Source organism: Acidithiobacillus albertensis (genome assembly GCF_001931655.1).
GTDB classification, from domain to species: Bacteria; Pseudomonadota; Gammaproteobacteria; order Acidithiobacillales; family Acidithiobacillaceae; genus Acidithiobacillus; species Acidithiobacillus thiooxidans.
The window spans coordinates 1,992,076-2,049,746 of sequence record NZ_MOAD01000001.1 but is presented as its reverse complement, the minus strand read 5'-3'; the positions used below and the strand labels follow the sequence as shown (position 1 = coordinate 2,049,746).

Below are 57,671 nucleotides of genomic sequence, written 5' to 3'. Positions count from 1 at the left end.
TAAGCCATGCGATACATAATTTTAATTTTGTTTGTTATAAGACCTTTTCCCTCGTCTTGAATATAGTGTGCGGGATTCAATTTGCCAGAACTAAAATTTTCAACTTATTGTTTTGTAATATGATATATCTTTTTTACGCTTCTTGATATGGATTCCTATATATTGGTATGATTTTTGCTTTATAAGCGCTATGGTTGTTTGTGATCGCTGATTTTTGCTATTGCTTTTGTATGTCTGGGTTGTAGGTCTTAGCTGAGATGCAGGCAAGTTGATAACGTATCGTTAGTACTTAAGGATTATTCTACATGATCAACAGATTAAAGTTGTTGCTGGTGGTTGCTGGTGTACCAATTTTACTTGCGGGTTGCGCTTCGACTTTCTCCGCTGATCATGCAGTCTCTATAAAGAGGCTGCCCAGTCCGGTAATTGCGGTTAAACCCGAATCCTTGCCCGCCAGTACGATTAAAAAAATGCTTCATCCTGACATAGCTTATCATTTGGGCGCCGGAGATGTGGTATCGGTCTCGGTTTATCTGCACCCAATGCTTTCCGCTGCAGGTGTGACAAATGGTACGGGAATCCCTGGTGCTTTGGTGACGAATCAAGGGAACATCCAATTACCTGAACTCGGTCTGATTCATGTGGCAGGACTGACAACTGCCCAGCTGCAGCAGAAACTTACCAGAATGTATGCCAAATACATTATCAATCCAGATGTGACTGTTCAGCTTCAAGTTGCGCATAGCATTCGCTATTACTTGCTCGGTGAATTTACTGCGCCCGGTCTGAAATTTTCTGATAGAAATCTGAGCCTGCTGGATGCCATGGCTTTGGGTGGCACAGTGAATCTACCAGAGGCCGATTTGCGTGGGGCTTATATCGTACAAAACGGTAAGAAATTGCCGGTCAACTTCCATCAGCTACTCAGAGATGGCAATTTGAACCAGAATATACCCTTGGAAAGTGGCGACACGGTAGTTGTACCCAGCGTTGCCACAATGAGGGCATTTGTATTCGGGGCGGTAAACAAGCCAGGTCCTGTGCCTTTTGTAGATGGGCGCTTGGGATTGTTGCAAGCACTGTCTTCAGCGGGCATGGACACTACTTCCCTTACCAATGCACAGCTCAGTGATATCCGTATTATTCGTTCGGAAGGTGCCAGCGGAGAATTAATTACAGTCAATGCACAAGCCATTCTTCAAGGGAAGGCAGCGCCATTTTTTCTGAAATCAGGTGATGTAGTATTTGTGCCGCAAACGGTTGTCAGTAATTGGAATCAGGTAATACAGCAAATTTTACCATCATTGCAAGCCATATCAGGGATATTAAATCCTTTTGTATCCATTAAGTATTTGTCTCAATCCAATAATTAGGAATAGATACCGTGACTGATCACACTGAAAATATGCATCCGTCCGAGAACGTCGATCTGCAACGGCGGCCATCAATTGCCAACAACTCTGAACGTATGGGAGATGAAGGAGAAAAAATTGATCTTTCTGCACTGCTTCGATCGTTGAAAAGACATTGGCGTTTACCCTTGGGACTCGCCGGTGTTGGTGCTGTTCTAGCCATTCTTATTACCCTGTTTTCGGTGCCTGTATTCGAGTCTTCCGGTTCTGTCTATCTGGGTAATGCAGAAAAGGATCAAGCAGCCGTGTCTGCTGCCACGGAAGGTCTGTCACTGGTGCCTGGCCTGGTTCAAGCCCCCAACCTTGAGACTCAGGTCCAGATTATGCAGAGTCGCCAGGTGGTTGAACGGGCCATCGTGCGGTCGGGAGTAAATGTTTCCATTTTAAATCCAGATCAGAGTCCTGTAGTCCATTTTTGGTATTGGCTGGTTAGCGGTCATTCCTTTAATATTTATGAACATCAGAAAACCGGTTTGCGAGCTACGCTTGCAGAAGCCGTAAATCCTGATATCTATGGAAAGTCATTGGATCTGAAATTTACTAAAGATGGTCACTATCAAATTTTCGATGATAAAAATTTGATATTGAACGGTGTGCTTGACGAGCCTGCAGTAAGCCCAAACCTACGTATAATCATTAAACCAGATGCTCAAGGGTTCATTCCTGGTAATAATAGTATTTATCATTTGACAGTCAGCTCGCCTCTGGCTGTTTACAAGGAATTTGCTGGCAATATTTCGGTAAGCCAAGACAGTAAGGATAATGGTGGGACACCTACGCTGAGTTATTTGATCTATTTGTCTTTCAAAAATCCCAATCCCTATGTATCCCAAAGGTTCCTGAATAGCCTGATGTTGAGTTATCTGGAACAAACACATGCATGGGCTACGGGTCAAGCGTCATCTACCTATGATTATTTGAATGGACAACTGGAAAAAGTGCGAACCGCTTTGGCAACAGCGGACGGAAAACTGGCTCGCTATCAGAGTCACAGTGGCTTGTTGTCGGTGACTTCGAATGCTCAGGCGATGATCACCCAGATGACCAATTATGAAAGCCAACGCAATGCTCTTGATCTAAAGCTAAAAAATCTTCAACAAGTATCCTCCGAACTCAGTGGTAAAGGTGGAAGCCATGTTGATTCTTATTTGGTCACTTCGTTGAATGATAGCATGCTCAATAGCCTTTCTGACAAATTGGTGACTGCCCAAAACCGCAAGGCTTCATTGGCAACCATGTACACTGACCGCGCCCCGGAAATTCAGCAACTGGATAAGGAAATTGCCTCTATCAAATCTGCGATTAGCAGCGTGATTCATAATCAGGAAGTACAAGCACAACAGCAACTCAAGTCGCTGGATGGCGCGATTGAACAATACAAGGGCAAGATGGGGCAATATCCTAGGGAAGCCTTACAGGTTCTGTCTCTCACGCGATCCACGGAAGTGTTAGGCAAATTGTATATGTTCCTGCTCGAAAAACAGAAGGAAGCTGCCATCAGTAGAGCGAGCACGATTACCAAAAATCGCATATTGGATACGGCATTAGTCCATAGTGTTCCGGTTTCACCAAAGGCTTCTAAGGCTGTTCTCATAGGTGCTTTTTTGGGTTTACTCCTTGGTCTCGCTGTAGTCTTTGCGAGGTTTCTCCTGCACAAAGGGTTTCATTCGGATGAAGGAATTCTGAGTAGATATCCTTCGATACCACTATTTGGAAAATTACCAGAATATGAAGCCTTTCAGAGCGTGGGCGATTCAGCAAAAATCAAGCCAATTGTTCCTTCTGATCCTCGTTCCACATATGGAGAGGCGTTGCGTTTGTTGCGCGGGAAGCTTTATCTTGATTCCGGAGCGGGAAATGCAGGCAAGGTATTGATGTTTTCTTCGGCATTCCAGGGAGATGGAAAAACAACTGTGGTCAGTCAGTTGGCCGTGGCTTTAGCGAAAGACGGAAAACGCGCACTGTTGATTGATGCTGATCTCAGGCATCCACAGTTACATTCGGCATTTGATTGCAAACAAAGTCCGGGATTAGCGGAATATCTGGCAGGTAATGCAAAATTGGAGGACTGTACGCGCGTCATGACTAGATTTGATGTACCGCTGACTTGCTTACCCTCTGGTCAAACTCCCGATAGTCCAGTGGAGCTGATTGGCAAGGAGCGTTTTGCTGAACTAATTGATAAAGCTCGTTCCGAGTATGATTATGTACTCATAGATACACCACCGTTTCCTGTGCTGTCTGATGGCCTGATTATCGCCCGGTTGGTCGACCGCGTGGTATCTGTAATTCGCGTCGGTGAAACCCCTCGGTCGGCTTTTAAAGAGCACATGCAAGGGGTGGCGGAAATTGGTTGCCCACAGGCCTTGTTAATAAATGGGGCTCCAACCTCTCAGGGAGGGGTGTACCACTATCACCCCAGATCTTCCGTTCGTTTAGATCTGGAGAACCGAGTGCGCAGCTTCATTAGTCAGTTCCAGAGAAAGCGTTGAAATGACGATAACGCACCTTGTAAGCGCCTATCTGTTGAGGATTCCGGGTCATGGCCGCTAGCCTAAAACGTAATTCCTTGTATAACTTGATGGGTAGTTTAGTGCCTATCGTGGTTTCGTTTGTAACGGTCCCTTTATATTTGCATCTGATTGGTGTGGATGGATACGGAGTGCTGGCGATAGTCTGGCTGTTTCTGGGCTATTTTGGAGTTTTTGATCTGGGGTTGGGCACGGCATCAGCACACCAGTTTGCATAACTGGAAATCAGGTGGAAAGAAGTGTATCCATAAAGCGGCACAATCAAGGTGTTATAGGCTTTCAAAATGTATCTTAATTATGAATCCTCAAGAAAGGCCAATATGAAAATCAATGTATTGATAAATGGTGGAAACAGGCCTCGGGATATGGAAAGGCTGCTGACGGCGTTGATGGTGCAAACTCGCAAACTTGATGCGCTCTTCATCTTGATTCATCCCCGTGATACCGAGACTGCTGATTTGCTCAAAAACATAGTGGGTTCAGACATCACTTATACCCTGATCTGCAAAGATCAATCCGGCCCTATTGTGGCAATGCAGAAAGCTTTGCAATTGATGCAATGTGGAGTGGTTGCCTTTACGCACGATGATGCTGCGCCTCGCCCGGATTGGTTGGAGCGGATGGAGATTGGTTTTGTCTCTAAGCCTGAGATCGCTGGTATGGGAGGCAGAGACTTGCCGGTTTCTGCTAAGTTTGAAGATACTCCTTACTGCGATGTGGTGGGCAGGGTCACCTGGTATGGTAAAATTATCGCCAATCATCATTTACCCTGTTCGAGTGTCCGTCAAGTGGAATTTCTTTCCGGGGTCAATGCCGCATATTGCCATGATATTCTGTTGGCTACAGGTCTGAATCAGCGTTTGCAATATCAACAGGATACCGCGTGGTATTGGGAGCTGGCGCTGGGCATGGCACTCAAAAAACAAGGTTTGAAGCAGTATTATGATCCCAATATGGTGGTCGAACATTTTCCCGGCAAACTTTTTTCTGATCAGAAGGATGGTTACTGGTCTGCCGCGACACGCAAACGGGCGCAAAACGAAACTTATCTTCTTCTGAAATACCTGAGCATGTTCGGACGTTTTGCCTGTATGTTGTACGTTCTTATGGTTGGAAGCCGTGACAGCTATGGTTTGTTGCAATTAATACGCTATTGGCCTAGAGAAGGGGGTTTAGCCTTCCGTAAATTTTTGGATGCATTGCGAGGACGCTATAAAGGTATGCAGACATGGATGTTCCCTGACAACCTAATTCGGGTCCAAAGGGTAAAGGAATAATAATGCGTGTGTCTGTGATGATTCCCACCTACCGTCGTCCAAAGGATTTGGAGCGATGTCTGAGTGCCTTGGGTGACCAGTGCCGTGCTGCCGATGAAATCATCGTTGTGGTGCGACGTGATGACCTGGAAACTCATGACGTGCTGAATGGAGATGCAGCAACATCCCTGCCATTGCGAGTGGTCATCGTGGATCTTCCTGGTCTGGTTACTGCGATGAACCTGGGTTTGGATGCAGCAGACGGGGATATACTGGCGATTACTGACGATGATTCGGCACCTTTCCCGGATTGGTTACAGCGTATTGAGCAAGCTCTTCAAAAAGATCGAACACTTGCCGGTGTCGGAGGGCGGGATTTTATTCGTCAGAATGGTACGCTGCTAGATGACCCGGTTCGTCTCGTGGGGCAAGTATTGTGGTATGGAAAAATTATTGCCAATCATCATTTACGTACAGACAAGGCACAATTTGTCGATTTGCTGAAAGGGGTCAATGGTGCTTATCGTTTGTCTGTACTGAAAGAGATTGGATTTGACCGACGGTTACGAGGAAGGGGTGCGCAATGGCACTGGGAACTGTCTTTGGGCTTAAGCTTACACCAAAGAAATTGGCGCCTGCTATATGATCCGGAAATACGCGTAAACCACTATCCGGGCAATCTATTTGGGGATCGTTCAAGAGATGTCTACAATTCCGAGGAAGTGCGTAATCGTTGTCATAATGAAACCCTGGTGTTGCTAGGTTATTTGCCAAGCATTAACCGAATAGTTTTTCTGACTTGGGCCATCCTGGTTGGGACCAGTGAAAGTTACGGAATGGTACAAATGCTGCGCTATGTTCCGCGAGAAAAAAAACAGGCGCTGGCCAAGTTTCGGGATAACCTGCATGGCCGTTACACGGGGGTACGTTCGTGGCTACGACATTGAAAGACCTCAGCTCAAGCGTTCACTATCGCCGGGGAATACAGGGGATATGGCTTTATATTGTTCTTTTTTGGACATTCCCGTTTGTTTTTTATTTTTCCCATCTAAGCGCATTAACTAACTACTTATTCCCGCTTTTAGGATTGGTGTTAGGAGTGAAACTGTACCGGGATTTTCCAATATTATATGTCAGTAATATGTGGTGGCTCTGGTTTGTGACCCCTGAAATAAGACGTTTGGTGGATTACCAAATCGGATTTCAGCCCGTTGACCCTATTATGCTTACCCCTTATTTGGTGACGGGCCTTGCATTTTTTACTGTAATAAAATATCTCCCGGAACTGCGACGAAAAACTCTGTTTCCCATGGCTCTGGTCCTTGTAGGCATTTTGTATGCCTATATGGTCGGAATGGTGACCGCAGGCTTCATGCCCGCCACCTATGGTTTGCTGAACTGGCTGCTTCCGGTTTTATTTGGCTTGCACATGGCTATTCGCTGGCGGGATTATCCGCAAGTTCGTCGCACCCTGTATCACACTTTCGTTTGGGGAACCTTGGTGATGGGTGGGTATGGCCTGATTCAATATGTCCATCCTCTACCATGGGATACCTACTGGATGACTGCCTCCAAATTGCTGAGTATTGGTAGTCCGGAACCTTTTCAGGTTCGCATTTTCAGTACAATGAACTCACCAGGACCTTTCGCCTTTGAATTGATGGGAACCTTGTTGATGCTGTTTGCCGGAGGCGGTTTTTGGCGAATTCCTGCAGCGCTATTCGGTTACCTGGCTTTTTTGTTATCTATTGTTCGAGCGGCTTGGGGTGGTTGGTTTATTGGTTTTATTTATATCTTGTCCCGTTTGAAACCAGCACACATGGTGCGTTATCTCGCAGGGATTATTGTAATTGTTATACTCGCGACACCTATGCTGCTTTACAAACCGGTATATGATCGATTGGAAGCGCGTTTTAATTCTATTGAAAATGTAAAACAAAATGCCAGTTATCAAGCCCGAACGAAGTTCTATGAAGAGTTCTTTGATGAGGCTTTTGAAACACCACTGGGAGCAGGTATTGGCAGTACCGGAACTGCTGCCAGACTCGGTTCAGAAGGGCATGTGATTAGTTTTGATAGTGGTATCATGGAGATTCCCTATGTCCTCGGATGGGCAGGAGGCACATTATTTTTTCTGGGAACTATCTGGACGTTGATATACATATTAAATAGTAAGTGGTCAAAAAATGATCCATTTATAGCCATTTCTTCAGGGATCAGCCTGGCGGTGTTTTCCACTTTGATATTCGTAGATACGTTGATTGGCAGTACCGGGATGTTGTTTTGGGCATTTGCAGGAACTGCTATTGCCGGAATTCACTATCGTCAAGTGGAAGGGACGAAAAATGGCTGAGAATACACTCAGCAGCGATGTGTGTGGGAGCGTTGAAAAAATGCGGATATTACACATTACCAATCACGTCCTTGAGATTGGTAATGGTATCGTTAATGTCGCTGTTGATTTAGCCTGTTCACAAAGTGCGCTTGGGCACGAGGTTTTTTATGCTTCCAGTGGCGGCGAGTATGAAAAGCTTCTGGATCGCCATGGGGTTAAGCACTATTCGATGAATTTTAGTAAATCGATGTTTGGTTTGCCTAAAATGCTCGTTAACCTAGAACAGATTATACAGCAAACCCGCCCCGATATCGTCCATACTCACATGATGACAGGAGCCCTGCTTGCAAAATTACTGCAATTACGCAGGCGCTACCGGTTGATTACCCATGTGCATAATGAATTTCAAAAAAGTGCACGATTCATGTCTGTCGGTGATGCCGTAATTGCAGTCAGTGATGCAGTCTGTCGATCCATGGTAGGGCGTGGAATTTCAGCCAGAAAATTGCATGTGGTCCGTAATGGCACAATCAACAGCCCGCGTATGCAAGGAGTCGAAGCCAAGCCGTTGGTTCATCCGGCCATCGTTACGGTTGCTGGGATGTATGAAAGGAAAGGCATTCGCGATCTGATAGCCGCTTTTGCAAATTTGCCCGTGGACCTCCCCGGCTATTTGTATATTGTTGGAGAGGGGCCAGACCGTGCAGTTTTTGAGGAGGCGGCAAGGAACAGTTCGCGTAGGGACTGTATTTTTTTCGAAGGTTTCCAGTCTCAGCCGCAATCTTATTTGAAAAGTGCGGATATTTTTGTTCTCGCTTCTCGTAAGGACCCATTTCCGTTGGTTATTCTTGAGGCGAGAGAAAATGCCTGTGCTATTATTGCCAGTGACGTAGATGGAATTCCTGAAGCATTGGAAGGCGGGAAGGCGGGTCAGTTGTTTATTGCTGGAGATGTCACTGCATTGAGTCATCAATTACATCGATTTTTGTGCGCCCCAGATTTGCGCGAACAATTTGCCGAACGGGCTTGCACTGGCATTGAATGGCTTACCGTGCAACGCATGACTCAAGAAACCCTAGACTTGTATCAGCGAGTTTTGCAGCCATGAAAAATATTTGCATGATTACTCATGAACTGAAAGAAGGAGATGGTCAGGGGCGCGTCAAGCATGAAATTTTGCTGGTGGCCCACTCGGCAGGGTATGCCATTACTGTTCTGGTAATTGCTGTGCGTGATTTTGCCCTAAAATTATCGTGGCGCGTTATTTCCAAAAATTATGTTGGGATTTTGTGGTCTTACTATCGTTGGTATGAGGCAACAGTTATCGGTAGGTTATGGTTAAGGTAATGACAATATTATGAAGAAGTTATGCTTGGTTACACATAAGCTCAAAAAAGGGGATGGTCAAGGCCGGGTCAATTATGAAATTGTTCGTGCGGCTTGCGCAAAAGGCTATAATGTTACTATTCTTGCTACTGAGTGTGCTCCAGAAGTAATAAAAGATTTTGGAGTTTATTTCATTGAAATTCGCGTGGACCCATGGAAAACTAATCTCATACGTAATCAGATTTTTGCATTAAAATCATATTATTTTCTTAGTCGTAATAGATCTCAATTTGATCTAATCAATGTGAATGGTTTCATTACATGGTATCCTGGAAGTGTGAATTCTGTCCATTTTGTCCACGGTGCATGGATGCGTAGTCCATATAATGATGATAGGTTTCTTGGTGGAATAAAAAGCGCTTACCATAAGGTTTTCACCATGCTCAATGCAGGGCTTGAAAAAAATGCTTTCAAACAGGCTGATACTGTAGTTGCTGTTTCTCCTTTGGTGGTTGAGGAGTTGTGCTCTATTGGGGTGCCCAGACAGAAAATTGTCATGATTCCTAATGGGGTAGATGTTGATGAGTTTTCTCCTGGTGAGGGTTTGCGTTCAGAACTGGGCATAGCCTCTGAAACCCCTTTGGCGATTTTTTCTGGAGATCTTCGCTCACGTCGAAAAAATCTGGAAACAGTTTTTGCAGCCTTGCGCGATCGTCCTGACTGGCATCTACTTGTACTCAGTCGGGTCGAGGGCAGTATATATCCAGCTATGGCTCAAGAAATGGGCATCTTCGAGCGTGTGCATTTTTTGGGGTTTCGTTCTGATAGTGCAGCATTGATGCGCAGCGCAGATGTTTTGGTTTTCCCTTCGCGTTATGATCCTTATGCTCTTGTTGTTGCTGAAGCTTTGGCTAGTGGAGTACCTGTTATTACTGCACGTTCAGTCGGCGCAGCATTCCAGGTGAAAGAGGGCTGTGGGTGGGTGGTTGACAACCCTGAGGATGCTGCAGAAATTGCGCGTCTTCTTGCTATTATCGAAGCTTGGGATCGCACTGATCGCGAGGCCGTGAGTGCTCGGGCGCGTACAAGTGCTTTGGAGTTTTCCTGGGAAAAAACTGCCCAACAATATTTGGCTATTTATGAGCGCACTTTGTATGGTCATTCAGGCTCATCTGGCAAAATTTATCCTGATTAGCCGAGGTTTAGCGTGTGCCTTCATACAGCAATCCATCCTGTTACAATCTGCTGATTCATATGACATTGAGGTGTTCCATGGCGATTAACCGTGTGCAGTTTCAGAACAGATGGTCTCTCCCAGATTTTCTGCAGTGTTTTGGCGCCAATGAACTGTCGAACTACGGTGGTCTAGATGTGTCATGCCTCCTCCACGATTATGGAAGGCCTCTTGCGTCGCGGCGCTCAGGTTCAACTTTCGACCGGCTGCCCGCAACCCATAATTATCCAAGCACGCTGCACCAGAAAGGCATTGGATAACATGGGATTGGGTGACCTTGATATGGGCAAAGGCTTAGGTGGTGTGACGACTTCCGGCCAGTCTCAGCAGCCGTCTACTGCATGGGTTTTTGGGGCGCTCCGATGAGCATCCGGCGTAATACCCTCTACAACCTGTTAGGCCAGATGGTCCCGCTAGGGGTTTCACTGGTCACGATACCCCTCTACCTGCACGCCATTGGTGATGCCCGGTATGGAGTCCTGGCCATTATCTGGTTGTTCACAGGGTACTTCGGTGTTTTTGAAATGGGGCTTTCGCGTGCGAGTGCTTTTCATCTGGCCCGCCAGCATGACGAAACGGCAGCGGTGCGAAGTACCACCTTCTGGACCGCGCTGTGGATAAATCTGGGTTTTGGTCTTTTGGGCGCAGTAGTACTTTACACCGTTGCTCAGGCGGTGTTCACCCACTTTTTCCATATGTCTGAAGCCATGCGCCGCAGCCTGCTTGTGAGTTTACCGTGGATTGCCGCTGCCTTGCCGCTTTCCACCCTTGGTGGGGTTTTGGGGGGCGCACTGGAGGCGCGGGAGCGATTTGCCTACATGAACCTGATCGGGGTTTTCAACGCCGCCGTGACTCAGATTGGACCGCTTCTAGTAGCGCTTTTCATCAGTCCCGAACTCACCTGGCTGATTCCCGCCGTAGTCATTACACGGGCTTGGGGGCTGCTGCTTCAGTTCGTGGGCGTCTGGCGCTTTTTGCCCATCGTTCCCTCAGTCCTGTTTGACAGGTCACGTGCTCGTGCCCTGTTAGCATACGGCGGCTGGATTTCTCTCACCAATATCGTCGGGCCAATACTTGTTTCCTTTGACCGTATGCTAATCGGCGCCCTGCTCAGCGTACAAGCCGTCACTTATTATACGGTGCCTTATAATCTCGTCAGCCGGGTCGCCGTGCTCCCCGGTGCGCTCTCCAACAGCCTCTTCCCCCGCTTTTCCCGTACTGCAAATGCGGAGGGTAAGCAGTTGGCGGAGCGCGGATTGCAACTGCTCCTGGCCGTCATGACGCCCATCACCGTCATCGGCATCACCCTGCTTCCCCTTTTTCTGACACATTGGATCAGCCCGGCGTTTTCGCGGCATGGGGCGGCGGTTGGCATGATATTGCTGGCGGGTGTCTGGATCAATGGGTTGGCCTATATTCCTTATGGCTTGCTCCAGGGGCAAGGCCGCCCGGACATTACCGCTAAATTACACCTCATCGAACTTCCCTTTTTCCTGCTATTGCTCTGGGGAGGAATTCACTGGTTGGGTCTGCCGGGAGCGGCGCTAGCATGGAGTTTTAGAGTGTCCGCCGATGCCTTGTTGCTCTTCTATTTTACGCGACTTCCACTACGCTTGCGTTATGCGCTGCCCGCCTTGGGAATGATAGGTCTTGCGTTCGTACTCGCACCGCATCGGTTACTCTCCGCATACAGCATCGCGGCAATATTTCTAATGATATTTAGCATGCTCTGGGCACTGTGGAGTGCCCCAGATTTGCGGCAGATGCTCAGGCAGTCCTCGCACATTCTGCGCCGTTTATTTCTTGCACAATTCTGGAGGCACCCATGAATAATTCCAAAGAAAACATCCACCGCATCCCGCCTCCCGGAGATTGGCTGACTGAGATTTCGGAAGAGTTTGGTCATTTTTTTGAAGATCTGCACGATCCAGCGTGTGCACTAAAGGAGGCCATCCGGATATTGCGGCCTAGCGGTCGGCTGCGGCTTTTTGTGTCGAATCTGGACGGTGGGAGCAATCGAGTTTTTAAAGAAAATAGTCGACTACTAGAATCACCATGTCATTTGATTATGGTCAGCGTGAAAAGTTTGAAGCAGTTTTTTCTCGATTGCGGTTTTAAATATATTCGACAAATACTGACTCTAAATATTAACTGGTTGATCTACATGGTAAGCCTTGGCATAACGAGGAATCCCGACCCTGAGGGGGCGCAATATCAGGATCTGCCCGAGCCACTTATGTGGCAGACCATGCCTGAGGGGAAAAAATATTCCGGCATTTTACTTTTTTCAGCTGCCAACACATCACCTTTGAAGGCTTTACGTCATGACTGCTAAGCCCCGCATCTCCATCGCCATGGCCACCTACAACGGTGCGCAGTATATTCGCGAGCAACTTGACAGCCTCGCGGCACAAACTTTGCTACCCTGCGAACTGGTGGTTACCGACGATGGCTCGACCGATGCCACGCTGGAAATTGTTCGCGATTTTGCACGAGAGGCGCCATTTCCAGTACGAATTTATTGCAACGAAAATCGCCTTGGTTACGCTGATAATTTTTTATATGCTGCGAGTAGTTGTGAAGGTGACTTGATTGCCTTTTGTGATCAAGACGACGTTTGGATGATGGAAAAACTTGCGACTTGCGTACAAGCGTTTACTGATCAGGACGTGTTACTGGTGATTCACGCAGCGCAGGTGACAGGACCAGATCTGACACTCACGGGTACTTTATTTCCTGATATAAAACAAGTGAATAGACGTCTAGCAAAACGACTAAAACAAGCTGATATACTGCCTCATGATCAGATAATTCGTCGTATATATAAGCCGCTACAGCTGGATCCAATGAATATATATCCCGGTTTTTCGATGGTTTTCAGAAAAATGGTTGTTAATTTTATAGATAGGCCAGATCGTGGGAAAGATTATAGATTTTACAGTTCAAATCCGCCTATGATACCTCATGATCGATGGATTTATCTATTATGTTGTAGCTTGGGGAAGGTCGTGTTAACAGAAGAGCATCTATCCCTTTATAGACAGCATGATTCAAACACCTGCGGATTATCTGGCCCACCTCTTTTAATAAATAGTTTAACATCATATTTCGCGGCTACTATTTTTGAGGGACGCTATAGAAACGAACAGCACTGGGCTGGTATTATGGAAAAAATATCAAGAAATTATTCCGGGCAAAATGAATATATTGCCAACAATGCATCGCAAGCAAAAAGATACTTCGAGATGAATGGAAATAATGATCGTGCATTAACTGATATATATTCAGTAAAATCGGATTTCACGAAAAGACTTTTCGGATATACTGATTTAATGAGAAACGCCTATCGCAACCCGGCATGTTTGCAATTTGGAGGCTTTCACCCCGTAAGGGAATTTGTATTCGGAGTGCTTGGATGTTATTTGTTATATCGCAAAACAAAAATGGTTTTATTAAGAGTAAAAAAGTCTATCGCTATTAGGATATAAATGCAACTCACTATTACTTTGAACGTGGCGGTTTTGATATGCGTGGTTTGGCTAGAGACTTTAGCTTTGGCCTTTTATGAACTTAAACTTGAAAAAGGCAGAGAATAGGCTGCCCACTAGAAATGACAAGGAATACTTTTATGAAGATAGCTCACTACGTCTTTTCTTCAATCGCAAATCCTGGCGGCATAAATTCCTATGTTAAAAGGCTTGCCAGAGCCCAGAAAGAAGTGGGTTATGAAGTAATAATATATACGCGCGATTGTCAGAGTGAATCAATCGAAATAGATGGTATAAGTATTAAAACCATATCCTCAGATATGGAACTATATAACGTATCAATTCAAGACGGTATTTATTGTATACACTTGCATGATCTGGTTGATGCCCGTATTTTTCAAAGCATGCCCGTTGTTCTAACGGCGCATGTTGCGAGTTTTGTCTGTTTGAGTATGAGCATGATGCTAAAAAAAATTAAGAAGCCATGCCCTTACGTTTATAGTCCAGTACGCTGCTTATATAACCATTTTTCTAATCGCTGTGGCAGTATTCGGCCTGTAAAGATATATAAAGAATTTAAACGTCTTGAAATTGAAAGAAGACTATTTCCATTAATGCATATCATTATTCCGTCATCGCATTACATGGATGCTTATGAACGCTCTGGATTTCCGAAAGAACAGTTACACTACATACCACATTTTTTAAACATTGAAAACAGCTCTGCTAACTTTATCACGGGTGATACTAATAGATTCTTATTTCACGGCAGACTTGCAATGGACAAGGGCGTTGATGTCTTGTTGCATGCGGCATCTATGTTACCAGAAGATGTGTTCATTGATGTGGCTGGTAGCGGGTATTATCAATCTAAATTAGTGCAAATGGCTAAAGATTTGCATGTATCACATAAAGTGATATTTCACGGTGAACTTGATTTTGAAGGTATTAAAGCTCTAATGCAGAACAGTTTAGCTGAAGTTGTACCTTCAATTTGGCATGAGACTTTCTGCCTTTCAGCACTTGAGGCGCAGTCATATGGCCGTGCAGTTATTGCGGCGAGTGCCGGTGGCTTGAAAGATATTGTTGTAGATGGAGAGACTGGTTATTTGGTGCAACCTGGTGATTCCCACGCACTGAGCTTAGCGATGAAGCAGTTGGTTGATGATAGAAACCTGGCTGCAAGAATGGGTCAGAATGCATGGAAGCGCGCACGTGAAAAGTTTTCACTGTCGGAACACTTGGTAGCGCTCGAAAAAGTTTATAAGGTTGCTGCAAATCAAAAAGAAGGGAACGATTAGATGCAAAATTGCGATTTGAGGTGCTGTATGACCTGCCATTTTTTTGCCATAGTCGTGCTGCTGGCAACTATGATAGGTGTTTTTCGAGTATATGGGGTGCGCGTGAGCAATTTATTACCACGAATGTTATGTGGAAGATTCCTTGATGATCCTGATTGCCACCAGTATCTCACCGATTTTATATAATATTTTTCTCTAATGAATCTATCTAAACGTAAACAATTGCCAACTGTTGCGCGTAAAAACTATTGTGGGATGATATTTCCAAAAAATATGTTGATCTATGTTATTTCATGTCTTTATGTGAGTCAGATAATTTTATTCAAAAATATTCTTCGTGGGGGGGTGAAATGATAAATGATAGAGATAATTTAATAGGTGATGGGGTGTTGGCTACAATAATTATTCCTGCTTTTAGGCGTACCCGTTATGTTAGGGATGCTGTCCAATCGGCTCTCGCGCAAACTTTAAAAAACATTGAGATTATTGTTGTTGATGATTCTGATTCGGAAGAAATTAAAAATATCTGTCATGAATTCAAAGACTCAAGGCTGCGCTATCGATCGAATAAGGTCTGTCTTGGTGTTCTTAATAGTTGTAAAAATGCCGTATCTGAATCTAAAGGGCGGTATATAACTGTATTGAACGATGATGATTTGATTGCCCCAGAGTTTCTGGATCGTTGTGTTGGGATTATGGAAAATCAAGCACATTTGTCATTAGTATTTTGTGATCATTGGATTATTGATGAATACGGAATTAAACAAAATATAGTAAGTGACAGTAATACAGTATATTGGCATCGTGAATCCCTGGTTGAGGGAGAGTTAAAACACCCGGTAGAAGCTTTGTTTCATGGATCTATTTCAGTTTCATCCACAAGCGTATTTAGAAAATCCCTTATTGATACATCAATGGCCTATAAGAATGTCGGAGTGTGCGCTGATTTTTGGGTGGCATGTGTATATGTACATTTTCGTCTGCCCATTTACTATGTACCTGAACGTTTAGCGAGTTATCGTGTCCACAAGGATTCAGAAACTAACGGTGGTTCATCCAGGCTTCCTGATTCGGAAAGGTTTATATATGGTTTTTTGCTTCAGGAGCAGTGGTTTCCTGATAATGATGAACTGATCAATATTAGGATTGCTGACGCTACATTCAGAAGCGCAAAAGCCCGTTTGATTTCTGGTAGTAGCATAGAAGCGCGTGAATTATTTGTGTTATGTATCAAGAAATATAGAATGCCTCGATGTGTCATAGGATTTATTTTATGTATGCTCCCGCTTTTTTTTACAAAAGCTTTCTTTTCGTGGAGAAGAAAAGATTTTTATTCCACTTTAAAATCCAGAAATGCTACGCGGGCGCCACGCTCCTGAAAGTCGGATTAGAAAAAGCAAAAATCAGCGGCATACTGCATATACTAGGGTTGCCTAGATTCCATATGGATTGCTGGCAAAGAATTCTCGTTGGCTCGAGAGCCAGTTCATTAATGGCAATTTCGACGGCTTCAACAGCCTATCCAACCTTCCAAGGCAACAAGTTCGGGATTGTCGCATCTACAAAAACTTTATCAACATGACCTCTGATCCTGGTAGACTGGTTCTCATGTTGCTCACTTGAAATGATGAGGAATCTAATATCTTGCTTATTTATATGAAATTTAAAGTTTGGTGTACGTGTAATAGCTCCTCAAATGAATCGCGAGGCAGAGATAAAAAAGTGAAAGACCAGTCATGAATATTCTTCTTTCTATCCATCATCCTATATCTATTGAAGGCGGTGCGCCGGGAGTGACGAAGCAGCTTGCTGGTGCATTTTCTAGGCAGGGCCATGACGTAACGGTCTTGTCTTTTGAGGACATTCCCCGTCGTTTTCAAGGTAAAGCTGCGCAACTCGTCTTTCCGTGGGTCGTTGCCCGCCATATCGATAGGCAGGCGCGGAGGTATGATGTGCTGGACCTTTCCAGCGGAGACGGGTGTCGCCTGAATCCTGACAAGCACCAGCGGTCGCTGATAGTGTTTCGCAGCCATGGACTTGAGCATGTTGCCGCCGATCAGGCTCATGCGGCAGCGCAGAGAGGAGAACTCAAGCTCTCATGGAAATATCCAATTTACCACGGTGGGTGGCGGTTACTTGAAGTGGCGCGGTCCTTGCGTATGGCCGATCTTGGAATGTTTCTCAATCAGTTTGATTGTGATTTTGCGATTAGACGTTTGAAGGTTGACCCTGCGCGCTGCGTAATCGTACCTAATGGCTTACCAACAGCATTTTTACAGCAACCCTTGTTCGTAGCTCCCGAAGCAAATGAGCCTTTTCGTGTCGCCATGATTGGGGGATTTCTTCAACGCAAGGGATTTTCATATGCTTTCGGTGCATTTGCTCGCCTTTTCGAGCGTTATTCATCACTTGAAGTAGGTTTTTTGGGGGTTGGTAAAGGCAATGCATCAAGGATTGAGGAGGAATTGGGCGAAGCAGGGCATGGTCGAGTAAAAATCGTCGAGAACTATGCGCATGAACATTTGCCAAGACTGCTCCGAGATTATCATGTGCTCCTGTTTCCAAGTTTGGCAGAGGGTTTTGGAATGGCTGCGTTGGAGGGTATGGCTTGTGGATTGGCGCTGATCACGACCTCTGTTGTGGGACTAGCTGAACGACTGCAGAACCGGCATGATGCGATTATCATTCCACCTGCAGACGAGGCAGCAATCGAACATGCTATCGAGGCACTGCTCAACGATCGTAGTCTCTTGCAGCATTTGCGTGAAGCGGGACAAGCCAAAGCACAATCATTTTCTTGGGATAGCATCGCGCGTGATCAACTAGCCTTGTATGCTCAACGGCTGGAGGAAAAATGCAAATGCTCGGATTTCCGTTCTCGATAGTTACCGTCGTACGAACGATCTGCACCTGTGTGCGAACTGCATATTGTCAAGGGTACAAATCTGAGTTGTCGGAGTGTGGGCAGTAAATGATAACGACGAGGAACCTTCTAGTATTCGTTATTTTTAATTTTTATCATTAAAGCTTATCCATTCTTTCTCGACAGCCTCTTTAAATTCTTCACAAAAGCGTTCAGAGCCGAAACGCAAAGCGTTTTCCCGGCAGTTGATGGGTTTGATCAGCGCAATGTTTTTTTCGAACTGTTCTACGGCTGCCATGATAGCTGACTGGGTTTGTTCGTAAAAAAAGACACCAGTCGGTTTTTGGCAAACGGGTCCATCATTTTGAGCATTTTCTTCAGGCAGCGTAACGATGGTTTCACGCGCCCCCCCCTTGCCAAAGGCTAATACTGGCGTACCGCAAGCCTGGGCTTCCAACGGTGCGATGCCAAAATCTTCTTCTGCTGCAAATACAAAGGCTTTGGCATTCTGCAAATGCTCCAGCAACACCTGGCTTTCGGCAAAGCCCAGTAACTGCACATTAGGACCTGCAGCGGCCCTGACTTTTTCATAGTCTGGTCCATCACCGATGACGATCAGTTTTTTGTCGGGCATGGCCGTGAAGGCCGCGACAATCAGGTCTACTTTTTTGTAAGGAACCATGCGCGAGGCGGTTACATAATAGTTTTGTTTTTCTTGCTGCAGAGTAAAGCTGGAAATGTCTACCGGTGGCGCAATAATTTGTGCCTGACGCCGGTACACCTTGAAAATTCTCCGCGCAACAAAGGCAGAGTTGGCGATGAAACTGTCCACGCCATTGGCTGTGCGGGTATCCCAAAGACGGACATAGTGCAGGATAATGCGCGCTATCCATCCCTTGATACCATGATCCAGTCGGGACTCCTTTAAGTATTGATGCTGGAGATCCCAGGCATAACGAATGGGCGAATGCACATAACTGATGTGTAGTTGATCCGGCCCGGTGAGTACACCTTTGGCAACGGCATGACTACTACTGAGGATGAGGTCATAACTGGAGAGATCAAATTGTTCGATGGCTAGAGCCATGAGGGGTAAATAGCTACGGTACTTGGTCCTGGCTTTGGGCAGTTTTTGAATAAATGAGGTGTGGACGGGCTTGTTGGCGATGAAGCCACGTTTGTTGTCGGGAAGAAAATCTACCAGACTAAACAGATCTGCTTCGGGATAGCACTGGATCATCTGTTCCAGTACGCGTTCGGCACCAGCATAAGTTACCAGCCAGTCATGAACGATGGCCACGCGTGGCTTTTGGAGCGTCATTGGGGGTGTCCGGTGTTTTGCATGTGGGCTGATTATAAAGGGTTTGGATGGCAAGACAAATATCGCATTCTGATGATGCACTGGAATGCCTCTGCTTCCGGTATGAAATTCTGCTAAAATCCTCCAGTCAAGATTTTTCGGATACATCCAATGGAAACCAGCAATCCCCCCAAGCGGCGGCTTGAGCCGCTCTGTGACAAAATATCCCTGCCGGTGATTCGCGCGGTGGTAGATGACTTTTACAATCGTATTCAGGTGCATCCGACCCTGGCCGAGCCATTTTCCATTGTTCAGGACTGGGACTTGCACAAGGATCGTCTGGTGCATTACTGGTGGACGGTATCGGGTGGACTGCCCTACAAGGACTACCGCTATGCGCTGGGGGACAAGCACGCCCCGGTGGGGGTCACCAATCCTTTGGTGGATGACTGGCTGGCTTTGTTTCACGAGACCATGCTGGACCACATGGACGCGGATTTGGCCAAACGCTGGCACGGTATGGCTGCGGGTATTGGTGAATCCCTGCGCTTGATGTTCGCGCCTCGCGAGAATTAGGCCGGGCCGTCACCCTGGTCCAGGAAAAAGCGATAGGCGGGATTGCTGCTTTCGGGATAATTGGGGTAGTTTATTCTGGTCAGCATTTCTTCAAAGCGCCGCAAATCCGTATCAGGGACTTCAAAACCAGCCAGGACGCGCCCCAGGTCAACGCCGTTATTCCGGTAATGAAACAGGCTGATATTCCAATGCCCGCCCAGCTTTTCCAGAAATTCCATGAGTGCCCCCGGCCGTTCCGGGAACTCAAAGCGGTAGACGCGTTCGTTTTGTGCTTCGCTGGCATGACCGCCGACCATGTGGCGGATGTGCAGCTTGGCCATTTCGTCCTCGCTGAGGTCCAGCGCCTGGTGCCCGCTTTCCTGTAATTGCCGGAGGAGGGCAGCGGCATCTTCCCGATTACGAATGGCTACGCCGACAAAAATATGGGCGCAATCCCGGCGGTGTAGGCGATAGTTGAATTCGGTGACGACGCGCTGGCCAATTGCCGTACAAAAATCCCGGAAGGCACCGGGCGTTTCCGGAATGGTGACAGCAAACAGGGCTTCCCGGGCTTCGCCCAGTTCGGCGCGTTCGGCAATGAAGCCCAGCCGGTCAAAATTCATGTTGGCGCCGGAGAGCAGGGCGACCCAAGCCCCACCCTGTCCAGGGTCTTCAGCCGCCTTGCGTTTCAGTCCGGCGAGAGCAAGAGCGCCGGCGGGTTCCATGATGGAACGGGTTTCATCAAACACATCCTTGATGGCGGCGCAGATTTCATCATTGCTGACCCGGACGACCTCATCCACATATTGCTGGCAGAGGGTAAAGGTGTGTTCACCGACCTGTTTGACGGCCACACCGTCGGCAAAAATACCTACCTGGGGCAGAGTGATCCGTTTCCCTGCCTGCAGGGACTGATACATGGCATCGGCTTCAAAGGGTTCGACGCCAATGATGCGAATTTCCGGGACAATGGACTTGAGGTAGGCGGCTACTCCGGCGATCAGTCCACCACCCCCGACGGGCACAAAAATCGCCTCGAGACCGGCACCCCGCTGCCGTAATATTTCCGCCCCCACGGTTCCCTGCCCGGCGATGACCAGGGGATCATCAAAGGGCGGGATAAATACCATGTCCGATTGCTGCACCAGTTGGAAACAATAGGTTTGGGCGTCCGAAAAGTTATCGCCGTGCAAAATCACTTCAGCGCCCCGCGCCCGCACCGCATTGACCTTGATTTCGGGCGTGGTGGCAGGCATGACGATGATGGCACGAATGCCCAGTTTCTGGGCGGAGTAGGCGACGCCCTGGGCATGATTGCCCGCACTGGCGGTAATCACTCCGGCGGCTTTTTCGGCGGCGGAAAGTTGGGCTATCTTGTTGTAGGCGCCGCGTAACTTAAAGCTGAATACCGGTTGCAGGTCTTCGCGCTTAAACAGAACCTCGCGCTGCAGGCGTGCACTCAACTTGGGCGCGGCTTCCAGCGGGGTTTCTCGGGCAACATCATAAACCCGGCTGCAAAGGACTTCCCGAAGCAGATTTTTCACGATTTAGGCTGCTCCCGGGGCTGGAGTTGCATGAGTTTGCGAAATTCGGCAATGTCCGGGGCCAGTGCGGCATTGGCTTTTTCTTCCATGCTTTCATAGCGGCGCAGCACTTCTTCACCCATTTCCGTCAGGTGGGCACCGCCGCCGTGACTGCCGCCGGTGGCAGTGCTGACCACAGGCGTAAGAAAGCTGTGATTCATGGTGTCTACCAATAACCAGGCGCGTCGGTAGCTCATGTGCATACAGCGGGCCGCAGCGGAAATGGAACCGGTTTCGCGGATATGGCGAAGCAATTCGGCTTTGCCGGGGCCAATGGCGATGGCTTCTGCCAGTAAAACCCGCAGACGTGGTTGCAGATGATCGCTCATGCGTTGTTCCTCCCGTCAAAATAATCCAGCAATGTGTGCGGTAACCAGTCCAGACGTCCGGGAAAAGGCCCGGACATGAAGCCCACATGCCCCCCATGTGGGGTTACGCAGGGCGTTATCGCCGCACTCAACATGGCCTTACGAACGCTAGCTATGGGTACAATCGGATCATCCGCGCTGTTTAGCAGCAGGGTAGGCACGGTAATATGACGAAGCAGGGGAGCGGATGATCCTTCTTCCCAAAAACTTTGGGCGCCTGCGAAACCATGTACCGGGGCTGTAAAATGCTCGTCAAAATCATACAGGTTTTTGGCGGAAAAAACCTGTGGCCAATCTGCCAGTTCCGGATAGTTTCGCTGAAATCGGCGCACACTTTGTTTCATGTTTTTCAGAAAGTAACGATTGTAAAAACGAATTCTGCCTTTCTGCAAAAATTCAGCAGTCGCTACCAGATCAATGGGGGCACAGACGCCAGCGGCTTTACTCAGGATCGGCTCAGCATTGGCTCCCTGTTCACCGAGATATTTCAGAAGAGCATTGCCGCCCAGGGAAACACCTACTGCATAACGATTTATGTCGGGCAGGAGTTCTGCAACCTTTTCCAGCATCCAGGCAATTTCGCTGCTGTCGCCAGCGTGATAACTGCGGGGCAGGCGATTGTCGATACCACCGCAGCCACGAAAATTGATGAAGCAGCCGCCCCATCCCTTGTGGCGCAAGGCACTTGCCAGTGCCAGTGCATAATGTCCTCGTGAGCTGCTACCCAGGCCATGAAACAAAATGACCACGGGCGCTTGGGGAGGGGCGTCTATCCAGTCGACCGCCACTTGATCATGATCGGGTGTGGTCCAGATTTCACGGCGCAGGGGAACCTTGCCGGATCGGGCGAAAAAGGGGGCCCAGATCGTCTGCTGATGCCCACCCCGGGACCACCAGGGTGGTTGAAATTCACAGGACAACTTTAATCTTCAATGTAAGCGTCGTGCTGACGGAGGTAAGCCTCAAGATCGTCAATACAGCTTCCACAACCGCCGCCACAACCGGCGTGGACCATCAGCAGTTCCATAAAAGGTAAAGGTTCAGCGCGTTGGCGCTCCAGAATTTCCATAAAAGTGGCGGCCGAACAACAGCAGTAAGGGCTGTCATCGGCTTCCTCGGGTGCGGCAGACATGGTAAAAACTTCACCTCTCAGCAAGGTACGCTGGAACAATGCCATACAGTAGCCATTGCGGGCGCGGGGTGCAAGACTTCGACAGCAGATTTTTGCAGGGAGTCGATTATTTTGCACTTGGGGCTGGTAATGTCTGAATCATGCTATAAAATGGCCCTATCGGGTGAACTGGATCTTGTTTGTCACAAAAGGTTCATAAAAGTGCCGCACTATTGTCATATTTGTGAGTCATAATAAGGAAGGTTTGCTATCGTTTTTGCACGGAGAGCTCTGCATGTTAAGCACTCAATCTCACGGCAGTACCGATCACGTGACTAAGAAAAAAGATCGTTCCTTGCGACTTTATCTGGCCCGTCATCAGGACGAAGTGGAGGCAGCGCAACGTTTACGTTATGAAGTATTCAGTGCCGAATATGGCGCCCAACTCAGTGGTGGGCCGGGTCTGGACCAGGATGAATATGATCCTTTCTGTGAGCACCTGATTGTAGAAGATGAAAACCGTCAGGAGGTGGTGGGGACTTACCGCCTTTTCCTGCCCGAGAAAGTCCCTTCAGTGGGCCGCTATTATGCCGAGACAGAGTTTGATTTATCCCGTTTGCTCGCCCTGAACAGCCGGATCATGGAGCTGGGTCGTTCCTGCGTACATCCCGATTACCGTCAGGGCGGGGTGATTACCCTGCTTTGGTCGGGGCTGGCTGAGGCCATGTCCATGTGGCAGATCGATTACCTGATGGGTTGCGCGAGTGTGCACAGTACGGATGGCCCGGCCCTTGGGGCGTTGTATCAGCAACTTCAGCAATATTTGACTCCGCAGGAACAACGGGTTTTCCCGCTGCGCGAAGTTCCGGGTTTTGACCAGCTTGCAGAGGTGGAAGCCGCTTCTTTGCCTTCTCTGCTGAAGGGATATTTGCGGGCCGGTGTCCGGGTGGGGGGAGAGCCGTTCTGGGATCCCCAGTTTCACTGCGCAGATTTTTTTGTATGGTGTGAATCCACCCTCATCACTCCCCGTTATCAGCAGCGCTTTCTGGAACCGGTGGGCTCCAGAAAATGAGAAGGCGCAAACAAACGCCGGCTCCGGTTCTCATTCACTATCCGGGGCGGCGTTTGCGGCGTATGCGGCCCAATGCCCTGCGGCGTTTTTGGCGGATCCCTATGCTGTTGCTTTATCTCTTGTTGGCTTATCCGCTAGCGCTCTGGACTTGTGCCCGCAAAGCGCAACCTGATGCGTCCAGTTATCGGGCTTTTGCCTGGTGGAGCCGTCGCGCCTTGCGGGTTTTGGGAATTCGCCTGCGTGTAGATGGTAAAATCCCGGTACAACCCGTGATGATTGCCGCCAACCATGTGTCTTATCTGGATATTCTGGCTCTGGCGACCTTGATTCCCGGCCGTTTTGTGGCGAAAAAGGAGATGCGTGACTGGCCCTTTTTCGGGATCATGGGGGTCTGGCTGGGAACCTTGTTTATTGATCGCAGCGATGCCCGTGCCAGTCAGCGCATCATGCGTCAGGCCAGTGACATTATTATGGCCGGAACCAGCGTGGTGCTGTTTCCGGAAGGAACCACCAGTGATGGTAAATCGGTGGGCGAATTTTATGCCGCGCCTTTTGAAACAGCCGCAGCCGCCAAAGCTGAAACAGTGCCGGTGGCCCTGCGGTATGAGGATGTGTTGCAACCGGGGCAACCTGATGGATTGTGTCCTTTTGTTGGCGACGACAGTTTGTTCGGACATCTCTGGCGGCTGGCCGCTGCAGCACCCTTAACCCTGCGGGTGGAATTTCTACCCGCCTTACCTTCTGAACTGGGGCGGCGGCAGCTTGCACAGCAAACCCGTATGGCAATCAGTGAGGCCTTGCAGCGCATGGAACAGGGTGCTTCTGTAACTTATCTGCAACCACGGCGCGGGCGTCATCCGCTGCGCGATGCCTGGGCAGCCTGGCGACGCAGCCACGGTGGCTGAGATTCAACTCTTTTCAAACTTAAATGGACTGCCTTGCAGGGTTCCAGCCATGGACCGTATCCACGAGGGTGGCAACATTCTCTATGGGTGTTTGGGGCGTGATTCCATGTCCCAGATTGAAAATATGACCTGTTCCAGCACCATGACTTTCCAGAACCCGTAGAGCTTCCTGCCGTACGCCTTCGCTGCTGCCATACAGAGCAATAGGGTCCATGTTTCCTTGCAGGGCGACCTTTTGACCCAGCCGCTGCCGTGCAACATGCAGTTCCGTACTCCAATCGAGTCCGATGACATCAGCACCACTGTCGGCCATGGCCTCCAGCCAGTTGCCGCCACCTTTGGTAAAGATAATGACAGGAACCTTTCTCCCGTCTGCTTCGCGGTGCAGGCCGGCAATAATCCGGGTCATATAGGCCAGAGAAAACGCTGCATAGGCGGGAGTGCTGAGGCTGCCGCCCCAAGTATCAAAAAGCATGACAGCCTGGGCACCAGCAGCAATCTGGGCATTCAGATAGACGGTTACTGAAATGGCAAGATGCGCCAACAACCGGTGCAAGGTGGCGGGGTCGCTGTAAAGCAGGCTTTTGATATGAATGAAATCACGGCTGCCACGGCCTTCGATCATGTAGCAGGCGAGGGTCCAGGGGCTGCCGGCAAAACCGATGAGGGGTACGCGTCCATCCAGCTCGCGACGAATCAGGCGTACGGCATCGATCACAAAACGCAGTTCATTTTCAGGATCAGGTTGACTGAGACGGGCAATGTCCGCTGCAGAGCGCAGGGGCTTTGCGAAAACCGGGCCTTCTCCTTCCTGAAAACTCAAGCCCAGACCCATCACGTAGGGGATGGTGAGAATGTCCGAGAAAAGGATGGCGGCGTCCAGGGGGAAGCGGTCGATGGGTTGTAAGGTGACTTCGCAGGCCAGTTCTGGCGTGGTGCAAAGAGTCAGGAAGTCACCCGCCCGGGCGCGGGTGGCACGGTATTCCGGGAGGTAGCGACCCGCCTGCCGCATCAGCCAGACCGGTACCTGATCTACGTTCTGCTGCAGGCAGGCGCGCAGAAAGCGGTCATTGTGCAAGGTGCTGGCCATAATCCTTAAACTCCCAACTGATCGAGAATACCCTCGGCGGCTTTGCGGCCTTCATCCACCGCAGTGACTACGAGATCCGAACCGCGCCGCATGTCGCCGCCCGCAAAAATGCGGGTATTACTGGTCTGAAATTGGGCATTGGTGCGAATCCGTCCGCGCTCGTCAATTTCAATGCCGTGTTCTCCAAACCAGGAGGCGGGGGAGGGATCAAAGCCAAAAGCAATGATGACCACATCCGCATCCAGAATTTGCTCGGAACCGGGGATGAGTTCGGGATGACGGCGACCTTTGGCGTCGGGTTCGCCCAGCTGCGTTTCCACCATACGGACAGATTTTATACCTTCTTGTTCAGTGCCGATAATTTCTACAGGCTGGCGATTGAAGAGGAATTTCACGCCTTCTTCGCGGGCATTGGCGACTTCCCGTCGGGAGCCGGGCATGTTTTGTTCATCGCGACGATAAGCACAAATGACGCTGCTGGCGCCCTGACGCACGGCAGTCCGTACACAGTCCATGGCCGTATCGCCACCACCCAGTACGACGACTTTTTTGCCGGAAAGGTTGATGTAGGGCAGAGTCGGGTCCGGAAGCTGCATCAGATGACGGGTGTTGGCAATCAGATAAGACAATGCCTTGATGACGCCGGGGAGATGCTCACCGGGAAGATTGCCGGTCTTGGCGGTATAGGTGCCCATGCCGAGGAAGACGGCATCAAAGTCGTTCAGCAGTTGTGCCAGGGAAATGTCTTTACCTATTTCTGTTCCCAGTTGAAACTCAATGCCCATTTCCTGCAGCAGATCAGCGCGGCGGGCAATGACTTCCTTTTCCAGCTTGAAGGGTGGAATACCAAAAGTCAGCAACCCACCCACGGCGGGATAGCGATCAAAAACGGTGACTTTGGTGCCGGCACGATTGAGAACATCCGCACAGCCCAGTCCTGCAGGTCCGGCTCCGACGACGGCCACCTTTTTACCGTTGGGGCTGACGGTACCGGTGCTGGGACGCCAGCCGCGTGCCAGGGCTTCCTCGCTGATGAATCTTTCGAGATTGCCGATAGTGACGGCTCCGTAGCCGTCATTGAGGGTGCAGGCGCCTTCGCAAAGCCGGTCTTGCGGGCAAATGCGCCCGCAGATTTCCGGGAGGGTGTTGGTCTGATGGGAAAGTTCTGCCGCTTCTTCAATGCGGTTTTCCACAATCAACTGCAGCCAGTTGGGAATGTAATTGTGCACCGGGCACTTCCATTCACAATAGGGATTACCGCAATGCAGGCAGCGGTCGGCCTGGAGCTTGGCACTGTCCAGATCAAAACTGGTGTAGATTTCCTTGAAGGCCTCGCGGCGTTCTTCTACGTCCAGTTTTTTTGGGTCCTGCCGTGGGTCTTCAATGAAGGCAAAATGGCTCATAATTTTTCCTCGGGATAGCGCTGAGAATCAGCTGGCTTCTTCCAGCAGAACATCCAGCTTCGCTGCCTTGGGCACCACGAGCCAGACATCACGAATGAAATGGGACCAGTCTTTCAGCAGGCTGGCGGCGTAGCTGCTGCCGGTTTGGGCAACGTGGGTTTCGACATGACGGCGGAGCAGGGCCGCATAGCCGCGCATGGATTCGGTCTCGATGCGGTGACAGTTGACCAGTTCGCCATTGACCTGATCGGCGAACTGCCGGGCCTGATCGCGGACAAAAGCGAGACCACCTGTCATGCCCGCACCAAAATTGACACCCACGGAGCCGAGAATGATGACCTGGCCTCCGGTCATGTACTCGCAGGCATGATCCCCTGCGCCTTCAATGACGGCAATGGCCCCGGAATTGCGCACTGCAAAGCGTTCTCCGGCGCGCCCTGCGGCAAACAGGCGCCCACCTGTGGCGCCATACAGGCAGGTGTTGCCGACAATGGCCGAGTCCTGGCTGGCATAACTGGTCCCTGCCGGGGGGGCAATGACAATGGTGCCGCCGTTCATGGCCTTGCCCACATAATCATTGGCATCCCCATGCAGTTGCAGGGTTACACCCTGCACGCAGAAGGCACCAAAAGACTGACCGGCCGTGCCCGTCAGTTCCACATGAATGCTGTCTTCTGGCAGGCCGCTATTCCCGTAACGGCGCGCAATTTCTCCGGACAGGCGGGCACCAATGGAGCGATTGACGTTGCGGATCGGATAGTGCAAACGGGTGGGGATTTTGTCTTCCAGTGCCGGACGGGCATCCTTGACCATCTGTTCAGCCAGTTCACCCTGATCAAAGGGCGGATTGCGGTCCTGGGTGTGGAAGTTGACATCAGCATTACGCAGCTCTGCATTGGCGAGCAGTGGCAACAAATTCAGACGTTCCTGCTTTTCAGTCTGGGCTCCACCGATTTCCAGCAACTGGCTGGCGCCAATCAGATCATCAAAGCGGCGGATGCCCAACTGCGCCATGATCTGACGGGCTTCTTCGGCCACAAAGCGGAAATAATTGATGGCCATTTCCGGCAGACCGGTGAAATGCTTGCGCAGGGTTTCATCCTGGGTGGCAATGCCGGTAGCGCAGTTGTTGAGATGGCAGATACGCAGATATTTACAGCCAAGGGCAATCATTGGTGCAGTCCCGAAGCCAAAGCTTTCCGCACCCAGTAAGGCCCCCTTGATGACATCCAGACCGGTTTTGAAACCACCATCAGCCTGCAGGCGTACCCGATGCCGCAACTGGTTGCTACGCAGGGTGACCTGGGTTTCGGCAAGTCCCAGTTCCCAGGGGGATCCGGCATATTTGACCGAGGTCAGCGGGCTGGCGCCGGTGCCACCATCATAACCGGCAATGGTAATGCGATCGGCATAGGCCTTGGCCACACCCGCAGCAATGGTGCCGACGCCCGCTTCGGAAACCAGTTTGACGGACACATAAGCCTGGGGATTGATCTGCTTCAGGTCAAAAATGAGCTGGGCCAGATCTTCAATGGAGTAAATATCGTGGTGGGGCGGGGGGCTGATCAGGGCCACGCCTTCCTTGGCATAACGCAAACGGGCGATGATGCCACTGACTTTGTGACCGGGCAGCTGACCCCCTTCACCGGGTTTGGCTCCCTGGGCAACCTTGATCTGCAATTCTTCGGCATTGACCGCATACTCTGGCGTCACACCAAAGCGCCCCGAAGCAATCTGTTTGATTTTGCTGACCTTGTTGTTGTGGTAGCGGGCAGGATCTTCGCCGCCTTCACCCGAGTTGGAGCGCCCACCAATGCTGTTCATGGCAATCGCCAGGGCTTCGTGGGCCTCCGGCGACAGCGCCCCCAGAGACATGGCTGCCGTATCAAAACGCGGAGTAATGGCTTCAATGGACTCCACTTCGCTGAGGGGGATGGGTTGCGCAGTGCTTTTCAGTTGCAGCAAATCCCGCAGGTTGGTGACCGGACGTTCGTTGACCAGCCCTGCAAACACCTGGTAATCCTCATAGCGTCCGGATTTGACGGCTGTTTGCAGGCTCTGGACGACATCGGGATGGTAGGCATGATACTCACCTCCATTCACATATTTCAGTAATCCACCCACGGGCAGGGTTTTTCTGGGAATGTAGGCATCGCGCACCTGCTGGCGGATATCGGCTTCAAGCAGTTCAAAACTGGCGCCGGCAATCCGGCTGACGGTACCCTTGAAACAACGCTCCACCACCAGTTCATCCAGACCAAGGGCTTCAAAAAGCTGGGTACTGCGATAGGAGGCGAGGGTGGATATGCCCATTTTCGAGAGGATTTTGTAGAGCCCCTTGTCGATGCCCTTGCGATAATTTTCCAGAGCCTTGACCAGAGTCAGGGGCTGACTGAAGGCGTGCCGTTCGCTGAGGCTGCGGACAATGGCATAGCTGAGGTAAGGATAGACGGCCGTCGCACCATAGCCAATCAGGGTGGCAAATTGATGGGGATCGCGGGCATGCGCCGTGGCTACGACAATGTTGGCTCGGGTCCGTAGGCCCGCATCAATGAGTGCATGATGAACAGCCCCTACTGCCATGAGCGCCGGAATGTAAAGGCGATCACGCTCCAGGGCATGATCGGACAGCACCAGAATGACGGCACCATGGCGGACAGCGGTAATTACTTCTTCACAGAGCGCTTCAATGGCCCCACCCAGGTTGCTGTCTGTGGCAGAATAGCAGAGGCTGAAAGTCTGGCTGCGAAAGGCCGGTTCTTCACGACTGGTCAAAGCGACAAAAGTACTGTCGGAAAGAATGGGTGACTGAATTTCGATGCGGCGGGCATATTCGGGGCGCTCTGCGAACAGATTGCTTTCGCTGCCAATCACCGTATTCAGGGACATTACCAGGGCTTCACGCAGGGGATCAATGGGGGGATTGGTGACCTGCGCAAACTGCTGCCGGAAATAATCGGCAATGTGGCGTTTCTGTCCGGAAAGTACCGCCATCGGGGTGTCGTCGCCCATGGAGCCCACCGCTTCCTGAGCGCCTTCGGCGAGAATGCGGATGACCTGATCTTCTTCCTCAAAACTGACGCCAAAAGCCTTTTCGCTGAGCAGCAGGTCGGTAACGGGCAGGGCCGGGGTCAGATCATGGTCATCGCGATGCAGATGCTCCGCATATTCATCCAGCCATTCCCGATAGGGATGACTGTTCATGATCTCGGTATCAATGCTTTCCGAGTCGAGGAAGCGTCCGCTGGCCATATCGACCGCGACCAGCTGACCGGGCCCGACCCGCCCCTGCACGGCAATATCCTGATGCTGGTAGTCGAAAACGCCTACTTCCGAAGCAATGTTGATGATGCGGTCTTTGGTGATGACATAACGCGCGGGCCGCAAACCATTGCGATCCAAAGCGCAGGCGGCGATGCGGCCGGTGTTCAGAACCAGACCGGCGGGGCCATCCCAGGCTTCCATGCGCATGGAGTGATATTCATAAAAAGCCCGCAGAGCCGGTTCCATATGCGGAACATTGTGCCAGGCCGGGGGCACCAGCAGGCGGATGGCCTTGAAGAAATCCATGCCGCCCTGCACCAGCAGCTCCAGCATGTTGTCGAGACTGAAGGAATCACTGCCACCGCCTACGGCCGGAAGGACCTCAGCCATGGGCAGCAGGTCACTGTGCAATTGCGCTTCCCGGGCCTTGGCCCAGAGTCGATTACCCTGCACCGTATTCAGTTCGCCATTATGGGCGAGAATGCGGAAAGGCTGGCAAAGGCGCCACTCCGGCCAGGTGTTGGTGGAAAAGCGCTGATGATAGGTGACCAGTGCCGAGCTGAAGCGCGCGTCGCGCAGGTCGGGATAAAATACTGGAAGATTTTCCGGAAGGACCAGGCCTTTATAGCCGATTACCTGAGAAGAACAGGTGACGGCAAAAAAATGCGGGTCTGCGACGAAACGCTTTTCTACCCGGCGACGCAGGCGATACAAAAGCCGCTCATGCGTATCCACGTCCTGATCTTCGGGCAGGCCGACAAATACCTGCCAGACGGCTGGCAAGCTGCTCAGGGCTTCTTCTCCGCAAGCCGAGTTGTCGGTCGGTACCTGCCGCCAGACAACACTGCTCAGGCCGAGATCCCGGGCTTCTGCATCCAATGCATCACGGATGGTCTGGGCAAGGGTGGCGTCCTGGGGCAGGAAAAACTGACCCACACCAAAATGTTCAGGGAGCTTGATACCCATTTCTGCCGCAACGCTGTGGAAGAACGCGCGCGGCATCTGGACCAGCAGGCCGCAGCCGTCACCACTTTTACCATCAGCGGCCACTGCACCGCGATGCGTCAGGCGGGCCAGTGAGGCAATGGCCGTGGCGACAATGGCATGGCTGGCCTGATTATCCATCTGGGCAATCAGCCCGAAGCCGCAGGAATCTCTTTCAAAGTCGGAGGAGTATAAGCTTTGCGTCATTAGGTCACCTGGTCCGTTCCGTCACCCTGTCGCTGAACTGCAAAGCAGGGCTGGACATTATAGCGGGCTTATGGACGAGCTCCAAGAGGCGCAGGAGGGCCGATTGTCAGGCCTCACCGTGGGGATCAAAAAGGCGGTCATATTCAGCAATGGCAAAACGGTCGGTCATGCCGGCAATGTAATCAGCGACTATGCGGGCCTTGCTTTTGTCCTGCTGATCCGTGGCCTGAATGCGTGCCTGATACTTTAAGGGAAGCAGGCGGGGATCTTCGCGCAGGGTGTGAAAAAGACGGCGCACCAGGCGTTTGGCTTTTTCCGCCTGCCGGTGAACCCGGGGGTGCCGATACATGCGATGAAACAGAAAGCTTTTCAGCGACTTGATTTGGCCAGCGATTTCCGGGCTGTGAGCCGCCAGTGGCCGGGTACTGGCCCGGACCTCGGCAATGCTGGTGATATGATTACTCTGGATACGCTGTCGCGTTTCCGCAACCAGGTCATTAATCAGCAGATTGATCAGGCGCCTGCCGGTTTCGTGACGGAGAATGGTTTTAGAAGCCTCCGGATACCGATCCTGTACTTCGGAATAGATCGAGCCGTACAAACTGTTGCTGCACAGTTCCTGCAAATCCAGCAGGCCCGCGCGCAGGCCGTCGTCAATATCGTGATTATTGTAGGCGATTTCATCGGCCAGATTGGTGATTTGCGCTTCCAGGGAAGGTTGGGTACCGCGCAGAAAACGCTCGCCCACATCGCCCAGATCGGCGGCTTTGCTTTTGGCGCAATGTTTGAGAATGCCTTCGCGGGTCTCAAAACTCAGGTTCAGACCGGGAAAATCTCCATAACGGACTTCAAGTCGGTCCACAATCCGCAGGGACTGAATATTATGCTCGAAGCCGCCGAGATCGCCCATGCATTCCTGCAGCGCATCCTGTCCGGCGTGACCAAAGGGGGTATGGCCGAGATCGTGGGCCAGGGCGATGGCTTCTACCAGATCTTCATCCAGTCCCAGTTGTCGGGCAATGGCACGCCCAACCTGCGCGACTTCGAGGGTGTGAGTGAGACGAGTACGATACAAATCACCCTCATGATTGACGAACACCTGGGTTTTATACTCCAGACGGCGAAAAGCGCTGGAATGAATCACCCGGTCGCGGTCACGCTGAAAGGGACTGCGGCTTTCCGGAGGAGCTTCGGCATGTTTGCGGCCCAGGCTGCTTTCGGCATGGGCGGCGTAGGGGGCCAGCATCCCTTGGAAAACGCTGCCTTGATTATTCTGCACGACCAGCATGCTCTTCGCTGGACGGGGATTGCTCCGACTCGTCGATGACCCGCTGCATGGTTTCGGCCAGCAATGGCAGGCGGGCGGCAAAAAGCGCATAGGCCGCATCTGCATATTCACGGATTTCATACTGGGCATCTTTTTTGCGCCGCAATTTGAAAAAATTCATGAGGCTACGAAAGTTGATGGTCCAGTACACATCCGAGTAGGCAGCAACCGGCATGACGTTACGGAGAAGCTCCCGGGCACGGCCCCGATAAGGGTCACGACCGCCTTCCTTGGGTGCCAGTTCGCCGGATTCGCGGGCCTGATCAATACGTGTGCAGGCAGCGCTGTACTGGGTTTCATACCACTGGAAAAGTTGACCCATCAGGGCTTCGTATTCGGCCATCACCGTATCGTCCAAAACGGCGTAACCATCTACCGTGCGTGCCGCCTCATCAGGAATATAGGCCACAGAAATGGGTTTGCGGTAACGCATGGAAAATTCATTCCAGCTCGAAACCCGGTGTTTGACCCATTGGCGGAGCACAAAAATGGGCGCAATAAAGCGAAAACGGAAGTAGATGGTTTCAAAGGGGGTGCCATGTTGATCGCGGAGCAACTGGTAGAGCAGATTGCGATCGCGCTCGTTAAAGTCATGACCATTTTTCAGGCGTTGATTGGTCGTACTGATGCGGGCGGTATTGATGATGGTGGCTTCATCTCCCCAGCTTTCCTCCAGCTCGATGAAGCCAAAATTACCAATGCGCCGGGTTCCCCCGGGATTGAGAGCCATGCGCTGTGCCATTTCTGCCTGCAATTCTGCAGTGGCCTTGTTGATTTCGTTCATGCGCTACGCTCCATAAAAGCCTGCAGGGTCTGGATAATGGCCGCAGGAGGCACATCGCCGGTAATCAGGGCGTTGCCAATGCTATTGAGAAGAATGAAGCGGATTTGACCGCCTTCCGCTTTTTTATCGACTTTCATGAAATCCAGATAGACGGAAGTTTCCAGGCGTGGGGCCAGAGTAGGGAGTCCCGCTGCCTTGATCAATTTGAAAATGCGATTTTGTTCGCTTTCCCGCAGCAAATCCAGACGTCGGGACAGATCAGCGGCCATGACCATTCCGATAGCTACGGCTTCGCCATGCAGATAATGTCCGTAACCACTGGCGGCTTCAATGGCATGGCCAAAAGTGTGACCAAAATTCAAAATGGCGCGCAGCCCCCCTTCCAGCTCGTCCCTGGCGACCACATCCGCCTTGTCCCGGCAGGAGGTTTTGATGATTTTTGCCAGGACCTCGGTGTCGCGGGCGAGCACGGCATCCAGGTTGTCTTCCAGCCAGGAAAAAAAACCAGGATCGTTAATCAGCCCATATTTGATCACTTCAGCAAGACCTGAACGAAACTCCCGTTCTGGCAGGCTGTCGAGGGTGTCTGTATCGACAATGACCGTACGGGGCTGATAAAAAGCGCCGATCATGTTTTTACCCAGGGGATGATTGACGCCGGTTTTTCCGCCCACGGAAGAATCCACCATGGCCAGCAGGGTGGTGGGAATTTGCACACAGGCCACGCCGCGTTGATAAACGGCGGCAGCGAAGCCGGTGATATCACCCACTACCCCACCGCCCAGCGCGCAAAGTGTACAGTCGCGACCATAACCGGCGCTGAGCAGATGCCCGGCGATGAGCTGGATATTGTCGAGGGACTTGCTTTCTTCCCCCGCTGGCAGGGTGATGACCAGTGAATCCTTGTTCAGGGCCTTCAGGGTGTTTTGCAGGGCCTGCAGATAAAGTGGCGCGACATTCGTGTCGGTAATGATGGCGACCGGTCCCTTACTCAAAACCGGAGCGAAGAAGGTTGTGTCGCCGATAATGCCGCTGCCAATATGAATGGAGTAGCTGCGCTGACCAAGTTCTACACGAAGACTTTGCATATAATCTGAGCTCTTGTGGGCGGGTTTACCCTTCCATTGTTGAGTTTCTTGGGCCTGCAGGCAAGAGGGGCGTCCTCATTTAACCTGTTTGTGTGTGTAAATACCTTAAAATTCGCCGTAATACCTGATCTGAGCGCAGGCCATCACCGCTCACCCGCCAATGGGCGGTCTGCTGGTAAAGGCTGCTTCTTTGCTGGGCGAGGCTGCGCAGACGACTTTCCAGGTCTGAAGTTTGCAGCAAAGGACGGTTACGGTCGTGGCGGACTCTTTTTAACTGTTCTTCTACGCTGACATCCAGATAAATTACCTGACCCTTGTGGCGCAGATGGACGCGGTTGCGGGGATCGAGAATAGCACCGCCGCCAGTGGCAAGGACCATATCCTGATTGTGCTCAGCCAGATCGGCAATGACTTTCGCTTCGCGCTCGCGAAAGCCGGCTTCTCCCTCAATTTCAAAAATAGTGGGTATGTCCACGCCCGTTTGGGTGACGATCAGTTGGTCACTGTCAACGTAGGGAATACGTAAACGGGCGGCCAGAAGCCGCCCGATGGTCGATTTGCCCGAGCCCATCGGCCCGATCAGAATGACCGTTCCGGTCATTGTCCGAGATTGCTATCGCCGTCGGCACCCGCGAGGCCGTCCTGGGCGTCACCGCCCACAACTTTGGGGGTGATGAACACCAGTAATTCGGTTTTGGCGACGCTGTCAACGTTACTTTTGAAGAGCCAGCCCAGCAGCGGAATATCTTTCAATAGAGGTATACCTGTCTGGTTGTGATTGGTGGTGTCCGTATAAATACCGCCAATAACGATGGTCTGTCCATTGTTGACCAGCAGTTTGGTTTTGACTTCCTGAGTCTGGATGGGAATACCGGAAGGCAAGGCATTAGCGTAATTGGGCTGATTGTTTTTGGCGTCCACATCCAGGGTGATTTTGCCGTTGGGTGAAATATGCGGCGTCACATCCAGACTCAATTCGGCTTTTTTGAAGGAAACCGAAGTGGCGCCACTGCTGGTGGATTGCTGATAGGGGATTTCCTGACCCTGAGAAATGACTGCCTTTTCATTATCCTCAGTCATGACTTTCGGACTGGAGATGATTTTGGCGCGGTTATTCACCTGCAGGGCCTGCAATTGCAGGTTCAGAATGCGATTACCTGCAGCCGTTCCCAGGGCAAAGCCCAGAGAAGCTGGGCTAGCACTGGCCAAGGCCGTGCCCGCATTGGAAGCAGCGAGATTGGCAAGAGCCGGTACGGTGAAGCCCGTGCCGGTCGTAGAACTGGAACTGCTGCCGCCCTGGATGGGATATGCACCACCCTGGGTTTCCGTTGTGCCCGTGGCTCCGGTTCCGGAAAGATTGACGACGCCACCTGCACCGTTGGAGGTATAGGTGCCACCCCAGTTGACGCCCAGAGAATGCGCCGCACTGGTGGTTATCTGGACAATACGCGCCTCAATCAGGACTTGCGGTACGGGCTTGTCGATTTTGGCAATCAGTTTTTTGATATTTTCAATGTCTCGAGGGGTATCCCGGACCAGCAGGCTATTGGTCCTCGTTACTACGGCCACGGAACCGCGTGGGCCAAGCAGGGAGTTACCGATAATGCTGGATTTTGGCAGTCCAAGGGCATTGGCCAGAGATTGTTGTTGATAACTGCTCATCTGATCGTCAGGGGCACCAGGTTGCTTGTTCTGATCAAAACCTTCCAGCAGTGAAGCAATACTCGAGGCCTTGGCGTACTTGATCTGAATGAGCTGGGTTTCCAAAGGTTCCAGCTTGCGCTTGCTGGCATCGGCTTTAAGTTCCGCCTCTTCCTGGCTGGTAATCTGGTTGGCGGGAGCCACCCAGAGAATATTGCCAATGTGTTTGACCGCCAATCCCTGAGATTCGAGAATGACCTTGAAAGCCTGTTCCCAGGGTTCATTTTTCAAACGGATGGAAAGGCTGCCCGTCACATTATTGGAAACCACAATATTCTGGTGGGTGAAGTCGGCAATAACCTGCAAGGCATCCCGTACGCTGATGTTCTGGAAATCCATGCTCAGACGGGCGCTATCCTTGGGATTCTCAACCGCACTTTCGGTCTTGGGATGCACATCAATCATGGTCTGCTGACCTAGTTGATAAGCCGAGTATTCATAGGGACCATGAATGGCAAATACCAGGCGGGTATTCCGGCCAATGGGATAACTATCCACAAACTGTACCGGAGTGCCGAACTGGGTCACCCCAAAGCGATGGGTGTAGCTGGCGGGCAGGGTCGTGTTTTTGAGTTCAACCACCAGTTTGCCATCTTCCCGGGTAACGTTCATTTCCGGTTGCGGTCCGGTGATGGATAAATCCAGAATACCGCCACCCTGTTTGCCGCGCTTGAAATTCAGGCCATTGACCTGAGTGCCGTAGGTCATGACCGGAGCAGGAGCTGCTGCGGGACTTGCCATGACAGTAGCAGGGCTGGATACCGCTGTTGCGCCTGAGGTCGCTGCCGGGGCAGGAGCTGCTGCAGGTGCGGTGCTGTCGACAAACGCCAGGCGATAACCGCCAACCGTAGGTTCTATCATGACTGCCTGGGGAGATTTCAGCAGCAGGTCCAGCCGGGCATTATGTCCCTCGTTTTCGGTCAGTACATTTTGTACTGCTCCGCTACCCATGACGGTGCCCACAGAGGGCAGAAAGTGGGCGTTGGTGAAATCGATTTGAACCCGATATCCGCCGTTAAGGGTATTGACATCATAGGCAGGGCGCGAATCACTATGAATGATGAAAGCGGTACCATGCTGATCCGGGCTGGGCGTGATGCTGCTGATAAGACTTTCCGCCCAGGCTGCCCCAGAGCTCAGGCTGAGTGCCGCAGCCAAAATGGCGCCGGTTAATGGACGCAGGCGCGGATGACGGCTACTGAGTGGAAGCTGGGCATTGTTGGCTGTGCGCATCTTTTTGTATTCCTCTGTATTCTTCGGGGTCAGGCTCGTCATGTTCAGTTACCACCCTGCATGTGTAAAACGGTCTGTTGTTTTTTGTAACCACCAAAAGCATTGGGTAAATATTGCTCAACAGTGACAGATTGTTTGCCCATCCTGTCGTCAATGCCCGTTATGCGTCCGTCATGTGTTCCGATGTAGCTACCCAATGTCGCGCGATATACTTTTGAGTCTGGAGCCGCAATGACGGCCCAGAGCTGTCCGTTAGCAGTACGCATGATGCCGCTGACGCTCAGGCTGGAAAGTGCATATTTCTCCAGGGGTTGAATAGGGCCATGAGAAGCCGGACGAGGGCCGGTATCTTCACTGGCGGCTTCCTTGCGCAGCAGCATTTCGGAAAAGCTGGTAAATGGATCACGATTGGCCGGGTTATTATAAGCAGTAGGCTGATAAGCCGGAGTTTTGGGCAAGGGCGTAATGTGATGGTTGGTTTTTGGTCCGTTGGCCACAAACTCCCGTAAATGACTTAAGTTATCGCTGTCCGAGCAGCCCGCCAGCAAAGTGATGGCGACGCTGAAAGCCAGAATATGACGGGTTTTAATATAGAAATTCGCTCGGATTGGTTTCATGGCTTACCCCCGGCCTGGTTATTATTGCTTTTGTCTCCGTTATCCAGATAACGATAGGTGGTTGCCGTACATTGCATGGTCAGCTGCTGGGCAGCAAGGGCCTTGGCGGCAGGTGTGCTACCGGTATCAGGAACCCGGGTAATATCAATCCCGCTGATAGTGACGATGCGGGGCATGGCAGCTACTGCTGCAGCAAAACGTCCGATGTCATTATAGGTACCAACCACTTTCAGTTTTACCGGAATTTCAGCATAAAAGTTCTTGTTGATTTCACCAGTGGGTTGAAACAGCTCAAAATCCAGCCCCCGGCTGCGTCCTGCCAAAGTCACATCATCCAGGAGTGATGGAATCTGGGTCCGGTTTGGAAGCTGTTCCAGAAACTTCTGAAACCGCACATTCATTTCCTTGATTTGTGCTTGATAGGCCGGTAACGATGCCGCCAGTAGCTGCTTTTGCCTGATCTGGATTTTCAGGCTCTGTTCCTGAGTATGCAGCGCATCGTATTTGTCGTTTTCCGGGGAGATGAATTCAAACCAGACGACAATGCCCAAAATCACGATAATGATGGCAATGGCAATCAATTTGGTTTTTAGCGGCCAGCGGAGGACGTCATCCACCTGCAAATTACGAATTTCGTCGAAAGTCACGGCTGGGCCTCCTGTGTGCCCGTTGTATGAGCGCTTTTATCGGCTGCGGTGGGTTTGCGGATGTTCATTTGTAAGGTGAACTGTCCAACCTCCTCGGAACCCAGTTTGGATTTGCTGATAATGTTTAACTGCGGTTCGGTAAATATTTTGGAGGCATCAATATTCCGCATAAAAGCGGCTACCTGATCATTATCTTCCGCATAACCATTCACGGTCATGGAATTTCCGGATTGCTGTAAATGGGTCAGAAAAACACCATTGGGGGTTTCTGCGGCCAGGGTATTGAAAACCTGTACTACCATATCCCGTTTATCCTGAAGATCGGTGATGATACCTTCTCTGGCGAGTAATTCATCCCGTTTTTTGCGGAGGTCGGCAATGGACGCGATTTTGCTGTCCAGTTGTGTGGTTACACCCTGCAGGTAATTGACTTTGGTCTGTTCACTGGCGACCCGGGCACTGAAAATGCTGTAAATTCCATAATAAAAAAGTGCTGCCAGCAAAAGAATGCCGAGGAGTGCGGCGGCCAGGAACTGGCTGCGTTTGGTGCGGCGCGCCTCGCGATAGGGAAGCAGGTTGATGCGAATCATGCCGAAATCCTCCGCAAAGCCAGACCACAGGCAACCGCCAGAGATGAGCGATCGGAGTCCATGAAACGCCTGCTGATTTGGGGTGAAATTTCCATGCCAGCAAAGGGATCGGGGACCAAGACCGGAAAACTGACCATTTGCCGTAACTGGTCGGCCAGTTGTGGAATTTTTGCACCTACTCCAAAAAGGTGGACGGCTGCTGTGGGTACGTCGGGCATGCTGGCCTGAAAAAAATCCAGAGAACGGAAAAGTTCCTGAGCCATATTGCGGGCAAAAGGCTGAAGCACTTCTTTTTCGTATTCTGGTGGGAGTCCGCCAAAACGCTCCATGCGCTGGGCGTCGTTACTGTCGAGATTATAGCGGTGCTGAATTTCTTCCAGTAGTCGGCTCAGACCAAAATTATGTTCCCGGGAATATACGGGATGTCCATCCTGAAAGACGTAAATGTTGGTGGTGATACTGCCGATTTCTACCAGAACAATGCCTTTGCCAGCTTGGTTAACGGTTTTGGTATTTGCTCCATTCAGATGCTCATGAAGTAACCACAGTGCAAACGGTTTGACATCGACAATCTGTGGCTTCAAGCCTGCCTCTTCGAGAACTGCTGCGCGATCTTCAATAGCTTCTTTTTTGCTGGCAACCAGCAAAACGTGATTGAAGCCTTTGCGCGTCTCATCTGGACCAAGAACAGAAAAATCAAAATTCACGGCATCAATACTGTAGGGGATGTATTGACTGCCTTCGTAGCGGATCTGGTCTTCGATCCCGACTTCGTCCAGATCAGCCGGCAGGGAAATGACTTTGACAATGGCGGTATTGGCGGGAAGTGCTGTAGCAACAGCCTTGGTACGAATGCGTGAACGTTCCAGAATAGTGCGCAGGGCGCGGGAAACGGCTTCAGTATCCAGAATATCCCGATCACTGACCGCTCCTGGCGGTAATGTCTCGGAATCAGCGTGCTCCACCCGGATTTTTCCACGGCTTTGGGCCAGCGAAACGAGCTTTACGGCATCAGAGCTGATATCCAGGCCCAGCAAAGGAGAACTTGGTATGCTTAGCACGTCTATTCCTTTTTTATGGTCTGACAAATGTTACAATCATTGCCTTGCAAATTAAGTTGATGAAACGTATGCATGGCTAGTATCTTTTTCGCAACTTGCGGTGGAAATTAGCAGCATTCCGGATTCTGTCAAGGCGCGAGACTACAAATAGTTACTCTTGTAGTGTCCGGTACGGCTATAAATCAGGCAAATAGCAGGAACCTTGATGACAGCAGAGCAACGAATATCGGATAGGCGCTGGATGAGCATGGCTCTGGATCTGGCGGCGCAGTCGGCTGCTGTCGGAGAGGTGCCGGTCGGTGCGGTGCTGGTGAACGAGGACGGAGTATTCATGGCGGGCGCCCACAATGCACCCATTGCCGAACACGATCCCAGCGCGCATGCAGAAATACGGGTGTTGCGTGCAGCAGCACGTCTGGCTGAGAATTATCGACTGACGGGATCCACGCTCTACGTCACTTTGGAACCCTGTGTCATGTGTGTAGGAGCCATGCTTCATGCCCGGGTCAGCCGGGTAGTTTACGGAGCGGCTGATCCCAAGGCGGGGGCGGTGGAAAGCCTTTATCATTTACTGGACGACTCGCGTTTTAATCATCGCATTATGGCGGAAGGTGGTCTGTTGGCAGAACAGTCAGCAATCTTATTGCGGGATTTTTTTCGGGTGCGGCGCGCCCAACAAAAGGGTAAAGCATGAAGCATTTCAGTGCGGAGTGGAAAATTCAACACGGTGGCCGGGGGCTGCATGAGCTGACGGAAAAGCTCCAGGATTGGCTCCAGAGCATAGGTGCCCGGGAGGGGCTGGTGAATGTGTTTGTTCCCCATACTTCGGCCAGTCTGATTATTCAGGAGAATGCTGACCCGGATGTGCAACGGGATATTCTCGGGTATTTTGCCCGGCTGGTGCCCGATGATGATCCCCATTTTTATCATCGCAATGAAGGACCGGATGATATGTCCGCGCATTTGCGTTGTGTACTGACCCAAAATAGTCTGGTCATACCGGTCAGGGAAGGCCGCGCAGCCCTTGGGGTCTGGCAGGGCGTTTTTTTATTTGAACATCGTACCCGCCCCCTGACCCGGCAGGTATTGCTCAGTTTTCAGGGCGCAACAGGAGAATTTTGAATGTCGAACTTTACAGATGTTTATCGGGGGATGCTGTGGGGTATCAAGGACTGGGCACGTTGGGACACTTTTGTGGAAACCCTGGACGCTCAGGCCGATGATGGCTGGTATGTGTATTTTGTCGGGGTGGATTATCCTGAACAGCCGGTGAAGGCTGAAGTGCTCCGGCAGCGTCTGGCGGCCATCAGTGCGCTGTTGCACCAGGATCATCGCGAAAAATACCTGGGTATTGTCTATGTGGATGATTTTGACCATCCACAACTCATTAAAATATATGATCCCAACAACCTCGGCGCATCTTGCGGCAGCAGTGGCAAACTGGTTCCGCCCGGCTGGATTTTGTCGCGCATGGCACCTGATGATCTCGGATCATTTATCGTCCCGGAAGGCCGCAAACGCTGGTGGCGAGAACTGACTCAAGCTTAAGCGGATTGGCATTAGACGGTAGCCTTTTGTACTCTTGATAAAATTCCAAACTGAGGAGAACCCATGGAAGCCGACCTGAAACCCCTGGAATTCGAGGGGATTCGCCGATTACTGGAAAAATTGTGTGCGACCCCTTTTGGTGCCGATGCGGCCCGTAATTTGGGGCCTGCCCCCAGTGTCGGTGTCGCCCGGCAGTTACAGGATGCCATTACGGCGGCGCGCTTTGGTCTGGAGTCCGGCGAAGGACCGGTGGTTCCGGAATTACCGGATATTCGTGCTGCTATCCGCCAGGTTGCCAGTCCTGGTGCAGCACTGGCAGGAACCGCTTTCCGCAACCTGGCGCTGGTGTTGCGCGTGGGCAAGGAATTACGTCCTTTTGCTGAAAAGCGACCTACCTTGTTGCCAACCGGGCCGGAACGTCTGGATGCAGCCGCCGATCTCCTTCCCAAAATTGACGCCGTGTTGATGCCCAACGGCAGCGTCCGCGAAGATGGTAACGCCGCGCTGCGCCAATTGCATGCCGAACTCAAAACCGAACGCGATCAGATTCAGAGGTCCATGCAGTCCCACCTGGGCACTCCGGGTGCCAAATTGCACTGGTCCGGGCAGCGTGCCTGCGTACATCTGCCCGATGGCGCTACGGATCAGATTCGCGGCGTGCGGCGGGGTACCGGTCCGGGTGGTCATGGTTATCTGGTAGAGCCTATGGAACTGGTGGCCAGCAATAATCGGCTGGAGAAAATCGCCGGGAGTATTGAGCAGGAAAATCAGGCCATTCTGCGTGCGCTCAGTGATGAAGGCAGGGAACGGCTCAGTGCCCTGCAGCACTTGGTGGAATCGCTGACCTGGCTGGATCTGGCCATTGCTGGTGCGCAATTATCCATTCATTTACAGGCCAAGGCGGCAGAAATGGTGGATGAACCGGTATTGATTCTGGAAGATGCCTATCACCCGCAACTGATCCTGGCCTACGCTGAAAAGCGCGGCCCGCAACCTAAGCCGCTGACGGTACATATAAATGCCGATTGTCCGATTCTGGTAGTGACCGGACCTAATACGGGCGGGAAAAGTGTTTCACTGAAAACCGTGGGGCTGCTGACCGTAATGGCCCATTGCGGACTGCATGTTCCGGTGGCGGGACGGGCTGTGGTCGGTAACTTCACCCGGATTTTTGTCGATATGGGCGATCCGCAAAGTGTGGCTTTTCAGCTTTCCACCTATTCCGGGCATGTAGAAGTGCTCAAACGTCTTCTTGCCGATGCCGATGATCATACCCTGATTTTACTGGATGAATTGGGTACTGGTACCGACCCGGAAGAGGGCGCCGCCCTGGCCATGGCGGTACTGGACCACCTGGCCGAGCGGGGGGTGCGCGGCATGGTGACGACCCATTTGACCCCGCTCAAATCCTTTGCTGAAAGCCATGCCTGTCTGCGTAATGCTTCCATGCGTTTTGATCATGAACGGCTGGAGCCTACCTACGAGCTGGAGATTGGTGTGCCTGGCCGTTCGCTGGGACTGGTGATTGCCGCCAAACGCGGCCTGCCGGAAAACCTGGTCGCCAAGGCCCGCGATTACATGGAAAATTTACATAAGCATTACTAATGGCGGGCTATAGATGGCGGGCAAAGTACGCCAAGGCATTTTTATTTGACCTGCATGGGAAAACTGTCTAGTTTTTTGCGCTGATACTTTATTCCCTGAGGAGTACGACGATGACGTCCCCGACCACCACCCATGAGCGCCTGAGCCCAAAAACTGAATCCGAAACCTTGACCGGTGCCGAGATTGTGGTGCGCGCCCTGCGTGATGAAGGTGTGGAATTCGTTTTTGGTTATCCCGGTGGTGCTGTTCTTTACATTTACGATGCCCTGGATAAGCAGGAAGCCGTGCAGCATGTGCTAGTACGCCATGAGCAGGCGGCTGTGCATGCTGCCGATGCCTATTCCCGGGTGACCGGCAAGGTGGGTGTGGCGCTGGTGACCAGTGGTCCGGGTGCCACCAACGCTGTTACCGGCATCGCCACGGCCTATATGGACTCCGTCCCTCTGGTGGTGATCAGTGGACAGGTTCCCGTTGCGCTGATTGGCAATGATGCCTTTCAGGAAGTGGATACGGTGGGGATTACCCGGCCTTGCACCAAGCATAATTTTCTCGTCAAGGACATCAAGGATCTGGCCAGCACCCTGAAGACCGCTTTTTATCTGGCGGCAACCGGCAGACCCGGCCCGGTGCTGGTGGACATTCCCAAGGATGTGACCGGTCATCAGTGTGCCTACCACTATCCTGACAAGATTTCCTTGCGTTCCTACAAGCCGACCGTCAAGGGACATCCTGGGCAGGTGCGCAAGGCCATGCAGATGATTGCCAGTGCCCAGCGTCCAATGTTTTACACCGGTGGTGGCATTGTGTTGGGTAATGCTTCTGAAGAGCTTCGCAAGCTGGTCCGGAGCCTGAATGTGCCCATTACCCATACCCTGATGGGCCTGGGCGCTTACCCCGCTTCTGACCCCCAGTTTGTGGGGATGTTGGGCATGCATGGCACTTATGAAGCCAACATGGCGGTGCAGCATTGTGATGTGCTGGTGGCGCTGGGCGCACGTTTTGATGACCGGGTTACCGGCAATCTCGCCAAGTTCGCGCCCCATGCCAAAATTGTGCATGTGGATGTGGATCCTTCCTCCATTTCCAAAAATGTCCGGGTGGATGTGCCGATTGTCGGTGATCTCCAGCAGGTCCTGACAGAAATGAATCAGGTGCTTGGTGAACTGGATGCACTGAACGACCCCCATGCCATGCAGGCCTGGTGGGCGCAGATTGCGGAATGGCGCAAGCGCGATTGTCTCCATTACCAGCAGGATGATCAGATCATCAAGCCGCAGTTTGTGGTACAAAAACTGTTTGAACTGACTGGCGGAGATGCCATTGTGACTTCTGATGTGGGACAGCATCAGATGTGGGCTGCCCAGTTTTATGGTTTTGATAAACCCCGTCGCTGGGTGAACAGTGGTGGTTTGGGGACGATGGGTTTTGGCTTGCCTGCAGCCATGGGTGCGCAGGTGGCTGAGCCGGATGCTACGGTGGTCTGTATTACAGGTGATGGCAGTATCCAGATGAATATTCAGGAATTATCTACCTGTCAGCAATACAAGTTGCCCCTCAAGGTGGCCTGCCTGAATAATCATTATCTCGGTATGGTCCGCCAGTGGCAGGAGTTCTTTTATGAAGATCGTTATGCCATGAGCTATGTGGATGCCTTGCCGGATTTCGTGAAACTGGCTGAAGCCTATGGGCATATTGGTTTGCGTGCGGATACTCCCGCTGACGTCGAGCCAGTCATCCGCGAAGCCTTACGCCTCAAGGATCGTATGGTATTCATGGATTTCCGCGTGGATGCCAAGGAGAATGTTTATCCCATGGTGCCTGCTGGTGCGGCACTTTCTGAAATGATCCTGGTGTAAGCATGCGCCATATCATTTCTATTTTATTGGAAAACGAAGCGGGTGCCTTGTCGCGGGTGGCGGGTTTATTTTCGGCGCGGGGTTATAACATTGAAGCCATGACGGTAGCGCCAACCCATGATGCCAGCATCTCGCGCATGACTGTGGCTACCAGCGGTTCCGAAGAAATCATGGAGCAGGTACTCAAACAGTTGAACAAGCTGGTTGAAGTGATTCGCGTGCATGATCTCAGTGAGGGACCACACATTGAACGTGAGCTGATGCTGATCAAGGTTCACGCTGTCGGCCCTGATCGCGAAGAAGTGAAGCGGCTTTCGGATATTTTCCGGGGGCGGATCATTGATGTCACCGATCGCTCTTACACCATTGAACTCACGGGTCCTGGTGACAAATTGGATGCCTTTATTCATGCGCTGGACCCGGGTATGGTCATTGAGGTGGTGCGCAGTGGCGCCAGCGCCATCAGCCGTGGGGCCAAGGCTATCTGATTTTCCTGATTATTATTCATTTTTTGTACATACGCAGAGGTTTACATGAAAGTTTATTACGATAACGATGCTGATTTGGCCCTTATCCAGAAAAAGAAAGTGGCCATCATTGGTTACGGCTCACAAGGCCATGCCCATGCGCTGAATCTCAAGGATTCCGGGGTCTCCGTAGTGGTGGGTCTGCGTAAGGACTCCACTTCCTGGGACAAGGCCGTCAAGTCCAGTCTGGAAGTGAAAGAGGTCGGTGAAGCGGTGGCCAGCGCCGATGTGGTCATGATTCTGACGCCGGATGAAGGCCAGGCCGCTTTGTATCGCGATGAAATTGCGCCCAAAATCAAACAGGGTGCGGCACTGGTATTCGCACACGGCTTTAACGTGCATTTCGGTCAGATTCATCCCCGCGCCGATCTCGACTGCTTCCTGGTGGCACCCAAAGGTCCCGGCCATCTGGTCCGTTCCACTTACACCCAGGGAGGTGGGGTGCCCAGTCTGATTGCTGTGCATCAGGATGCCAGTGGCAACGCCACCAACATTGCTCTGGCTTATGCCAAGGCCAATGGCGGTACCCGCGCTGGTGTCATCGAAACGTCCTTCCGTGAAGAAACCGAAACCGATTTGTTTGGTGAGCAGGCGGTACTCTGCGGCGGCGCCACGGCCCTGGTACAGGCCGGTTTTGAAACGCTGGTCGAAGCAGGATATGCGCCGGAAATGGCCTATTTTGAGTGTATGCATGAGCTGAAGCTGATTGTCGATCTGATGTACGAGGGGGGTATTGCCAACATGCGTTACTCCATCTCCAACACGGCAGAATATGGCGACCTCACCCGTGGCCCGCGTGTGGTGAATGCTGACACCAAGGCCGAGATGAAGAAAATCCTCACCGAAATCCAGACGGGCCAGTTCGCCAGGGAATTCATTCTGGAAAATCAGGCTGGCAAGGCGACCATGCAGGCCATGCGCCGGATAGGTGCTGAGCATCCTATTGAAGTGGTGGGCAACAAGCTGCGTTCCATGATGACCTGGATTGGTCAGAACCGGATTGTGGACCGTTCACGCAACTAAATTTGTTTGCACTTTTGAAAAAGGGTGAATTCTCTTGGGCAAGTCTTTTGCCTTGGGTGTTCGCCCTTTTCTCATGGCTCCGGTCCTGATACGCTCCGCCCATGAAAACTGACTATCCATATCCTGTTCTGGCGCGTGAAGGCTGGCCTTTTCTGCTCGCCTTTCTGATCATCGCCATTGTCTTGCAGATTTTTTTGACGGGTTGGTGGTTGCTCCTCCCGGCTATTTTTTATCTGTTGTTTTTGTTCAGTCTGCAGTTTTTTCGGGACCCGCGTCGGCCGTTACCGGATTTGTCCTCCCGGTCTGTCCTTTGTCCGGCGGATGGTCGGGTGATTGCCATTGAGCAGGTCGATGATCCTTACCTGTCGCGGCCAGCGCTTAAGATCAGTATTTTTATGAATGTGTTTGATGTACACGTCAATCGCATGCCGGTCAGTGGACGTATACAAAATGTCTGGTATTTCCCGGGCAGATTTTTTAATGCCGCCCTGGACAAGGCCTCACTGGAAAATGAACGGAATGCGATTTGGGTGAAAACTCCCGGGGGGCATGATGTCACCGTGGTGCAGGTAGCGGGCCTGGTGGCCCGGCGCATTGTCTGCTATGTCCATAACGATCATGACGTGGCCACCGGTCAGCGTTTTGGTTTTATTCGTTTCGGGTCGCGGGTAGATACCTATTTACCACTGGATACGGAAGTTCAGGTGCGGATTGGTGAGAGGGTGCGGTCCGGCGCGCAGTGTCTGGCTACTTTGCCTGGGTCCATAACATGAATCCCCGGTATCCCCGGCGGGGCGTTTATGTACTCCCCAATTTGTTTACGACAGCCAGTCTTTTTGCCGGTTTTTATTCCATTGTTGCGTCTATTCATGGCCATTATCGTACCGCCGCAATCGTCATATTCATCGCCATGATTCTTGACGGTCTTGATGGCAGAGTTGCCCGCATGACGCATACGGAAAGTGCTTTTGGTGCAGAATATGATTCACTGGCCGATGTAATCGCCTTTGGATTGGCTCCAGCTATTCTGGTGCTGCTTTGGGGGCTTCAGGATTTCGGCAAGTTCGGCTGGTTGGGTGCTTTTGTTTATACGGCTTGTGGAGCCTTGCGTCTGGCGCGTTTTAATACCCAGGTGCACAGCACTTCAAAACGCTACTTTCAGGGCTTGCCCATCCCCACTGCGGCAGCCGTTCTGGCCAGTCTGGTCTGGGTGGCCGTTGGCGAGGGGTATCCCTGGCTGACCCAAATCAGTGAATATATCGCCTTGGGGTTGGTCTATGTTCTGGGGCTGCTGATGGTCAGTAATGTCCGTTTTCGCAGTTTCAAAGACTTTGACCTACACGGGCGTGTTCCTTTTGCGCTGGCTATTATTGTCGTTTTGGTGGTCGCCCTGATCGCCGTACATCCGCCTTTGGTGCTTTTCTTTGCCGGGATTATATACGTGGCAGTGGGTTTGGTGCTGACCCTTTGGCAGATCCGCAGCCGGCGTTTAAAAAGACGCCGTGGAAGCCATTCGTCTTGAGTTGATTTTTATATCACCACAGGGAAGTGTTTAGATGGGAGCGAAAACAGTTCTTTGGTGTCGTGAAAAAGTCCCGTTCATGGCATTATGGTTGGTATTTCTAACCATTCCTTTGGCCATTTCGCTCACCAAATATGCAGCCATAATTTTTTTGATTACGTTCTTATGGTCGGGATATTGGCGACAATTGCGGCCAAACATTTTTGTTTTGACGATAGCTATTATTTTCATTATCAATATGTATGATTTGTTTCGTTATCATTTGGCTGCGAATGATTACGAGCCAGTAAGACATATTTGGTATTTATGGTTTTTGCCCCTGGTGGCGGTAATGCCCTGGCAGAAGAAAGACTATGTTTACCTGTTGCGATCTTTTATTGTCGCGCTGACCACCAATGGATTGATAGGTATATTGCAAGTACTGGGTTGGCACTTCCGGGATCTCCTTGGGCAGGGGCCAATTGGTCTAGCACAAACCCATATTACTTTCAGTATGATGCTGGCCTCAGGGTTGTTGCTGTTGATGTTTGCCATCACGGAAAAAACTTTGTTCTGGAGCCCACGCATTGCTCTTGGCATATTTATATTATTGCTCTGGCAGTTGATGTTTACGATTGGCAGAACGGGGCAGGCGGTATATTTTATATTGGCTTTGCTGGTTTTATTGTGGATGTTTCCGCGCTATCGGGTTGCCGGAACAGTAGCCGGTTTTGTTCTTGCGGGCATTGCCTTGCTTTCCCCGGTTTTGCGTAGTCGCTGGATTCAGGCTGTGTACGATGTTTATCTGTTTTTTAATGGCTGGGTGATTACCAGTGTTGGTTTACGTCTGGTCTATGCACACTCAGCTATACAGATGTTTGCTGAACATCCTTTTTTTGGAGTGGGCGCAGGACAGTTCAGAACGTCCTATTATGATCTGGCAAGAAGAGGTCTGGAGCCTAAATTGCCTCCTGTTGTGGATAGCATGATCGGTCCTAATAATTCATTTTTGGCCTATTTATCAGAGTTGGGTTTGTTTGGATTTATTCCGCTGGTTATTTTGATAGGCTATTTGGGGATCCGGGCATGGCGCCATAGTGATCCACTGCTGCGCTATGTGCAGGTGGTTACATGGTTATGGTTTGTGCTGGGTAGCTTTGCAGATACATTTATCTGGCTGGAGGGTCAGGCAATTCCTTTTGCCATTTTAATGGCTGTGCAATATGGGCAAGAAAAAAGATTAGCTCCTGAAAATGCTTTTTGATTGACTTTATTGGTGCGCCTGAAGGGACTCGAACCCCTGACCTACGGCTTAGAAGGCCAAATGTAGCCATTTTTTAGCCTTTCCGAATCAATGCCTTAAAGATAATAATTTATAATATACAATTGGTTGTGAAAATATATGAGTATCACCAATCCCTAATATTCCCTATCATTCCCGTTTCAAGTATGGCGTCAGGGTGGCGCGGGAATCAATAACTTACAAGTGCCAAAAATCAGTGTGTCCGCCCACCATTCAGTAGATCAGCAAGCATATCGAAAACCTCGATTGCATGTTGCACCGACACCGCGAAAAATTTCCGCCTATCGTTCATACATATCAAACACCGTACCAACATTGGCACAATGTTTCCCATATTAACCGTTACACTGTAACTATTCAGTCGAGCAGTTGAGTTCTTCTGCCAACCGATTTATGGCTTGTTCGATACACTGGCGTTGGGTCAATCCGGTGGTCTTTTGTAGCCGCTTGAGATTGGCGTGTGCCTGAGGTGGAAGCATCCTGCACCTTGACCAACAAATGCCTGTCAGGGTCCTTCAGGGCCTTTTCTCGATACTTTGCTTGCCGTTCTGCTGCTGTCATTGCCACGGTGAATTATCCTCATCGCGTTACACTGTAACAAGATAATGCAATGTTACATTGTAACGCGTAAGCCACCGTTACAGTCACCACCGTGCCGGATCGGGGCTGGGATGCTGCAGGACCACCATAACGCAGGGGTGATGCCCATAACGCATCCGCCATGATTAAAAAGCTACAACTTTTGAACCCATCCTTTATCTGGCGTTCCCTTTTAATCAAACCATAAAAAATAGAATTGAACCATATACAGAAAACGGCAGGGTAATACCCCCGCACTTTAATGGGTGCCTCTTTGGTTTCGGTGACCAATGTTTAAGCGGGTTCCAGACCGTTTGAGGGATCGCTTCTTGAGGATGTACCCCCGCACTTTTGGGGGATGGCTTCGATGCGGGATAACTGGCAGGTGTGGGATTAACCCAACTGTGGGGGCATCTATTTATAAGCGCCCCGCAATTTCTCAGGCTTTTTCCAAGAGCGGATCATCAGTCCGATAAAAGCTGGCCAAGCCTTATTCAGAAGATGACAAGGTAGTGTGCCATCGCCCTTTTGGGGTGACGATGGTGGCTATCGGGCCTTTCAAAGCCATGTTGCGCAGCAATGATCTCGCGTGGTGGATGAACCGACATAAATACACAAGGCCCCGCCCGCCTAAATTCAACCAGCATTGTCCTATTTGTGGACTCACATAGGACTTATCCGTTAGGGCCAGCGTGGCGGCGTCCATGGCTTGTTACCCGCCGTTACCAGTTGGTAGTGGGCAGGTAACAGACAGGTAACAAGAAAAACCAAATAAATCAATGTTGTTACCACTGTTACCTCTGTTACCACCTATTTGATACGTCCACGGGACTTTCCCCGCTATAAATAGAGGGCACTCTTATAATAGAGAAATTGTCCGTATAGGGGTGTCGTTTTTGCGGGTAACAGAGGTAACAAGGTAACAGCTTTGATTTTATTATGTATTTATGTTACCCGCCTGTTACCTGTCGGCCTCTGTTACCGGTAACACGGGACTTTCATTGCGCACCTCTGTCGCCCGAAACCATATGAAGTAAAAATCTACACCGGTTGGTTATGCGGTAGAAGCGTTAATCACGCTGATGTTTAATGGCCCTTTTGTGGTGATCTCAACCATGCAAGGCGAGAACGGGTGAGGGCCTAGTGTACCCAACAGTCGCCCATAGATGTTTCCACTTCGGTCGGGATGCCATATCTGAGCAACAATGAATCCGCTGCCGTAATCATGGTTTTTTCGACGAGGGCCTGCACCTCGGTAACACGAGCCTCAGGCACTTCCAGCAACAGCTCATCGTGGACAAAATTGATAAGATAACTCTGTATATCTTCCGGTAACGCCCGCAGTGCCCGGAAAGCAATTTCAGCCCCCGTTCCCTGATCCTGATAGTTGGCCCCGCTCGTCATTTTAGAAGATATGGTCAAACGGCCAGACAGGGTACTTCCGAGATATAATTTTCCCCCTGCTGTTGCTGGCTGCACTTCATAAGCCTTGTAGGGATTCAAAATATCCGCTTTTTGGCTGAAAGCATTTTTCAGTAGCCAGTGCCAAAGACCCATTTCCGGGAACAATTCAAAATATGCGTTTTTAGCGGCTTCTGCCTCTGCCTCGGTCCATTTCAGGCCGTAAGACTGCCTGCCAGACTTCCAGAGGGATTCCGCAGACATGCCGTATATGAGACCGAAGTTCACCGCCTTTGCCGCCTGTCGTGAGCCTTTCAGCGTCTTTTTCAGCGCATCCTGCGCATCCCGCGTCAGAGACTCTAAGTATGCGATAGGGGTCAAACCACCCAACTCAAACCGTCCACTCATGGATTCCATAGCAAGGGCGGTAATCATATGCGGGTCCAGTCCTTTGATGTACGCCAAGCGGAAAGGCAATTTGGCCTCATCCCCTTCCGTGGCCGTGTGAATCTTCTTCACGATGACGCAAAGCTGGCAGGCTATCGCCAGTGCCCAGGTATCCATGTCCGGTTGGCTTTTGCTGTCCGGAAACGGGTTCGCTTCGGCGATCCTTGCCGGAACAGGCTCAGAGGGGTCACTGAGCCATGGTAAAAGTTCGGGGACTTTTTGGACTATCCAAGCTATCCGTTGCCGTTGTGGTGACTGGCATTGGTTATCTTCCCGCAGGAAACGCAGCATGCGCCAAGACCTGACCCCCAAGGCCGCGCCAATACGCAATTCAATACTCGAAAAGTCCGTGGCAATGATTTTATGCCCCTCTGGTGCCGCAAAGATGGCCCGGAAACGGGGATCACGCGGGATATTCTGCAAATTGGGTTCCTGTGATGAAGTCCGGCCTGTCACCGTATTGATACCCGTCATCGGATGAATACGCCCATCCTCAGCCACCAGCGCTGCATATTGGGGAATTTTCCCACGCTCTGAAACAGGTTTGAGAACACCCTGCAAGGCCGTTACTACCTGACTATCTGGGAAAACTTCTTCTAGGTCTTTGGCCGAAAGAGAAGGGTTCCCCTTGGCTGTTGTAGGTAATCCTTGCCCTGTTTCTGCACGAATGGCCTGATCTATGGCTGTTTTGAGCGCATCGTTCATACCTTGCTTGGGATTCAACAACCGTTCGCGAAACGCCCCCAAAGCGGGAACAATCTGTTCCAGTGCATCCATGGCCGTTATTGCTGCCACATTTAAAGCCGCATCCAGTTCTGCCGCCGCTGAATGAGACCAGTACAAACCCTTTCGCTGCATCCGAACCAGCACATGCAAGGCTTCTTCCATGTCTCGATATGCCTTGCCGCCATTGTGGTTATCCAAGGCGTTCAGCACCCCATGAATGTCTGTATCCGAGTCTATCTTGAGTAATGCCCGTGCGGCTTTTGGGGGAATATCCACATCCCCCATGCAGTAATCGTAATGGGCCGGTGAGAGATAATCCGGCATCCAGTTTTGCGGTTTCTGGAAAGTCTTGTCGAGTTTCTGGTCGAACAACCAGAGCGCCAGATCATCCAGACTCAATGCCCCACCTTCTTTGTCACCAGACCTTGTCTTGTGTGCCATTTTGTCTTTCACATGCCGGGCAAATTCCGCATAGTTTTTTCGGGTGGATGGCTGCCGGGTTTCAGCCTGAACAATAACCGACTGCATATAATAAACCGCTTCTGGTCGTATGGCCGTTGCCATGAGCATCGTATCCACAATCCGTGCAGGCCGTATATCCGCATGCAGGTTCAGCAACCATTGATAATCAAACAGCAGGTTGTGACCAACCCAAACATGCCCATGCAGCATCCCTACCAAAGTCCGTTTTTGTTCAGACGAAAATTGGTCCAAATCCACGGCAGTCTGGAATCCATTGTGGGGCAGGAACAGTGACAGAACCCGACAGCGGGGCATGGCATCCCCATCCTTTCCATTGGTGAAAGGTTTTTTCACCGCCCATGGTGTCAGGCCCGTGGTTTCCACGTCCAAGACGATTTCAACCGGACCATGCACTGTAGCGTCGGGTAATGCTTCTGACAGTGCCTGCAGAATTTCTGGTCCTGTGAATGAATTACGCGTTGGTGTATCAAGCATCAAGGTCGACATAGGGCACCTCAATAATTTTGGTCAGTTGGTCCAGCAAGGGGGTTGTGGGGTCATTCACCACAAAGGTTGGTGGTGCCTGTTTGGGTGCCGGTGGCGCCGGTTCTTCCGGTTTCTTGGCTTCACCTTTGGCTATGAGAGGCACTACATTGTTGGTAGTCGCCGCATCGTCCCCTGAAAACAAGGTGTCAGGAATATCCAGCCTAAGTGCCGCTACCGGTACCAAGGTGCATTTTCTTAGCATCCCTGACACGCGCACGGGGTGGTTGCGTATTGCCCCATCCACATCACGCAACCCGCCCGTCCAAGCGCCGTCTTTACGCCAGCGGGTGTTTTTCAGCAAATCTGAAAGACCGGCATGCCGTGCAACGATAGCCGCATATAGTTTCCCTGCGTTTTCCAGCAGACGAATCCCGATATTGCCCAGCGCTTGGGCTTCCTCGCTGACCATGGTGCTGTTAGGTGACTTGGTCAGCCTGACTACTTCGGTTTGCATGGCCCGCCCAACACTCATCTTGTCACGATTAATCCGTGAGTTTCCACGTTCATCCGTCTCGGGACGCAGAACCTCAATGGTCATGGCCGCAATCGTATCCAGAATCAAATCCGATTCTTTGGATGCTTCTCGGGCTTCCTGAAGTTGGCCCATCAGATCGGGCAAAGCCTGTCCCATTGTTGTGCATACATTGCTGACATTCTGATCTACTGCCGTCATTGCTGCAGCCATCAACACACCGAAAGTATCCACTTCGCGTGACTCGCCATTTCCGGCATAGGACAACCAGTGTTCCCGCACTTCAGCAAACAAGCTCTGGTAAGACTGCCACCGCTGAATTGTGCCCCAGAAGAACACAGCGGCGTCCTCTGCGCTCAGCTTCGCCGGTGGCTTGCCAATGTGCCCGTCGTGCTGAAGGGGCTTCAGATAGATTTTTGCAATGCGTGTCAGGTCGGCAGGTTCCAATGCAGGGTCAGCGATTGAAGCAAAGCAGAAGCTCGTCATGATGCGGAATACTTTGCCAACCTGATCGGCAGTGCCTTTCCGCACGTCGGAACCCGCTGAATAGCTACTGCGGTTCAGACTAAGAAACCCGTTCGTGTTTCGCTCGGATCTGGCGTTCACATTGTCCGTATTGTCTTTTTCCATCTCATCGAGACCACAAGGGCCGGATGACCGCCCAAACATCTGCCGAACACCGGCAGATGTGGATTCACTGGCCATGTCCGTATGCCACATATATCCCCCCAGACAGGACTTGATGAAACGCAGCAGTTCAGACTTGCCGCTACCTCGCTGACCTACCAGCCATATGGATGGTCGCGAAGTCATGGCCCCCAGAAATATGGTCATGGTCATCCAGCCCAGCACCATCTTTGCGCTTGCCGCCGTGCCGCCTGCGTAATTCCACTGTTCGAGTGAAGACATAATGCGCGAAACAACCGCCCTGTATTCTGCATTAGACGTTGCACGGTAAGCTGGGGGTGGAAAAGGACCTTCTTTGATATAGAGGGCTTTCCTGCCCTCTACAATGCGCGGAATGCATTGTCCATCTGCCCTGAATACGCCGTCTGCCGTATTCACGACCAGATCGCCGTCCTCACCTAGCCATGTTCCGGTCCCAAACACACGGTCCGCTTCGTTGAAATGGCCCGCAAGGCTGCAGGCATCCGCAACTTCCCGCGCTGCGCGCTGGGCATCGACGCTTCTGTTGCCCTGTTTGTCTATTTTCGAGTAGTGCTTTTCCAGATAAGAATTGCCCACCATAAGGGTTAGCGCGCTGACATTGCTGAGGTCTTTTCCGGGCATCGTAATCAGGTTTTTCGACCGATTTGACCAGAGAGCCACATAGAGGCCCTGATTGAGGGTACCCAAAGGAATAAAACCCTCGTTATCCGCATCTGGTTTGGACACACTGGCCCAGCTGGCAGCTTCTGCGATGGTTTTCAAAACTTCAGAGGACTGATCCGCCACAAGCGCATCATCCAGACCACGGCTTTTGCACCGAAGCATGGTGTACTGCCCACCACGCGGCCCGGTACATTTTTCCAGATCGGGTTTCATCCATTGTGCAGCGACCGGCAGCCCCACAAACGTCTCACGAATCAGCTTCGCCAGTTTGCGAGCCGCATGGTGTACGTCCGCATTCAACGCACAGCGCCCCATGCCCAGCGACCAAAGTTTGCCATGCTGGCCAAATTCTTCCGCATTTCTGGGGGCAGAGGCCTTTTCCATGGGCCAGCCGTTACTATCATAGAGGACCACCACGGTATCTATGGCATCCTCTTTCTGTAACTGTTCAATAAGCGCCGCAATCTCAGGGGATAGAACAGCCTGTTCTTTGTCCTTCGCCTTGAAGTTGTAAACACCGGGCAGACCCACGCAAGGAATACCGGCAAGGCAAGCGGCAGTGGCTTTCTTTTCGCCTTCCGTGATGACGAGCGTTTTGCCGACCTTGCTATTTTTCAGGGCATCTCGAAACGACGATGGGATATAGACATGCGACCGACTGCCTTTGGGGGATAGGTACTTACCGAGTGTACTGCCTTCCTCTAAGCCCAACAGTCGGAACCGCTGGTAAGGCATACCTTGGTCCTCGATAGGATTATTGTCGAGGTCAAAGTAGGGTATGGCGTAGGCACCCCGAGCGGGTATCCTGCCTTTGAAGCCCAACGCTTGTTGTGCCTGTTCTGGTGTTTTGGACCCAACCCGTATTTCCGTCGGTGTCAGCCCCGAGCGAGCCAGGTCTTCACGGGTGAGATTTTTAATCTCATCCAGTGCTACGGGCTGGACAGTCTGAACAGTCGCTTCAGCCTTATTTTCGGGCTGGGTATGATTGAAGTCGTTAATTAATCCCATGTCACACCCCCTTACCGCGAACAGCGGCTATCTGGGCGAGTGTGGCAATCCTTGGGCGGCCTATTTTGCCCTTGGGCGTTCTTGGGGATTTCGCGCCCCCGACAGGGAAGCTATTCAGCCATGCGATGACATCCCGATAATGGTAGCGCGGACCGCGACAACCGGGGATGAAGACGGCAGGGGGTAGTGCAGAATTGGGTTTGTTCTGAAGTGTTTTAGGACTGACCTGTAGCAGTACAGCCAGATCATGGACCGTGCAGATTAAAGGCAGAGACGCAGGCGGCTCACCACCATCACTATCGTCGGAACTGCTGCTGGCTGGCTTTTTGTGTCCACCAGCTTTCCGATGACCGGACTGACGACCGGCAGATTGTTGTCTGTGGGCATGGGCGACCAAATCTGCACCAACGGCACCTCGCTCGCGCAATTGGGCTGGATAGGCAGCTGTGGGGCTGGTAATAGCCCAAGCTTTAGCCTCAGTTCTCACCAATGTGACATTGCCAGAGATGTGCCCCCAGACATGTGGCATCCCCGCCAGAAGAACCATGGGGATAAGGATTGTGATAATGGTTATGGCATCTGCCATTGGCACAAAGCCAAGCTGACCAAGACAGGTAGCAAGGAAGATGGTAATACCGCCATAGCGGTATATGCATGCGCGAAATTCGGCCCATGCGCTGGGCGTGTTTTTACTGTTCA

General features: G+C 51.2%; 48 protein-coding genes (1 of these 48 running past the window's edge). 28 read left to right on the top strand and 20 right to left on the bottom strand.

The genetic code is table 11. The features are described from left to right. Positions 1 to 305 precede the first annotated feature (305 nt). The 15 genes from BLW97_RS10625 to BLW97_RS18735 all read left to right on the top strand — a co-directional run bounded on the left by BLW97_RS10625 (position 306) and on the right by BLW97_RS18735 (position 17,768). Positions 306 to 1,373, top strand: a complete 1,068-nt coding sequence (locus tag BLW97_RS10625) for a polysaccharide biosynthesis/export family protein (protein WP_143214877.1) — start codon at positions 306 to 308, stop codon at positions 1,371 to 1,373. 11 nt (positions 1,374 to 1,384) lie between these two features. Further along, positions 1,385 to 3,904: a GumC family protein gene (locus BLW97_RS10620; protein ID WP_075323138.1), complete on the top strand. Its 2,520-nt coding sequence runs from the start codon at positions 1,385 to 1,387 to the stop codon at positions 3,902 to 3,904. Positions 3,905 to 3,954: 50 nt separating this feature from the next. Then, a complete protein-coding gene (locus BLW97_RS10615) occupies positions 3,955 to 4,161 on the top strand; it encodes a hypothetical protein (RefSeq protein ID WP_075323137.1) in 207 nt (68 codons plus the stop codon). Between the two features lie 102 nt (positions 4,162 to 4,263). Beyond that, entirely contained in the window at positions 4,264 to 5,220 is a 957-nt protein-coding gene (locus tag BLW97_RS10610; RefSeq protein ID WP_143214876.1) for a glycosyltransferase family 2 protein, read from the top strand. Positions 5,221 to 5,222: 2 nt separating this feature from the next. Next, positions 5,223 to 6,146 (top strand): glycosyltransferase family 2 protein, encoded by a 924-nt coding sequence (locus BLW97_RS10605; protein ID WP_077218367.1) that lies wholly within the window; start codon positions 5,223 to 5,225, stop codon positions 6,144 to 6,146. Next, on the top strand, positions 6,131 to 7,552 hold the full coding sequence (locus BLW97_RS10600; protein WP_143214875.1) for a hypothetical protein: 1,422 nt from the start codon (positions 6,131 to 6,133) through the stop codon (positions 7,550 to 7,552). Before BLW97_RS10605 ends, BLW97_RS10600 begins: the two co-directional genes overlap by 16 nt. Then, the gene (locus BLW97_RS10595; RefSeq protein WP_242947792.1) at positions 7,545 to 8,642 is read left to right on the top strand and encodes a glycosyltransferase family 4 protein; all 1,098 of its coding nucleotides are present in this window, start codon (positions 7,545 to 7,547) and stop codon (positions 8,640 to 8,642) included. The genes BLW97_RS10600 and BLW97_RS10595 overlap by 8 nt, the downstream gene beginning before the upstream one ends. After that, the gene (locus BLW97_RS10590) at positions 8,639 to 8,881 is read left to right on the top strand and encodes a hypothetical protein (protein WP_075323133.1); all 243 of its coding nucleotides are present in this window, start codon (positions 8,639 to 8,641) and stop codon (positions 8,879 to 8,881) included. Before BLW97_RS10595 ends, BLW97_RS10590 begins: the two co-directional genes overlap by 4 nt. 25 nt (positions 8,882 to 8,906) lie before the next feature. Further along, on the top strand, positions 8,907 to 10,055 hold the full coding sequence (locus BLW97_RS10585; RefSeq protein WP_158025162.1) for a glycosyltransferase family 4 protein: 1,149 nt from the start codon (positions 8,907 to 8,909) through the stop codon (positions 10,053 to 10,055). A 401-nt stretch (positions 10,056 to 10,456) separates the two neighbouring features. Then, positions 10,457 to 11,923, top strand: coding sequence for a flippase (locus BLW97_RS10580; protein ID WP_158025160.1), 1,467 nt, complete (start codon positions 10,457 to 10,459; stop codon positions 11,921 to 11,923). Further along, on the top strand, positions 11,920 to 12,429 hold the full coding sequence (locus tag BLW97_RS10575) for a class I SAM-dependent methyltransferase (RefSeq protein WP_075323130.1): 510 nt from the start codon (positions 11,920 to 11,922) through the stop codon (positions 12,427 to 12,429). Before BLW97_RS10580 ends, BLW97_RS10575 begins: the two co-directional genes overlap by 4 nt. Further along, positions 12,419 to 13,582: a glycosyltransferase gene (locus tag BLW97_RS10570; protein WP_075323129.1), complete on the top strand. Its 1,164-nt coding sequence runs from the start codon at positions 12,419 to 12,421 to the stop codon at positions 13,580 to 13,582. The genes BLW97_RS10575 and BLW97_RS10570 overlap by 11 nt, the downstream gene beginning before the upstream one ends. A 140-nt stretch (positions 13,583 to 13,722) precedes the next feature. Further along, complete coding sequence (locus BLW97_RS10565; protein ID WP_075323128.1) at positions 13,723 to 14,883, top strand: glycosyltransferase family 4 protein; 1,161 nt, start codon at positions 13,723 to 13,725, stop codon at positions 14,881 to 14,883. A 350-nt stretch (positions 14,884 to 15,233) separates the two neighbouring features. Further along, positions 15,234 to 16,262, top strand: coding sequence for a glycosyltransferase family 2 protein (locus tag BLW97_RS10560; protein ID WP_075323127.1), 1,029 nt, complete (start codon positions 15,234 to 15,236; stop codon positions 16,260 to 16,262). A gap of 357 nt (positions 16,263 to 16,619) precedes the next feature. Then, the gene (locus tag BLW97_RS18735) at positions 16,620 to 17,768 is read left to right on the top strand and encodes a glycosyltransferase family 4 protein (RefSeq protein ID WP_077218361.1); all 1,149 of its coding nucleotides are present in this window, start codon (positions 16,620 to 16,622) and stop codon (positions 17,766 to 17,768) included. Between the two features lie 123 nt (positions 17,769 to 17,891). Here BLW97_RS18735 and BLW97_RS10545 read toward each other — a convergent pair whose 3' ends face one another. Next, the gene (locus BLW97_RS10545) at positions 17,892 to 19,067 is read right to left on the bottom strand and encodes a glycosyltransferase family 4 protein (RefSeq protein ID WP_075323124.1); all 1,176 of its coding nucleotides are present in this window, start codon (positions 19,065 to 19,067) and stop codon (positions 17,892 to 17,894) included. 150 nt (positions 19,068 to 19,217) lie between these two features. Between BLW97_RS10545 and BLW97_RS10540 the strand changes: the two genes are divergently transcribed. After that, complete coding sequence (locus BLW97_RS10540; protein ID WP_031574484.1) at positions 19,218 to 19,622, top strand: truncated hemoglobin; 405 nt, start codon at positions 19,218 to 19,220, stop codon at positions 19,620 to 19,622. On the opposite strand, the gene ilvA is transcribed toward BLW97_RS10540, so the two are convergent. From ilvA to BLW97_RS10520, 4 genes are read right to left on the bottom strand one after another with little or no spacing between them, the layout of a single operon-like run. Then, entirely contained in the window at positions 19,619 to 21,145 is a 1,527-nt protein-coding gene (gene ilvA / locus BLW97_RS10535; RefSeq protein ID WP_075323123.1) for a threonine ammonia-lyase, biosynthetic, read from the bottom strand. The two genes, BLW97_RS10540 and ilvA, sit on opposite strands and share 4 nt — an antisense overlap. Beyond that, entirely contained in the window at positions 21,142 to 21,513 is a 372-nt protein-coding gene (locus tag BLW97_RS10530; protein WP_010642261.1) for a winged helix-turn-helix domain-containing protein, read from the bottom strand. Before BLW97_RS10530 ends, ilvA begins: the two co-directional genes overlap by 4 nt. Next, the gene (locus BLW97_RS10525; RefSeq protein ID WP_075323122.1) at positions 21,510 to 22,472 is read right to left on the bottom strand and encodes a YheT family hydrolase; all 963 of its coding nucleotides are present in this window, start codon (positions 22,470 to 22,472) and stop codon (positions 21,510 to 21,512) included. The genes BLW97_RS10530 and BLW97_RS10525 overlap by 4 nt, the downstream gene beginning before the upstream one ends. A gap of 2 nt (positions 22,473 to 22,474) precedes the next feature. Further along, a complete protein-coding gene (locus tag BLW97_RS10520) occupies positions 22,475 to 22,684 on the bottom strand; it encodes a (2Fe-2S)-binding protein (protein WP_024893851.1) in 210 nt (69 codons plus the stop codon). Positions 22,685 to 22,958: 274 nt separating this feature from the next. Here BLW97_RS10520 and BLW97_RS10515 point away from each other — a divergent pair, with 274 nt between their 5' ends. Next, on the top strand, positions 22,959 to 23,735 hold the full coding sequence (locus tag BLW97_RS10515; RefSeq protein ID WP_024893852.1) for a GNAT family N-acetyltransferase: 777 nt from the start codon (positions 22,959 to 22,961) through the stop codon (positions 23,733 to 23,735). Further along, positions 23,732 to 24,640 carry a lysophospholipid acyltransferase family protein gene (locus tag BLW97_RS10510; protein WP_031574500.1) on the top strand — a complete coding sequence of 303 codons (909 nt, stop codon included), beginning with the start codon at positions 23,732 to 23,734 and terminating at the stop codon, positions 24,638 to 24,640. The genes BLW97_RS10515 and BLW97_RS10510 overlap by 4 nt, the downstream gene beginning before the upstream one ends. 19 nt (positions 24,641 to 24,659) lie before the next feature. Here BLW97_RS10510 and hemE read toward each other — a convergent pair whose 3' ends face one another. From hemE to pilM, 12 genes are all read right to left on the bottom strand, one after another. Further along, positions 24,660 to 25,730 (bottom strand): uroporphyrinogen decarboxylase, encoded by a 1,071-nt coding sequence (gene hemE, locus BLW97_RS10505; RefSeq protein ID WP_075323121.1) that lies wholly within the window; start codon positions 25,728 to 25,730, stop codon positions 24,660 to 24,662. Between the two features lie 5 nt (positions 25,731 to 25,735). Beyond that, positions 25,736 to 27,133: an FAD-dependent oxidoreductase gene (locus tag BLW97_RS10500; RefSeq protein WP_075323120.1), complete on the bottom strand. Its 1,398-nt coding sequence runs from the start codon at positions 27,131 to 27,133 to the stop codon at positions 25,736 to 25,738. 27 nt (positions 27,134 to 27,160) lie between these two features. Next, the gene (gene gltB / locus BLW97_RS10495) at positions 27,161 to 31,588 is read right to left on the bottom strand and encodes a glutamate synthase large subunit (protein WP_075323119.1); all 4,428 of its coding nucleotides are present in this window, start codon (positions 31,586 to 31,588) and stop codon (positions 27,161 to 27,163) included. 106 nt (positions 31,589 to 31,694) lie between these two features. Next, positions 31,695 to 32,876 (bottom strand): deoxyguanosinetriphosphate triphosphohydrolase, encoded by a 1,182-nt coding sequence (locus tag BLW97_RS10490; protein WP_075323118.1) that lies wholly within the window; start codon positions 32,874 to 32,876, stop codon positions 31,695 to 31,697. After that, positions 32,857 to 33,699, bottom strand: a complete 843-nt coding sequence (thyX, locus tag BLW97_RS10485) for an FAD-dependent thymidylate synthase (protein ID WP_075323117.1) — start codon at positions 33,697 to 33,699, stop codon at positions 32,857 to 32,859. Before thyX ends, BLW97_RS10490 begins: the two co-directional genes overlap by 20 nt. After that, on the bottom strand, positions 33,696 to 34,787 hold the full coding sequence (gene aroB, locus BLW97_RS10480; protein WP_010642247.1) for a 3-dehydroquinate synthase: 1,092 nt from the start codon (positions 34,785 to 34,787) through the stop codon (positions 33,696 to 33,698). The genes thyX and aroB overlap by 4 nt, the downstream gene beginning before the upstream one ends. A gap of 79 nt (positions 34,788 to 34,866) precedes the next feature. Then, positions 34,867 to 35,388: a shikimate kinase gene (locus BLW97_RS10475; protein WP_024893860.1), complete on the bottom strand. Its 522-nt coding sequence runs from the start codon at positions 35,386 to 35,388 to the stop codon at positions 34,867 to 34,869. After that, complete coding sequence (locus BLW97_RS10470; protein WP_010642244.1) at positions 35,385 to 37,721, bottom strand: type IV pilus secretin PilQ; 2,337 nt, start codon at positions 37,719 to 37,721, stop codon at positions 35,385 to 35,387. The genes BLW97_RS10475 and BLW97_RS10470 overlap by 4 nt, the downstream gene beginning before the upstream one ends. Positions 37,722 to 37,765: 44 nt before the next feature. Continuing rightward, the gene (locus BLW97_RS10465; protein WP_207650589.1) at positions 37,766 to 38,338 is read right to left on the bottom strand and encodes a pilus assembly protein PilP; all 573 of its coding nucleotides are present in this window, start codon (positions 38,336 to 38,338) and stop codon (positions 37,766 to 37,768) included. Next, positions 38,335 to 38,985: a type IV pilus inner membrane component PilO gene (locus tag BLW97_RS10460; RefSeq protein ID WP_010642239.1), complete on the bottom strand. Its 651-nt coding sequence runs from the start codon at positions 38,983 to 38,985 to the stop codon at positions 38,335 to 38,337. Before BLW97_RS10460 ends, BLW97_RS10465 begins: the two co-directional genes overlap by 4 nt. Further along, on the bottom strand, positions 38,982 to 39,575 hold the full coding sequence (locus tag BLW97_RS10455) for a PilN domain-containing protein (protein ID WP_075323116.1): 594 nt from the start codon (positions 39,573 to 39,575) through the stop codon (positions 38,982 to 38,984). The genes BLW97_RS10460 and BLW97_RS10455 overlap by 4 nt, the downstream gene beginning before the upstream one ends. After that, positions 39,572 to 40,636: a type IV pilus assembly protein PilM gene (pilM, locus tag BLW97_RS10450; protein ID WP_075323115.1), complete on the bottom strand. Its 1,065-nt coding sequence runs from the start codon at positions 40,634 to 40,636 to the stop codon at positions 39,572 to 39,574. Before pilM ends, BLW97_RS10455 begins: the two co-directional genes overlap by 4 nt. A gap of 205 nt (positions 40,637 to 40,841) precedes the next feature. On the opposite strand from pilM, the gene tadA reads away from it, so the two are divergent. The 10 genes from tadA (at position 40,842) to BLW97_RS10400 (ending at position 49,960) form a co-directional block, all read left to right on the top strand. Beyond that, on the top strand, positions 40,842 to 41,330 hold the full coding sequence (tadA, locus tag BLW97_RS10445) for a tRNA adenosine(34) deaminase TadA (RefSeq protein WP_143214872.1): 489 nt from the start codon (positions 40,842 to 40,844) through the stop codon (positions 41,328 to 41,330). Further along, the gene (locus tag BLW97_RS10440; RefSeq protein ID WP_024893867.1) at positions 41,327 to 41,758 is read left to right on the top strand and encodes a secondary thiamine-phosphate synthase enzyme YjbQ; all 432 of its coding nucleotides are present in this window, start codon (positions 41,327 to 41,329) and stop codon (positions 41,756 to 41,758) included. Before tadA ends, BLW97_RS10440 begins: the two co-directional genes overlap by 4 nt. Next, positions 41,759 to 42,184 carry a hypothetical protein gene (locus BLW97_RS10435; RefSeq protein WP_075323113.1) on the top strand — a complete coding sequence of 142 codons (426 nt, stop codon included), beginning with the start codon at positions 41,759 to 41,761 and terminating at the stop codon, positions 42,182 to 42,184. Between the two features lie 63 nt (positions 42,185 to 42,247). Next, on the top strand, positions 42,248 to 43,789 hold the full coding sequence (locus BLW97_RS10430) for an endonuclease MutS2 (protein ID WP_075323112.1): 1,542 nt from the start codon (positions 42,248 to 42,250) through the stop codon (positions 43,787 to 43,789). Positions 43,790 to 43,899: 110 nt separating this feature from the next. After that, the gene (gene ilvB / locus BLW97_RS10425) at positions 43,900 to 45,645 is read left to right on the top strand and encodes a biosynthetic-type acetolactate synthase large subunit (RefSeq protein WP_075323111.1); all 1,746 of its coding nucleotides are present in this window, start codon (positions 43,900 to 43,902) and stop codon (positions 45,643 to 45,645) included. Between the two features lie 2 nt (positions 45,646 to 45,647). Beyond that, positions 45,648 to 46,133 (top strand): acetolactate synthase small subunit, encoded by a 486-nt coding sequence (gene ilvN, locus BLW97_RS10420; protein WP_075323110.1) that lies wholly within the window; start codon positions 45,648 to 45,650, stop codon positions 46,131 to 46,133. A gap of 45 nt (positions 46,134 to 46,178) precedes the next feature. After that, entirely contained in the window at positions 46,179 to 47,195 is a 1,017-nt protein-coding gene (gene ilvC, locus BLW97_RS10415; RefSeq protein ID WP_075323109.1) for a ketol-acid reductoisomerase, read from the top strand. 101 nt (positions 47,196 to 47,296) lie between these two features. After that, on the top strand, positions 47,297 to 47,968 hold the full coding sequence (locus BLW97_RS10410; protein WP_075323108.1) for a phosphatidylserine decarboxylase: 672 nt from the start codon (positions 47,297 to 47,299) through the stop codon (positions 47,966 to 47,968). Continuing rightward, positions 47,965 to 48,717, top strand: coding sequence for a CDP-diacylglycerol--serine O-phosphatidyltransferase (pssA, locus tag BLW97_RS10405; protein ID WP_024893872.1), 753 nt, complete (start codon positions 47,965 to 47,967; stop codon positions 48,715 to 48,717). Before BLW97_RS10410 ends, pssA begins: the two co-directional genes overlap by 4 nt. Positions 48,718 to 48,751: 34 nt before the next feature. Beyond that, positions 48,752 to 49,960 carry an O-antigen ligase family protein gene (locus BLW97_RS10400; protein ID WP_010642217.1) on the top strand — a complete coding sequence of 403 codons (1,209 nt, stop codon included), beginning with the start codon at positions 48,752 to 48,754 and terminating at the stop codon, positions 49,958 to 49,960. Between the two features lie 1,758 nt (positions 49,961 to 51,718). On the opposite strand, the gene BLW97_RS10395 is transcribed toward BLW97_RS10400, so the two are convergent. The 3 genes in view from BLW97_RS10395 to BLW97_RS10385 are tightly spaced (at most 1 nt apart) and all read right to left on the bottom strand, a layout consistent with a single transcriptional unit that may run on beyond the window. Then, on the bottom strand, positions 51,719 to 54,121 hold the full coding sequence (locus BLW97_RS10395) for a DNA polymerase (RefSeq protein ID WP_075323107.1): 2,403 nt from the start codon (positions 54,119 to 54,121) through the stop codon (positions 51,719 to 51,721). Next, entirely contained in the window at positions 54,102 to 56,972 is a 2,871-nt protein-coding gene (locus tag BLW97_RS10390) for a DUF3854 domain-containing protein (protein ID WP_075323106.1), read from the bottom strand. Before BLW97_RS10390 ends, BLW97_RS10395 begins: the two co-directional genes overlap by 20 nt. Position 56,973: 1 nt before the next feature. Further along, positions 56,974 to 57,671: the 3' portion of a hypothetical protein gene (locus tag BLW97_RS10385; protein ID WP_075323105.1), read on the bottom strand. 1 nt of this gene lie beyond the right edge of the window; 698 of the gene's 699 nt are visible here — the last part of the coding sequence; the start codon is cut by the window's right edge — 2 of its three bases fall inside, at positions 57,670 to 57,671; it ends in the stop codon at positions 56,974 to 56,976.

Coding starts and splice junctions, on each gene's coding strand:
- BLW97_RS10515 (WP_024893852.1), top strand. CDS start 22,959: ATGTTAAGCACTCAATCTCACGGCAGTACCGATCACGTGACTAAGAAA.
- gltB (WP_075323119.1), bottom strand. CDS start 31,588: ATGACGCAAAGCTTATACTCCTCCGACTTTGAAAGAGATTCCTGCGGC.
- BLW97_RS10530 (WP_010642261.1), bottom strand. CDS start 21,513: ATGAGCGATCATCTGCAACCACGTCTGCGGGTTTTACTGGCAGAAGCC.
- BLW97_RS10590 (WP_075323133.1), top strand. CDS start 8,639: ATGAAAAATATTTGCATGATTACTCATGAACTGAAAGAAGGAGATGGT.
- BLW97_RS10410 (WP_075323108.1), top strand. CDS start 47,297: ATGAAAACTGACTATCCATATCCTGTTCTGGCGCGTGAAGGCTGGCCT.
- BLW97_RS10540 (WP_031574484.1), top strand. CDS start 19,218: ATGGAAACCAGCAATCCCCCCAAGCGGCGGCTTGAGCCGCTCTGTGAC.
- BLW97_RS10625 (WP_143214877.1), top strand. CDS start 306: ATGATCAACAGATTAAAGTTGTTGCTGGTGGTTGCTGGTGTACCAATT.
- ilvN (WP_075323110.1), top strand. CDS start 45,648: ATGCGCCATATCATTTCTATTTTATTGGAAAACGAAGCGGGTGCCTTG.
- tadA (WP_143214872.1), top strand. CDS start 40,842: ATGACAGCAGAGCAACGAATATCGGATAGGCGCTGGATGAGCATGGCT.
- BLW97_RS10390 (WP_075323106.1), bottom strand. CDS start 56,972: ATGGGATTAATTAACGACTTCAATCATACCCAGCCCGAAAATAAGGCT.
- BLW97_RS10490 (WP_075323118.1), bottom strand. CDS start 32,876: ATGCTGGTCGTGCAGAATAATCAAGGCAGCGTTTTCCAAGGGATGCTG.
- BLW97_RS10520 (WP_024893851.1), bottom strand. CDS start 22,684: ATGTCTGCCGCACCCGAGGAAGCCGATGACAGCCCTTACTGCTGTTGT.
- BLW97_RS10545 (WP_075323124.1), bottom strand. CDS start 19,067: ATGACGCTCCAAAAGCCACGCGTGGCCATCGTTCATGACTGGCTGGTA.
- pssA (WP_024893872.1), top strand. CDS start 47,965: ATGAATCCCCGGTATCCCCGGCGGGGCGTTTATGTACTCCCCAATTTG.
- BLW97_RS10510 (WP_031574500.1), top strand. CDS start 23,732: ATGAGAAGGCGCAAACAAACGCCGGCTCCGGTTCTCATTCACTATCCG.
- BLW97_RS10455 (WP_075323116.1), bottom strand. CDS start 39,575: ATGATTCGCATCAACCTGCTTCCCTATCGCGAGGCGCGCCGCACCAAA.
- hemE (WP_075323121.1), bottom strand. CDS start 25,730: ATGGCCAGCACCTTGCACAATGACCGCTTTCTGCGCGCCTGCCTGCAG.
- ilvB (WP_075323111.1), top strand. CDS start 43,900: ATGACGTCCCCGACCACCACCCATGAGCGCCTGAGCCCAAAAACTGAA.
- BLW97_RS10430 (WP_075323112.1), top strand. CDS start 42,248: ATGGAAGCCGACCTGAAACCCCTGGAATTCGAGGGGATTCGCCGATTA.
- BLW97_RS10475 (WP_024893860.1), bottom strand. CDS start 35,388: ATGACCGGAACGGTCATTCTGATCGGGCCGATGGGCTCGGGCAAATCG.
- BLW97_RS10465 (WP_207650589.1), bottom strand. CDS start 38,338: ATGAAACCAATCCGAGCGAATTTCTATATTAAAACCCGTCATATTCTG.
- BLW97_RS10580 (WP_158025160.1), top strand. CDS start 10,457: ATGAGCATCCGGCGTAATACCCTCTACAACCTGTTAGGCCAGATGGTC.
- BLW97_RS10560 (WP_075323127.1), top strand. CDS start 15,234: ATGATAAATGATAGAGATAATTTAATAGGTGATGGGGTGTTGGCTACA.
- BLW97_RS10615 (WP_075323137.1), top strand. CDS start 3,955: ATGGCCGCTAGCCTAAAACGTAATTCCTTGTATAACTTGATGGGTAGT.
- aroB (WP_010642247.1), bottom strand. CDS start 34,787: ATGCAAAGTCTTCGTGTAGAACTTGGTCAGCGCAGCTACTCCATTCAT.
- BLW97_RS10500 (WP_075323120.1), bottom strand. CDS start 27,133: ATGAGCCATTTTGCCTTCATTGAAGACCCACGGCAGGACCCAAAAAAA.
- BLW97_RS10605 (WP_077218367.1), top strand. CDS start 5,223: ATGCGTGTGTCTGTGATGATTCCCACCTACCGTCGTCCAAAGGATTTG.
- BLW97_RS10435 (WP_075323113.1), top strand. CDS start 41,759: ATGTCGAACTTTACAGATGTTTATCGGGGGATGCTGTGGGGTATCAAG.
- BLW97_RS18735 (WP_077218361.1), top strand. CDS start 16,620: ATGAATATTCTTCTTTCTATCCATCATCCTATATCTATTGAAGGCGGT.
- BLW97_RS10440 (WP_024893867.1), top strand. CDS start 41,327: ATGAAGCATTTCAGTGCGGAGTGGAAAATTCAACACGGTGGCCGGGGG.
- BLW97_RS10570 (WP_075323129.1), top strand. CDS start 12,419: ATGACTGCTAAGCCCCGCATCTCCATCGCCATGGCCACCTACAACGGT.
- BLW97_RS10565 (WP_075323128.1), top strand. CDS start 13,723: ATGAAGATAGCTCACTACGTCTTTTCTTCAATCGCAAATCCTGGCGGC.
- thyX (WP_075323117.1), bottom strand. CDS start 33,699: ATGAACGAAATCAACAAGGCCACTGCAGAATTGCAGGCAGAAATGGCA.
- BLW97_RS10400 (WP_010642217.1), top strand. CDS start 48,752: ATGGGAGCGAAAACAGTTCTTTGGTGTCGTGAAAAAGTCCCGTTCATG.
- BLW97_RS10610 (WP_143214876.1), top strand. CDS start 4,264: ATGAAAATCAATGTATTGATAAATGGTGGAAACAGGCCTCGGGATATG.
- BLW97_RS10395 (WP_075323107.1), bottom strand. CDS start 54,121: ATGTCGACCTTGATGCTTGATACACCAACGCGTAATTCATTCACAGGA.
- ilvC (WP_075323109.1), top strand. CDS start 46,179: ATGAAAGTTTATTACGATAACGATGCTGATTTGGCCCTTATCCAGAAA.
- BLW97_RS10470 (WP_010642244.1), bottom strand. CDS start 37,721: ATGCGCACAGCCAACAATGCCCAGCTTCCACTCAGTAGCCGTCATCCG.
- BLW97_RS10575 (WP_075323130.1), top strand. CDS start 11,920: ATGAATAATTCCAAAGAAAACATCCACCGCATCCCGCCTCCCGGAGAT.
- BLW97_RS10595 (WP_242947792.1), top strand. CDS start 7,545: ATGGCTGAGAATACACTCAGCAGCGATGTGTGTGGGAGCGTTGAAAAA.